This is a genomic window from Nocardia sp. GTS18 (assembly GCF_013839555.1).
GTDB lineage: Bacteria > Actinomycetota > Actinomycetes > Mycobacteriales > Mycobacteriaceae > Nocardia > Nocardia rosealba.
On record NZ_JACBIU010000008.1, the window covers coordinates 114,505 to 169,646 of the forward strand.

At 67.8% G+C, this 55,142-nt stretch carries 56 protein-coding genes and 1 tRNA gene (1 of these 57 running past the window's edge); 38 read left to right on the top strand and 19 right to left on the bottom strand.

Translation table 11 applies throughout. From position 1 onward, the window contains the following. The 3 genes in view from HYG95_RS10985 to HYG95_RS10995 are tightly spaced (at most 40 nt apart) and all read left to right on the top strand, a layout consistent with a single transcriptional unit that may run on beyond the window. A protein-coding gene (locus tag HYG95_RS10985) for a ferredoxin reductase (RefSeq protein WP_181697877.1) crosses the window boundary here: on the top strand, window positions 1-162 show its 3' portion. It extends 930 nt beyond the left edge of the window; 162 of the gene's 1,092 nt are visible here — the last part of the coding sequence; its start codon lies off the left edge, out of view; the stop codon is at window positions 160-162. 40 nt (window positions 163-202) lie between these two features. Next, on the top strand, window positions 203-1,351 hold the full coding sequence (locus HYG95_RS10990; RefSeq protein WP_181697878.1) for an acyl-CoA desaturase: 1,149 nt from the start codon (window positions 203-205) through the stop codon (window positions 1,349-1,351). Beyond that, the gene (locus tag HYG95_RS10995) at window positions 1,351-1,665 is read left to right on the top strand and encodes a hypothetical protein (RefSeq protein WP_181697879.1); all 315 of its coding nucleotides are present in this window, start codon (window positions 1,351-1,353) and stop codon (window positions 1,663-1,665) included. Before HYG95_RS10990 ends, HYG95_RS10995 begins: the two co-directional genes overlap by 1 nt. Here the strand turns inward: HYG95_RS10995 and HYG95_RS11000 are convergent, their stop codons facing one another. Then, window positions 1,666-2,151 carry a DUF4254 domain-containing protein gene (locus HYG95_RS11000; protein WP_181697880.1) on the bottom strand — a complete coding sequence of 162 codons (486 nt, stop codon included), beginning with the start codon at window positions 2,149-2,151 and terminating at the stop codon, window positions 1,666-1,668. It abuts the gene before it with no gap. Window positions 2,152-2,485: 334 nt separating this feature from the next. On the opposite strand from HYG95_RS11000, the gene HYG95_RS11005 reads away from it, so the two are divergent. Then, entirely contained in the window at window positions 2,486-2,800 is a 315-nt protein-coding gene (locus HYG95_RS11005) for a hypothetical protein (RefSeq protein WP_067642455.1), read from the top strand. Between the two features lie 2 nt (window positions 2,801-2,802). Here the strand turns inward: HYG95_RS11005 and HYG95_RS11010 are convergent, their stop codons facing one another. From HYG95_RS11010 to HYG95_RS11025, 4 genes are all read right to left on the bottom strand, one after another. Further along, complete coding sequence (locus HYG95_RS11010; RefSeq protein ID WP_181697881.1) at window positions 2,803-3,795, bottom strand: ATP-binding cassette domain-containing protein; 993 nt, start codon at window positions 3,793-3,795, stop codon at window positions 2,803-2,805. Between the two features lie 2 nt (window positions 3,796-3,797). After that, the gene (locus HYG95_RS11015) at window positions 3,798-4,631 is read right to left on the bottom strand and encodes an ABC-2 family transporter protein (protein ID WP_181697882.1); all 834 of its coding nucleotides are present in this window, start codon (window positions 4,629-4,631) and stop codon (window positions 3,798-3,800) included. Further along, complete coding sequence (locus HYG95_RS11020; protein WP_225280968.1) at window positions 4,624-5,412, bottom strand: ABC-2 family transporter protein; 789 nt, start codon at window positions 5,410-5,412, stop codon at window positions 4,624-4,626. Before HYG95_RS11020 ends, HYG95_RS11015 begins: the two co-directional genes overlap by 8 nt. A 310-nt stretch (window positions 5,413-5,722) precedes the next feature. Then, window positions 5,723-6,799: a serine aminopeptidase domain-containing protein gene (locus tag HYG95_RS11025; RefSeq protein ID WP_181697883.1), complete on the bottom strand. Its 1,077-nt coding sequence runs from the start codon at window positions 6,797-6,799 to the stop codon at window positions 5,723-5,725. Between the two features lie 205 nt (window positions 6,800-7,004). On the opposite strand from HYG95_RS11025, the gene HYG95_RS11030 reads away from it, so the two are divergent. From HYG95_RS11030 to HYG95_RS11065, 9 genes are all read left to right on the top strand, one after another. After that, window positions 7,005-8,195 carry a lipid-transfer protein gene (locus HYG95_RS11030; RefSeq protein ID WP_181697884.1) on the top strand — a complete coding sequence of 397 codons (1,191 nt, stop codon included), beginning with the start codon at window positions 7,005-7,007 and terminating at the stop codon, window positions 8,193-8,195. 33 nt (window positions 8,196-8,228) lie between these two features. Then, window positions 8,229-8,669 (top strand): SRPBCC family protein, encoded by a 441-nt coding sequence (locus HYG95_RS11035; protein WP_181697885.1) that lies wholly within the window; start codon window positions 8,229-8,231, stop codon window positions 8,667-8,669. Further along, a complete protein-coding gene (locus HYG95_RS11040; protein WP_067486119.1) occupies window positions 8,666-9,544 on the top strand; it encodes a MaoC/PaaZ C-terminal domain-containing protein in 879 nt (292 codons plus the stop codon). Before HYG95_RS11035 ends, HYG95_RS11040 begins: the two co-directional genes overlap by 4 nt. A gap of 12 nt (window positions 9,545-9,556) precedes the next feature. Then, window positions 9,557-10,435, top strand: a complete 879-nt coding sequence (locus tag HYG95_RS11045) for an SDR family oxidoreductase (protein WP_181697886.1) — start codon at window positions 9,557-9,559, stop codon at window positions 10,433-10,435. A 2-nt stretch (window positions 10,436-10,437) separates the two neighbouring features. Continuing rightward, window positions 10,438-12,648 (top strand): acyl-CoA dehydrogenase, encoded by a 2,211-nt coding sequence (locus tag HYG95_RS11050; protein WP_181697887.1) that lies wholly within the window; start codon window positions 10,438-10,440, stop codon window positions 12,646-12,648. Window positions 12,649-12,767: 119 nt separating this feature from the next. Beyond that, window positions 12,768-13,478 (top strand): TetR/AcrR family transcriptional regulator, encoded by a 711-nt coding sequence (locus HYG95_RS11055; protein WP_370465752.1) that lies wholly within the window; start codon window positions 12,768-12,770, stop codon window positions 13,476-13,478. A 54-nt stretch (window positions 13,479-13,532) separates the two neighbouring features. Beyond that, window positions 13,533-13,664 carry a hypothetical protein gene (locus HYG95_RS24810; protein WP_255495195.1) on the top strand — a complete coding sequence of 44 codons (132 nt, stop codon included), beginning with the start codon at window positions 13,533-13,535 and terminating at the stop codon, window positions 13,662-13,664. 230 nt (window positions 13,665-13,894) lie between these two features. Beyond that, the gene (locus tag HYG95_RS11060) at window positions 13,895-15,118 is read left to right on the top strand and encodes an alpha/beta fold hydrolase (RefSeq protein ID WP_181697888.1); all 1,224 of its coding nucleotides are present in this window, start codon (window positions 13,895-13,897) and stop codon (window positions 15,116-15,118) included. Next, the gene (locus HYG95_RS11065; RefSeq protein WP_181697889.1) at window positions 15,043-15,357 is read left to right on the top strand and encodes an alpha/beta hydrolase; all 315 of its coding nucleotides are present in this window, start codon (window positions 15,043-15,045) and stop codon (window positions 15,355-15,357) included. The genes HYG95_RS11060 and HYG95_RS11065 overlap by 76 nt, the downstream gene beginning before the upstream one ends. A gap of 77 nt (window positions 15,358-15,434) precedes the next feature. On the opposite strand, the gene HYG95_RS11070 is transcribed toward HYG95_RS11065, so the two are convergent. Further along, window positions 15,435-15,508: transfer RNA gene (locus HYG95_RS11070), tRNA-Arg, on the bottom strand. A gap of 134 nt (window positions 15,509-15,642) precedes the next feature. Here HYG95_RS11070 and HYG95_RS11075 point away from each other — a divergent pair. The 7 genes from HYG95_RS11075 (at window position 15,643) to HYG95_RS11105 (ending at window position 27,368) form a co-directional block, all read left to right on the top strand. Continuing rightward, on the top strand, window positions 15,643-17,724 hold the full coding sequence (locus HYG95_RS11075; protein ID WP_181697890.1) for a cytochrome c oxidase assembly protein: 2,082 nt from the start codon (window positions 15,643-15,645) through the stop codon (window positions 17,722-17,724). Window positions 17,725-17,792: 68 nt separating this feature from the next. Next, entirely contained in the window at window positions 17,793-18,695 is a 903-nt protein-coding gene (locus HYG95_RS11080) for a serine/threonine dehydratase (protein WP_225281185.1), read from the top strand. Window positions 18,696-18,844: 149 nt separating this feature from the next. Beyond that, the gene (locus HYG95_RS11085) at window positions 18,845-19,393 is read left to right on the top strand and encodes a single-stranded DNA-binding protein (RefSeq protein WP_370465753.1); all 549 of its coding nucleotides are present in this window, start codon (window positions 18,845-18,847) and stop codon (window positions 19,391-19,393) included. Window positions 19,394-19,463: 70 nt separating this feature from the next. Then, window positions 19,464-21,140 (top strand): energy-dependent translational throttle protein EttA, encoded by a 1,677-nt coding sequence (gene ettA, locus HYG95_RS11090; RefSeq protein ID WP_181697892.1) that lies wholly within the window; start codon window positions 19,464-19,466, stop codon window positions 21,138-21,140. 198 nt (window positions 21,141-21,338) lie between these two features. After that, entirely contained in the window at window positions 21,339-26,225 is a 4,887-nt protein-coding gene (locus HYG95_RS11095; protein ID WP_181697893.1) for an NAD-glutamate dehydrogenase, read from the top strand. 41 nt (window positions 26,226-26,266) lie between these two features. Then, on the top strand, window positions 26,267-26,692 hold the full coding sequence (locus tag HYG95_RS11100) for a thioesterase family protein (protein ID WP_067486948.1): 426 nt from the start codon (window positions 26,267-26,269) through the stop codon (window positions 26,690-26,692). A 4-nt stretch (window positions 26,693-26,696) separates the two neighbouring features. Then, the gene (locus HYG95_RS11105) at window positions 26,697-27,368 is read left to right on the top strand and encodes a hypothetical protein (protein WP_181697894.1); all 672 of its coding nucleotides are present in this window, start codon (window positions 26,697-26,699) and stop codon (window positions 27,366-27,368) included. Window positions 27,369-27,605: 237 nt separating this feature from the next. Here the strand turns inward: HYG95_RS11105 and HYG95_RS11110 are convergent, their stop codons facing one another. Continuing rightward, window positions 27,606-27,926 carry an AzlD domain-containing protein gene (locus tag HYG95_RS11110; protein ID WP_181697895.1) on the bottom strand — a complete coding sequence of 107 codons (321 nt, stop codon included), beginning with the start codon at window positions 27,924-27,926 and terminating at the stop codon, window positions 27,606-27,608. Continuing rightward, window positions 27,923-28,924: an AzlC family ABC transporter permease gene (locus HYG95_RS25150; RefSeq protein ID WP_181697896.1), complete on the bottom strand. Its 1,002-nt coding sequence runs from the start codon at window positions 28,922-28,924 to the stop codon at window positions 27,923-27,925. The genes HYG95_RS11110 and HYG95_RS25150 overlap by 4 nt, the downstream gene beginning before the upstream one ends. 65 nt (window positions 28,925-28,989) lie before the next feature. Here HYG95_RS25150 and HYG95_RS11120 point away from each other — a divergent pair, with 65 nt between their 5' ends. Further along, window positions 28,990-29,559, top strand: a complete 570-nt coding sequence (locus HYG95_RS11120; RefSeq protein ID WP_067486951.1) for a helix-turn-helix domain-containing protein — start codon at window positions 28,990-28,992, stop codon at window positions 29,557-29,559. Here the strand turns inward: HYG95_RS11120 and HYG95_RS11125 are convergent, their stop codons facing one another. Next, window positions 29,560-30,273 carry an HNH endonuclease gene (locus HYG95_RS11125; protein WP_225280980.1) on the bottom strand — a complete coding sequence of 238 codons (714 nt, stop codon included), beginning with the start codon at window positions 30,271-30,273 and terminating at the stop codon, window positions 29,560-29,562. Between the two features lie 152 nt (window positions 30,274-30,425). On the opposite strand from HYG95_RS11125, the gene HYG95_RS11130 reads away from it, so the two are divergent. The 10 genes from HYG95_RS11130 to HYG95_RS11175 all read left to right on the top strand — a co-directional run bounded on the left by HYG95_RS11130 (window position 30,426) and on the right by HYG95_RS11175 (window position 38,361). Then, window positions 30,426-30,839, top strand: coding sequence for a globin (locus tag HYG95_RS11130; protein ID WP_067486149.1), 414 nt, complete (start codon window positions 30,426-30,428; stop codon window positions 30,837-30,839). Between the two features lie 175 nt (window positions 30,840-31,014). After that, window positions 31,015-32,616 carry a glycoside hydrolase family 13 protein gene (locus HYG95_RS11135; RefSeq protein ID WP_370465754.1) on the top strand — a complete coding sequence of 534 codons (1,602 nt, stop codon included), beginning with the start codon at window positions 31,015-31,017 and terminating at the stop codon, window positions 32,614-32,616. 61 nt (window positions 32,617-32,677) lie between these two features. After that, the gene (locus tag HYG95_RS11140) at window positions 32,678-32,956 is read left to right on the top strand and encodes a hypothetical protein (RefSeq protein WP_067486150.1); all 279 of its coding nucleotides are present in this window, start codon (window positions 32,678-32,680) and stop codon (window positions 32,954-32,956) included. After that, complete coding sequence (locus HYG95_RS11145; protein WP_067486151.1) at window positions 32,943-33,407, top strand: DUF5130 domain-containing protein; 465 nt, start codon at window positions 32,943-32,945, stop codon at window positions 33,405-33,407. Before HYG95_RS11140 ends, HYG95_RS11145 begins: the two co-directional genes overlap by 14 nt. Before the next feature lie 149 nt (window positions 33,408-33,556). Further along, window positions 33,557-34,696 carry an MFS transporter gene (locus tag HYG95_RS11150; protein ID WP_181697897.1) on the top strand — a complete coding sequence of 380 codons (1,140 nt, stop codon included), beginning with the start codon at window positions 33,557-33,559 and terminating at the stop codon, window positions 34,694-34,696. A 36-nt stretch (window positions 34,697-34,732) separates the two neighbouring features. Beyond that, window positions 34,733-35,599: an alpha/beta fold hydrolase gene (locus tag HYG95_RS11155; protein ID WP_181697898.1), complete on the top strand. Its 867-nt coding sequence runs from the start codon at window positions 34,733-34,735 to the stop codon at window positions 35,597-35,599. A 105-nt stretch (window positions 35,600-35,704) separates the two neighbouring features. Continuing rightward, the gene (locus tag HYG95_RS11160; RefSeq protein WP_181697899.1) at window positions 35,705-36,904 is read left to right on the top strand and encodes a lipase family protein; all 1,200 of its coding nucleotides are present in this window, start codon (window positions 35,705-35,707) and stop codon (window positions 36,902-36,904) included. A gap of 137 nt (window positions 36,905-37,041) precedes the next feature. Then, a complete protein-coding gene (locus HYG95_RS11165) occupies window positions 37,042-37,431 on the top strand; it encodes a helix-turn-helix domain-containing protein (RefSeq protein WP_181697900.1) in 390 nt (129 codons plus the stop codon). Between the two features lie 79 nt (window positions 37,432-37,510). Next, entirely contained in the window at window positions 37,511-37,852 is a 342-nt protein-coding gene (locus tag HYG95_RS11170) for a DUF5713 family protein (RefSeq protein WP_181697901.1), read from the top strand. After that, window positions 37,849-38,361: a DUF2199 domain-containing protein gene (locus HYG95_RS11175; protein WP_181697902.1), complete on the top strand. Its 513-nt coding sequence runs from the start codon at window positions 37,849-37,851 to the stop codon at window positions 38,359-38,361. The genes HYG95_RS11170 and HYG95_RS11175 overlap by 4 nt, the downstream gene beginning before the upstream one ends. Window positions 38,362-38,471: 110 nt before the next feature. Here the strand turns inward: HYG95_RS11175 and HYG95_RS11180 are convergent, their stop codons facing one another. Beyond that, window positions 38,472-39,284, bottom strand: coding sequence for a hypothetical protein (locus HYG95_RS11180; protein WP_181697903.1), 813 nt, complete (start codon window positions 39,282-39,284; stop codon window positions 38,472-38,474). Window positions 39,285-39,527: 243 nt separating this feature from the next. Then, window positions 39,528-40,124 (bottom strand): TetR/AcrR family transcriptional regulator, encoded by a 597-nt coding sequence (locus HYG95_RS11185; RefSeq protein WP_181697904.1) that lies wholly within the window; start codon window positions 40,122-40,124, stop codon window positions 39,528-39,530. A gap of 60 nt (window positions 40,125-40,184) precedes the next feature. On the opposite strand from HYG95_RS11185, the gene HYG95_RS11190 reads away from it, so the two are divergent. The 3 genes from HYG95_RS11190 (at window position 40,185) to HYG95_RS11200 (ending at window position 43,643) form a co-directional block, all read left to right on the top strand. Beyond that, window positions 40,185-41,162, top strand: a complete 978-nt coding sequence (locus HYG95_RS11190; protein WP_181697905.1) for a patatin-like phospholipase family protein — start codon at window positions 40,185-40,187, stop codon at window positions 41,160-41,162. 175 nt (window positions 41,163-41,337) lie between these two features. Continuing rightward, the gene (locus tag HYG95_RS11195; protein WP_181697906.1) at window positions 41,338-42,810 is read left to right on the top strand and encodes an NAD(P)/FAD-dependent oxidoreductase; all 1,473 of its coding nucleotides are present in this window, start codon (window positions 41,338-41,340) and stop codon (window positions 42,808-42,810) included. After that, complete coding sequence (locus tag HYG95_RS11200; RefSeq protein ID WP_181697907.1) at window positions 42,807-43,643, top strand: SDR family oxidoreductase; 837 nt, start codon at window positions 42,807-42,809, stop codon at window positions 43,641-43,643. The genes HYG95_RS11195 and HYG95_RS11200 overlap by 4 nt, the downstream gene beginning before the upstream one ends. 8 nt (window positions 43,644-43,651) lie before the next feature. Here the strand turns inward: HYG95_RS11200 and HYG95_RS11205 are convergent, their stop codons facing one another. The 4 genes from HYG95_RS11205 to pepN form a co-directional block, all read right to left on the bottom strand. Beyond that, the gene (locus HYG95_RS11205) at window positions 43,652-44,242 is read right to left on the bottom strand and encodes a ClpP family protease (protein WP_181697908.1); all 591 of its coding nucleotides are present in this window, start codon (window positions 44,240-44,242) and stop codon (window positions 43,652-43,654) included. A gap of 8 nt (window positions 44,243-44,250) precedes the next feature. Continuing rightward, window positions 44,251-44,856, bottom strand: coding sequence for a ClpP family protease (locus HYG95_RS11210; RefSeq protein ID WP_181697909.1), 606 nt, complete (start codon window positions 44,854-44,856; stop codon window positions 44,251-44,253). Between the two features lie 124 nt (window positions 44,857-44,980). Then, entirely contained in the window at window positions 44,981-45,433 is a 453-nt protein-coding gene (locus tag HYG95_RS11215; RefSeq protein ID WP_181697910.1) for an SRPBCC family protein, read from the bottom strand. A 157-nt stretch (window positions 45,434-45,590) separates the two neighbouring features. After that, a complete protein-coding gene (gene pepN, locus HYG95_RS11220; protein ID WP_181697911.1) occupies window positions 45,591-48,182 on the bottom strand; it encodes an aminopeptidase N in 2,592 nt (863 codons plus the stop codon). Window positions 48,183-48,348: 166 nt separating this feature from the next. Between pepN and HYG95_RS11225 the strand changes: the two genes are divergently transcribed. After that, the gene (locus HYG95_RS11225; protein ID WP_181697912.1) at window positions 48,349-49,185 is read left to right on the top strand and encodes a phosphoribosylaminoimidazolesuccinocarboxamide synthase; all 837 of its coding nucleotides are present in this window, start codon (window positions 48,349-48,351) and stop codon (window positions 49,183-49,185) included. A 15-nt stretch (window positions 49,186-49,200) separates the two neighbouring features. On the opposite strand, the gene HYG95_RS11230 is transcribed toward HYG95_RS11225, so the two are convergent. Continuing rightward, complete coding sequence (locus HYG95_RS11230; RefSeq protein ID WP_181697913.1) at window positions 49,201-49,557, bottom strand: helix-turn-helix domain-containing protein; 357 nt, start codon at window positions 49,555-49,557, stop codon at window positions 49,201-49,203. A 126-nt stretch (window positions 49,558-49,683) separates the two neighbouring features. On the opposite strand from HYG95_RS11230, the gene HYG95_RS11235 reads away from it, so the two are divergent. Next, window positions 49,684-50,502 carry an NAD(P)-binding domain-containing protein gene (locus tag HYG95_RS11235; RefSeq protein WP_181697914.1) on the top strand — a complete coding sequence of 273 codons (819 nt, stop codon included), beginning with the start codon at window positions 49,684-49,686 and terminating at the stop codon, window positions 50,500-50,502. 74 nt (window positions 50,503-50,576) lie between these two features. Here HYG95_RS11235 and HYG95_RS11240 read toward each other — a convergent pair whose 3' ends face one another. Next, complete coding sequence (locus tag HYG95_RS11240; RefSeq protein WP_181697915.1) at window positions 50,577-51,335, bottom strand: NAD(P)H oxidoreductase; 759 nt, start codon at window positions 51,333-51,335, stop codon at window positions 50,577-50,579. Window positions 51,336-51,457: 122 nt separating this feature from the next. On the opposite strand from HYG95_RS11240, the gene HYG95_RS11245 reads away from it, so the two are divergent. Next, window positions 51,458-52,420: an AraC family transcriptional regulator gene (locus HYG95_RS11245; protein WP_181697916.1), complete on the top strand. Its 963-nt coding sequence runs from the start codon at window positions 51,458-51,460 to the stop codon at window positions 52,418-52,420. A gap of 1 nt (window position 52,421) precedes the next feature. Here HYG95_RS11245 and HYG95_RS11250 read toward each other — a convergent pair whose 3' ends face one another. Beyond that, window positions 52,422-52,934: an NUDIX domain-containing protein gene (locus tag HYG95_RS11250; protein ID WP_370465755.1), complete on the bottom strand. Its 513-nt coding sequence runs from the start codon at window positions 52,932-52,934 to the stop codon at window positions 52,422-52,424. A 28-nt stretch (window positions 52,935-52,962) separates the two neighbouring features. After that, a complete protein-coding gene (locus tag HYG95_RS11255) occupies window positions 52,963-54,183 on the bottom strand; it encodes an NAD(P)/FAD-dependent oxidoreductase (RefSeq protein WP_181697917.1) in 1,221 nt (406 codons plus the stop codon). 148 nt (window positions 54,184-54,331) lie between these two features. On the opposite strand from HYG95_RS11255, the gene HYG95_RS11260 reads away from it, so the two are divergent. After that, window positions 54,332-54,973, top strand: coding sequence for a DsbA family protein (locus HYG95_RS11260; RefSeq protein ID WP_181697918.1), 642 nt, complete (start codon window positions 54,332-54,334; stop codon window positions 54,971-54,973). Window positions 54,974-55,142 lie beyond the last annotated feature (169 nt).

Below are 55,142 nucleotides of genomic sequence, written 5' to 3' on the forward strand. Positions count from 1 at the left end.
CCGGAATACGGCTGCCGCATGGGGATCTGCTTCTCCTGCACCGCGACCAAGGTGTCCGGCTGCACCCGCAACCTGCGCACCGGCGAACTCGACGCCGACCCCGACAAGCAGATCCAGATCTGCGTGAACGCACCCGTCGGCGACGTCGACATCGCCCTCTAGTCAACCGATTACCGCGAAACAACCCAGGGGAGATACTGCTATGACGATCCTCACCGAAACCGCAGACGGCCCGGTCATCCTGACCCCCGACCAGGTCGAAGAGCTCGGCAAGGCGCTCGACGACCTGCGTGCCCGCGTCGTCGCCGACCTCGGCGAACGCGACCGCGAATACATCTACAAGATCATCAAGACCCAGCGTGGTCTCGAGGTGGCAGGCCGCGGCCTGATGTACCTCGGCTTCCTCCCGCCGTTCTGGCTGGCCGGCGTCGCCGCGCTCGGCGCGTCGAAGATTCTCGACAACATGGAAATCGGCCACAACGTGATGCACGGCCAGTACGACTGGATGCGTGAGCGCGGCGTGAACTCCCGCGAATTCGACTGGGACACCGTGTGCCCGGCCGATCAGTGGAAGCACTCGCACAACTACATGCACCACACCTACACCAACATCCACGACATGGACCGCGACATCGGTTACGGCATCCTGCGTATCGACGAGGGCCAGAAGTGGAACCCCTACTACCTGGGTAACCCCGTCTACGCCTTCCTGCTGATGGTGCTGTTCGAGTGGGGCGTGATGGTGCACGACCTCGAGGCCGACAACATCATCAAGGGCAAGCGCAAGTGGTCGGACCTCAAGCCGCTGCTCAAGGGGCAGTTCAAGAAGGCGGGCAGGCAGGTCCTCAAGGACTACGTGGTGTTCCCGGCGCTGACCGGCCCGCTGTTCCTGCACACTCTGGCGGGCAACGCGGCCGCGAACCTGATGCGCAACCTGTGGACCTTCTCCATCATCTTCTGCGGACACTTCCCGGCGGGCGTGCAGACGTTCACCAAGGAGGAGACCGCGGAGGAAACCCGTGGTGAGTGGTACGTGCGCCAGATGCTCGGCTCGGCCAACATCAACGGCTCGCGACTGTTCCACATCATGTCGGGCAACCTCTCGCACCAGATCGAGCACCACCTGTTCCCGGATATCCCGGCCAACCGGTACCCGGAAATGGCGCCCGAGGTGAAGGCGCTGTGCGAGAAGTACGGTCTGCCCTACAACACCGGCCGTTTCTCCAAGCAGATCGGCTCGGTGTGGGTCAAGATCTTCCAGCTCGCGCTGCCCGACAACATCACCAAGAGGGCGCCCAAGCCCGGTGTTATCGTTATGCGTAATCGGAAGGCAACCGAAGTGGGCGTGTAATGGTCGGCAAATTCGAAACCAACAAGGATCTCGTCCAGGAATTGACGACCTCCGGTGCGCAGCGGGTGGGCAATATCGCCGCACTGATCACCGGGACCGTCGCGGGAGTGGCTCGGGAGATCGGTGAGTTCATCACCGACGCGATCGAGATGAAGGAAGCGGCCGCCGCGGCTCGTCGCGACGCGGCCGCGGCCGAACCGGCCTCCGACGCCACCGACGACGAGGTGCGGGCGCCCGAGCAGCCCGTCACCGAGGCCGAGATCGTCGACGAGGCCGAGGTGGTCTCGCCGAAGCCGGTTCCCGAACAGCACTGATCACCACACCGGCAACCGGCGCCGGTGCTCGATCACATCGGTGATGAGATCGCGGTAGCCGTCGGCCAGTTCGGCCAGCCGGGACCAGTGCAGATGGGTTCGACCCTCCGGATCGCCGTCCAGCGCATGCTGGGCGGCGATCCATTTTCGTGCCATCCGGTCGATCACCGCGCCGAGGGTCTCGGTGTGCAGCGAGGCGCCCGCGCGATGGGCCAGGTTGGTGGCGACCCAGTTATCGATGAGCGCCATCTGGGTGGCGCGTTCGCGGTCTATCTCGTCGATCAGGCGCAGGATCCGCGCGCTCGAGACGGCCGGGTCGCGGGCCTCCTCGATCACCGCGCGCCTGCGTGCGTGGCATTCGGCGAGGGCGGCAGCCGCGTCGAGTACCCGGTGACGGGGCCGGTTCCGATCGATCGGCCGGACGAATGCCCGTAACAAGGCCGACGGTGACGGTGGTTGTGTCAGGTGGCCGGAGTCGATCGGCATGGTGCACGCCCCTGGAAAAGCTCGCGAGGGTGGATACGCCGGGGCCGGGGAATCGCCGGGACGCGCCCCGGCACCGGCGTAGCCCCGCCCAGGCGCCGACGTATTCCGCGACGCTGCGGTGAGGATGACGGCCCGGGAAATATCGGGACCCTTTCAGGAAAGCGCGATCCGGGATCGACGCGCAATAGTATGGTGTACAAAACTCCGGGTCGGCAGAAATTGTTATGTGCCGATGACGGGCGGGTCACCTGGCGGTGACCGGGAAAACCACTGCGGCACATTCACGGCAATCTCACCGGCGACAAGACCCGTGTATGCACTAGCCTCGGTAGATGTGCCGGCTTACGTGTCCTCGCCCGAGCTGACCTTCGGCTTTCTCTTCGCGCTGGAAGACCCGCAGCGAATCGCCGATGTGGTCCGCGACCTGATGGAACGCCGTGCGGTGTCGGTATTCCGGCTCGCACGGCTGTCCGACGACGAAGGACCGCCGCAGCGCTACGTGGTGAACTGGGCCGCCATCCCGCAGATCGCCATCACCACCAGCGCCCCCGACGCCGACGAGTTACGCGCGCAGCGGATCATGCTGGTCAACGCCTTCATCGGCGAAGGCGGCGAGGTGAGCATGTACTCCGGTAACCCGAACGCTTGAATTCAGCGCGCAGACTCGTAGATTCGGCGCACCACGTCCTCGATGCCCGGTTCCTCGATGGACAGATCGCGCACCTTGGCCCGATCCGAGACCGCCGCGAGCAACGCCGCGGCGGTGGTGTGTTCGGCGTCGAAGGCCAGGCGCTGACGCATACCGCCCGCCGCGCTCGACAGCAATTGCGCACCGCACGGCAGATCGTCGAGATCCGGTGTCGGCTCGGCCAGGTCGACGACGAGCACCCGGCGCGCGCCGACGGTGGCGCCGAGGCCGGTGAGCGAACCGTCGTAGACGAGGGTGCCGTGATCGACTACGAGCACCCGCTCGCAGAGTCGTTCGATATCGCCCATGTCGTGGGTGGTGAGGAGCAAAGTGGTTCCGCGCTCCATGCGTTCGGCACGCAGGAACTCGCGTAATCGCTGCTTGGACAACACATCGAGACCGATCGTCGGCTCGTCGAGAATCACCAGCTCCGGCGAATGCAGCAGGGCGGCGGCCACCTCGGCGCGCATCCGCTGACCGAGCGAGAGCTGACGCACCGGCGTGTCGAGGGTGTCGGCCATCTCCAATTGCTCGACGAGCTCGTGTGTCCGCTTGCCCGCGACCTCCGGATCGAGCCGGTGGATCGCGGCGAGGATCGAAAACGATTCGTGCAGCGGCAGATCCCACCACAACTGCGACCGCTGCCCGAACACCACACCGATGCGCGAGGCCAGTTCCCGCCGCTGGCGCACGGGTTCGAGACCGCACGTGCGAACCGTCCCCTTGGTGGGGACGAGGATGCCGGTGAGCATTTTGATCGTGGTCGACTTGCCCGCGCCGTTGGCGCCGATATAGCCAACGGCCGAGCCGCGTTCGACCCGGAAACTCATCCGGTCGACGGCGGTGATGATGTCGCGATGTCTGCGCCAGCGGCTGCCGTTCTTGCGGTACACGCTGAACTGCCGGGTGAGGTCGTCGATGTCGATGATCGGATCCGATGTGGCGTTGTGGTCCATCGTTATCCGCCTCCTCCCTGATAGTGCCTCGTCCCGACCCGCCATGCCGCCGCCGCGAGCAACCACACCCAGGCGGCGGCCAGTGGGGTGAGCCATGCCGACCACGCGGGCAGCAGCGGCGGACCCGGCAGACCGAGCAGCGCGATGGTCGGCACGTACGCCGTGAACGCGACCGGAATCGCGAACCCGAACAACAGTTTCAGCGGTGTCGGGAACACCGAGGCCGGCTGCATCGCGGCGAACGAGCCGCCGTAGGTGAAGCTGTTGGTGAGCTCGGCACCGTCTATCAAGAAGAACTGTAGCCCCGCCGCGCATACGAAAAGGCCACAGAACAGCGCGATTCCACTCAGCAGGGTGATCACGATCAAGGTAACCGGGACGATGCCCCAGTCGATTTCGTTGCGCCACAGCCCGATGCCGAGCACGATCACCGCGACGGCTGCCCTGGCGATGCGGCGCAGCGAGATGTCGCTGGTGATCAGCTGGAGCAGGAGTGGTTGCGGGCGAAGGTGATACGCGTCGAGGGTGCCCATGCGGATCATCGCCGGGAGCGAGTCGAGGTGGCCGACCAGGACCTGGGCGAGTGCGAAAGCGGTGTTGGACAGGCCGAACAGCAACAGTGCCGCGTCGACGTCGAGGCCGCCGAGGGTGCCGACGTTGTGGAAGATCACCCACACCTCGGCGAATTCCACCAGCCCGATCAGGAACGCGCTGAACACCTCGGTGGCGAACGAAACCCGGTAGACCCGCTGTGCTTTGACACGCGAACGCAATACTGCGAGGTAGGGGGTGAACCAGGTCCCGGACACAATGCGTGCGGTCTCCGGTTCAGCCACCCTGTACCTCCAACCTGCGTTGTCCCGCTCGCAACAACACCCTGCCGAGCAGTCCGATCACCAGTACCCAGAAACCTTGTCCCGCAACGACCGACAAGGCTTCCATTCCGACGACCCGCCCTGACAGCGTATCGATCGGGGACTGGAGGATGGAGGGAAACGGGGTAGCGTGCGCGATCAGACGCAACCACTCGGGAAACATGTGGACCGGTACGAAAAGGCCCGCGAGGAATGTGCCGACGATCTGGTACAGCATGCGGATGCCCCGGATCTCCACCACCCAGAAACCGCACAGCGCGACCGCGAACAAGCACAGGAACGACAGCGCGACCGCGAGCAGCACACTCAGTAGGCCGAGCAGGTACGCCTGTGGTGAGTCCGGCATCGACAGACCGAAGATCGTCGCACCGATCAGGATGCTCGGCACCGCGCGGGGGAGGAACGTGCACGCCGCCCGACCCATATCGGTGGCGAGGTAGCCGAGTTGCACGTCGACCGGGCGCAGGAAATCGATGGCGACGTCACCGGTCTTGATCCGCTCGACCAGATCGATCGGCGGGCCCATGAACTGCGTCGCCCCGAGCAGGGCCTGCGACAACCACACGTACGCGGCGATGGTCGCCTCGTCGTACCCGCCGAAATCCCCGGCCGATCGCACGGCCGCGACCATCACCGCGGCACGGACGAATCCGAAGATGCAGTTGGTGAACAGCCCGGCGAACATCGCCAGCTTGTACTGCGCCTGTCTCTTGAAACCCGCCCGCACCAGGGTCCAATACACCCCGGCGGTCCCTGGTGTGCGCCGTCGGCACCTGCGTCGGCGCACCGCGAGAACAATCCCCGCGTCCCCCTCCGCATTGCCCCGCACAATCAGTCAACTCTAGGCGGCAGAACCCTGAATCAGGACGAAAACGGCGTTGTTCGCCGATCGTTGTCAGTCCTTGGGGAACCCCGTCGCGAACAGGATCGCGATGGCGACCGAGCTGACCACAGAGATGGCGAGAATGATCCACATGGGGGGCAAGATTACCTGTCGCCCACACTTGACACGGCATCGGTCCGGCTCATCGCGGGCACTCGTGGCCGGACCGTCAGTGTGCGGTGGCACTCCGTGCCAAGAGTTCGTCCGTGTCGACGGTGGTGTCGGCGAGGAAGTCGGCGATCGCGGCCCAGCTGGTGGTGCGGGCGCCGGGGCCGGCGATGATGCCGAGGTGGCTGCCGTCGACCTCGACGAAGGTGACGGGGGCTCCGGTGAGGACATCGACTCCGGCGGCTACCGACGCGGCGGAGGCGAGGGTGTCGCGGTTTCCGCCGATCAGCAGTACCGGGACGGTGATCGCGGTCAGGTCGACGGCGTGTTGGGCATTGAGATGCACCGTGCCGGTCCACATTTCGTTGCGGATGATCAGCTGGCGGTACACCTGCGAGTAGAAGCGCGCCGGGTAGCCCGGCATCGTGTCCATGAATCGATCGACGGCCTGCATTCTGGCCAGGGATTCGGGGTCGTTGGCATGGCGCGCGATGTAGAGCGGTTTGGTCAGCTCGCGGTCGAGCGATTGGGCGCGGAAACCGATCCGAACGGCCTGTTTCGGGATGCCGCCGAGGAGGCGCACCGGCGTGGTGACGATCTTGGTCGGGGCGAGGCGGCCGAGCGACCTGGCCAGCGACATCGGCCCGTTGCGTCGCTGGTCGAACGGGGTACCGACCGCCGTCACCGACGCGACGGGGAGTTCGGGGTCGGCCGCGGTGGTCAACAGGCTGATGGTGCCGCCGAACGACCAGCCGATCACCTCGACCGGGAGGTAGCCGTGCTCGGCGCTGACCCGGCGGATCGCGTCGGGCACGATGTCGTCGACCCACTCCTCGAAGCCGAGATCACGGTCGGCGTAGGTGATCTCGCCGTAGTCGATGACGTACACCGCACGGCCGAGGCCGAGGAGGAACTCGACCAGGCTCTGGTCGGGCCGCAGGTCGTAGCACGAGATCGTGACCGCCAGCGGCGGGACAAGCAGGATCGGCTTGCCGACGGCCGGTATGGTGCGGCGATAGCACCGCAGCCGCCGGTGGGGGTGGTTGTACACGTCGACCGACGGTGACGGGGTGTAGGGCTCTATCCCCTCCCGGAACAAGGCGCCGATGTTGCGCACCGCGGTGCCCCATCCGACCATCGTCTTCCCTCCATCACTATGCCTGCGCTGACCTGGACATCGTGTCTCACTTACGCGATGAGTCGCAACTTTCCGTGGTGTGCACATCCGCGTGACCGGCGAATTCCCGGACTTCCAGGTATTGACTGGGACACGATGTCCAATATACCTTCCTGGTACACGTAGTCCCACGTACTTGGGATACGCGACACACAGGAGTGCGTACATGACACAGAAGGTGTTCGTCGTCGGCGTCGGCATGACGAAGTTCGAAAAGCCGGGCGCGCTGGAGTGGGATTACCCGGACATGGCCCGCGAGGCGGGCACCAAGGCGCTCGCCGATGCCGGAATCGACTACAACCAGGTCCAGCAGGCCTATGTCGGTTACGTCTACGGCGAGTCGACCGCCGGACAGCGCGCTGTCTACGAGCTGGGCATGACCGGCATCCCGGTGGTCAACGTCAACAACAACTGTTCCACCGGCTCGACCGCGCTCTACCTCGCCGCCCAGGCGATCCGCGGCGGCCTGGCCGACTGCACCCTGGCGCTCGGCTTCGAGAAGATGCAGAAGGGCTCGCTCGGCTCCACCTACGACGACCGCGAGCAGCCGATGATGCGGCACCTGCTGGCGCTGGCCGAACTGCAGGAGTTCGCGATGCCGCCCGCGCCGTACATGTTCGGCGCCGCGGGCAAAGAGCACATGGAGCGCTACGGCACCACCGCCGAGCAGTTCGCCAAGATCGGCGTGAAGAACCACAAGCACTCGGTGAACAACCCCTACGCGCAGTTCCAGAAGGAATACAGCCTGGAAGAAGTGCTGGCCGCCAAGCAGATCTACGGACCGCTCACCAAGCTGCAGTGCTCGCCGACCTCCGACGGTTCGGGCGCGGTGATCCTGGCGAGCGAGGCCTTCGTCGACAAGCACAACCTGGCCGACCGGGCGATCGAGATGGTCGGGCAGTCGATGGTCACCGACCTCGAGACCACCTTCTCCACCAAGAGCGCGATCAACCTGGTCGGCGCCGACATGTCGCGCACCGCCGCCGAAGCGGTCTATGCCCAGGCCGGGATCGGGCCCGAGGACGTCGACGTGATCGAGCTGCACGACTGCTTCTCCACCAACGAACTGCTCACCTACGAAGCGCTCGGCCTCTGCGCCGCGGGCGAAGGCGGACGTCTCGTCGACGACAACGCCACCACCTACGGCGGCAAGTGGGTCGTCAACCCCTCCGGTGGCCTCATCTCGAAGGGGCACCCGCTCGGCGCGACCGGTCTCGCCCAGTGCAGCGAACTCACCTGGCAGCTGCGCGGCACCGCCGACGCCCGTCAGGTCGACGGAGCGCGTATCGCCCTGCAACACAACATCGGTCTCGGTGGCGCGGTCGTAGTCACCGCCTACCGCCCGGCCAACCGCTGATTTCCGCCACCAATCTCAACGAGGAGTAACCCCATGGCATCTGTGACCGTTTCCACCGACCTTCCCGTCACCCCCGAGCAGGCCTGGGCGCGGCTGAGCGACCTGGCGAACTGGGAGGAGTGGCTGACCATCCACCAGGGCTGGCGTTCGGACCTGCCCGCCGAGCTGACCGCAGGCGCGCGCTTCATCGAGGTCGTGTCGGTGATGAACATGGCCAACAAGATCGAGTGGACGGTGGCCGAGGTCGACCCGAACAAGTACCTCAAGATCACCGGTACCGGCATGGCGGGTGTCACCGTGGAATTCGCGCTGAAGGTCGAGCCGACCGCCACCGGTTCCTCCGCCGCCTTCGACGCCTCGTTCAAGGGCACCATGATCGTCGGCCCGATCGGCAAGGCCGTCGCCAAGAACGCCGAGGCGGATCTGAAGGAGTCGATGGCCAAGTTCACCGAGCTCGTCGGGTCCGCGGCGTGAGCAGCGCCGACGCGACCACGGCCGGAGTCGTCTTCGACGGCTCCGGCCTGGGGGAATGGACCGACGAGGAGCGTTTCTCGGTCACCGCCGAACGGATCGCCGAATACGCTGCCGCGACCAATGATCCGATCGCGGCCCACCGCAACGGCGAAGTCGCGCCGCCGGTGTTCGCGGTGGTTCCGGTGTTCACGTCGATGGCGCCCGCGGCGTTGTCGGTGGCGCCGGTGGAATTGCTGATGAAGCTGGTGCACGGTGAGCAGGACTTTCTGTTCCACCGCCCGATCCGGCCCGGCGACGAACTGGTCGTGCGGGCCAAGCCGATCGGGTACGTCGGAAAGCCCAACGGGTCCACCGTCGTCGTCTACGCCGAAACCCGTGACGCGGCAGGCGAACTCGTCAACGAGCAGTGGATGACCGCGTTCTTCCGCAAGGTGGACGCGGGCCCTGGCGAAGGTGAGGCCGCGCCCGAGCACCGCATCACCGACGCCGACCGCGCGGGCGAGCCTGCCGCGCAGGTCACCGCGCAGATCGACAAGGATCAGACCTTCCGGTACTCGCCGGCCTCCGGCGATCCGATGCCGATCCACCTCGACGACGAGATCGCCCAGATGGCCGGGCTGCCCGGCATCATCAACCACGGCCTGTGCACCATGGCCTTCACCTCCTGGGCGGCGCTGACCGAACTCGCCGACAGCGAGACCGCCCGCCTGCGCCGACTGGCCGTGCGTTTCGCCAAGCCCGTCCTGCCGGGCCAGGAGATCACCACCACCTTCTGGCCGACCGGGTCCGCCGACTCCGGTGTGCGTGCCTACGCCTTCGAGACCGAAGCGGCGGGGCAGATCGCCATCACCGACGGCCGCGTCGAATTCAATTAGGAGACAAGACTTATGGGAAAGCTTGATGGTCGCGTCGCGGTGATCACCGGTGCCGGTCGCGGTATCGGTCGCGAACACGCGCTGCTGTTCGCCCGCGAGGGTGCCAAGGTCGTGGTCAACGATCTCGGCGGCGCCAACGACGGCACCGGCACCGATGCCGGGCCCGCCCAGCAGGTGGTCGACGAGGCCGTCGCCGCGGGCGGGCAGGCCGTGGCCAACACCGACAACATCGCCACCTGGGAGGGTGCGAAAGCCCTTGTCGACCAGGCGGTCAGCGAGTACGGCTCGCTCGACGTACTGGTGAACAACGCGGGCATCCTGCGCGACGCGTTCATCGCGAGCATGGAGGAATCCCAGTGGGACGCGGTCATCGCCGTGCACCTCAAGGGCCACGCCGCCACCCTGCACCACGCCGCCGCGTACTGGAAGGCGCAGACCAAGGCCGGTAACCCGGTCTCGGCGTCGGTGATCAACACCGCCTCGGCGTCGGGCACCTTCATGCCGAACGCGGGCCAGGGCAACTACGGCGCCGCCAAGGCGGGCATCGCCGCGCTGACGCTGGTCGCCGCCGACGAGCTCGAGCGCTACGGCGTGCGAGTGAACGCGATCGCCCCGATCGCCCGCACCCGGCTCACCCTGGCCACCCCCGGCATGGGCGCGCTGTTCGCCGCCGAGGTGCCCGAGGGCGAGTTCGACCCGTTCTCCCCGGCCAACATCTCCCCGCTGGTCGCGCACCTGGCCGAGGCCGACTGCCCGCTCACCGGCAAGGTGTTCGCGGTGCAGGGCGGCGCCATCATCGAACTCGGCGGCTGGCACGACGTGCGAACCGTCGAGACCGACGGCCCGTGGACCATCGACGGTGTCGCCGCGCAGCTGAAGGAGACCAGCTAGCCATGGCGCGCAACAGCTATGAGCTCGGCGTCGGCGTGAGCGAAGACCACCTGGCCCTCGCCGACGCGGTGAGCGGATTCGTCGAGCGCACCGTCACCAGCGAAACCGTCCGTGCGGCAGTCGAATCCACCGATACGGGCAAGCTGCCCTACTGGGACTCCCTCGTCGCGCAGGACCTGCTCAGCCTGCACATCGCCGAGGACCTCGGTGGACAGGGCGCGGGCCTGCTGACACTGGCCGTCGCCCTCGAGCCGCTCGGCCGCGGCCTGCACACCGGACCGTTCGTGCCCACGGCATTGGCGAGCGCGGTGCTCGCACAGGACGGGGGAGCGTGGGCGCGTGCCCAGCTGCCCGGTCTCGCCGACGGCTCGCGGACCGGTGCGGTCGCGCTGTCGTCGTCGCTGACCGGTGTGCTGCGCGACGGCGTGCTGATCGTCGACGGCACGGCCGACGGCGTCATCGGGGCGTTGTCGGCGGATGTGCTCATCGCGCCGGTCACCGTCGACGGTGACCGGCAGTGGGTCGCGTTCGACAATGTCGAGCTGAGCGTGAGCACCCAGGACAACGTCGACGTGCTGCGCGGTGCCGGGCGGCTGCAGGCGGAAGCCGTCGAGGTGCCCGCCGAGCGGGTGCTCACGGTGACCTCGACCCGGGTGCGCTCGGTGGCGGCGGTCGTGCTCGGCGCCGAGGCCGTCGGCGTGATGTCGTGGTGTGTCTCGACCGCGGCGGAGTACGCCAAGACCCGCGTGCAGTTCGGTCGCCCGATCGGGCAGTTCCAAGGTGTGAAGCACAAGTGCGCGCACATGGGTATCGCCCTCGAGAAGGCGCGCGCCGTGCTGTGGGACGCCGCCTACGCTCTCGACCGCGATGACGACACCGCCGACTACGCGGCCGCGATCGCCGCGCTGATCATTCCCGACGCCGCCGTCGAGGTGGCCCAGGATTGCATCCAGGTGCACGGCGGCATCGGCTTCACCTGGGAACACGACGCGCACCTGTACTACCGGCGCGCGCTCGCGTTGCGCGGTCAGCTGGGTGGGCGCGACGAGCGGGCCGAGGCGGTCGCGGGGTACGCCTTGTCGGGTGTCACCCTCTCGAACGAACTGGAACTGCCCGAGGAAGCAGAGCAGATCCGGGCGGGCATCCGGGCCGAACTGGCCGAGATCGCGGCCATCGACGACGAGGACGACCAGCTCGTCGCACTCGGCGACGGCGGCTGGAACCTGCCACACCTGCCCCGCCCGTACGGCCGTTCGGCCTCGCCGCTCGAGCAGGTGGTGATCTCGCAGGAGATCAAGGCTTCCGGTATCGCGATGCCGCAGTTGCTGATGGGCACCTGGGCGGTCGGCGCCATCGTCCCGCACGGTGACGAGCGGCAGAAGCGTGAACTTGTCGTGCCGACGCTGCGCGGTGAGCTCGTGTGGTGCCAGCTGTTCAGCGAACCGGGCGCCGGATCCGACCTGGCGAGCCTGACCACCAAGGCCGTCAAGGTCGACGGTGGTTGGCGGGTCACCGGCCAGAAGATCTGGACCACGGTCGCGCAGTTCGCGCAGTGGGCGATGCTGATCGCCCGCACCAGCCCGGACAAGCCGAAGCACGAGGGCATCACCTATTTCGTGCTCGACATGTCGAGCCCGGGCATCACGGTGCGTCCGCTGCGGGAGATGACCGGGTCGGCGCTGTTCAACGAGGTGTTCCTCGACGACGTGTTCATCCCGGACGAGAACGTGGTCGGCGCCGTCGACGACGGCTGGCACGTGGCCCGCACGACCCTGGCGGGTGAGCGGGTGGCGCTGAGCCAGAAGATGGAGGCCTACGCCACCGACACCGACCTGCTGCGGTTCGCGATCGGCCGCGATCTGTCGCCCGTGGCCCGCTACCGGGTCGGCGAGCTGATGGCCGAGAGCCGGGCGGTGGACGTGATCGGTTCCCGGGTGGTGCTCAAGCAGCTGTCCGGCATCGATGTCTCCACCACCTCGAGTGTCGGCAAGCTGCTCGGTATGGGTCTGGGACAGGCGATCTCGGAGTTCATCGTCGCCGAACTCGGTGTCGCCGGTGTCGTCTCGGTGCCGGGCGAGCGTAGCGATCACGCGATGGAACAGCTCATCGCCGGTCGCGCCACCACCATCTACGGTGGCACGACCGAGGTGCAGCTCAATGTCATCGGCGAGCGCATGCTCGGGCTGCCGCGCGACGCGGCGCCGAGCGCGTAACCATGCCGATCGGTCTGCTGTCCGGCTGTCATCACGTGACGGCCGGGCAGCACCCGCGCTGCCTCGATGCCCAGTTCGCGGGCAAATCCACGTCCGACCTCGCGGTGTAGGGTCCGACTGTGCCGAATCTGGAATCCGCCGCGCCAGCTACCTCGTCCGATGGTCGATCGCAGCGGTGGGACGGGCACAAGGCCGAACGACGTGACCAGATCCTGGCCGCCGCCGTCGTCGCCATCCGCGAGGACGGCGCGCGGGTCGGCGTCAAGGACATCGCCGCACGCGCAGGCGTCCCACGCTCGGTGGTCTACCGCCTCTTCGGCGACCGCGACGACCTCGACGAACAGGTCCGCATCCGCATCATCTCCGAGCTGATGACCCGGTTGACCCCCGTCCTGAACCCGGAGGGCACCGTCGGCGACGCCGTCACCAGGGCAGTCGAAACCTACATCGGCTGGATCGTCACCAACCCACACCTGCATCGCTTCCTGGCCGCCGGGTCGAAACGGGTCGTCGGCAGCTCACCGTCGGTCTCCGACGCACGCACAGCCGTCGCCGTGCAGACCTCACGACTTTTCTCGATCAGCATCGCCCGCCACGGCGGGACAACCGAAGTCGCCGAGCCCTTGGCGTTCGGTCTCGTCGGCATGGTCGACAACTCGGTCAACCGCTGGCTCAGCCGAGGCATGCAACCACTCACCGCCGACGAACTGTCACGCGTCCTACAACGCTGGATCGTCAACACGATCGCCGTCACCCTGGCCGACCTCGGCGTCGCCGTAGACGCCCAAACCCCGGTCGCCGACCTCTTCGGCCCCGACCAAGACAACTGAGACACCGACAATGGCCCCGGCCTACTTCTGGCGGTCCACTTCATCGTGCTGGTCGTGAATTCACCGGCGCACGCCCGGATGGCCTACCTGACGAATTTCAGCATGGTCCCCGACGAATGCCAACGTGGTGCTCGCGGGTTCGGCCACGGTGTGCTGGTGAATTCCAGCGTGATTCCCAGTTTCTGAGATACGCCGACGGACCGAACATTCGTAGTGGCCGGATCATGCAGCAGGCGAAGAGAATTGGTGCCCGAGCGCGATTCGGTACTGTGACGTACGCGATAGTCGTCGGCGGGTAGCTGCCGGGGGCCGGGCGGGGTGATCGTGCCGAGAAGCGGGGGCAAGCTGTGCGTACTTCGATGACGTTGCTGTGTGTGATGGCCATGGTGCTGCTCCCCTTTGGAGGTTCGACGTCGATGGCTGCCCCCGGCGCGGGATTGCGCTGGGGCCCGTGTCCCACGGAGGCGGGTGCGGGTGCCGCGTTGTGTACGACGGTGACGGTCCCGATGAACTACTCGGTGCCGGAGGGCGAACAGATCGAGCTCACGGTGAGCCGGATGCAGCCGGTTGGACCTGCCCAGGGGCGCGGCGTGCTGTTCGCGGGCCAGGGTGGGCCGGGAGTGGACGCGTTGAACTTCTGGTCCTCGCGTGATTCTCGAGTGCCCGCGCTACGGGAATTCGACCGTATCGCTGTCCAACCGCGCGGCCTGCGCTGGTCGACGCCGCTGCGCTGCACCAAGGCGGTCGTGGTGATCCTGCCGGTGACCGACCGCGCCTCGTGCGAGGCCGCGGCGCCCGGCTACCCGGGGACGCTCACCACCGAGACGCTCGCTCGCGATCTCGAACAGGTGCGCCGGGCGCTCGGTACCGAGCAGATCAGCTTCTATGGCGGGTCCTACGGGACGGCCCTGGGGGCGGCGTATGCCACGTTGTTTCCCGAACGGGTCGACAAGATGGTGCTGGACGCCAACGTGAACCCGGAGTGGGCCTGGGGCGAGCAGGTCGCACGTGGGTGGCAGGCCAGGGAGGCCGCTGTCTACGAACTGTTCGACTGGATCGCCGCGAATGATGACACCTACGGCCTCGGTGCGACCCGGCGTGCGGTCGCGGGTGAATGGGCTCGACAGGTCTATGCTCAAGGCGGGGGCTGGCAGGCGCGGCTGGATCCCGCGCTCGGCGGTGCTCTTGGTGCGCTCGTCGACGGAGGCGCCGAGGTCGGCTCGGCTGAGCTCTCGGGTCGGTTGGCGAACCTGGTGCAGTCGGTGCGTCGACCGGGCGCAGGGCAGAGCCTGACACAGAGCGCCACCGACGCCGCCGTCTACTGGCGCAACTACTGGCCGTACCTGGCCGAAGGCATGCGCCGGTATAAGGATGATCCGCGACACATCGAGTTCCTCTCCTATGTCGCGTCTCGGCTTTCCCCCGATCCGACCTCAGGTTGGGTCTACGACGCGATCACGTGCAATGAGGCCGGGGCCGTTTCGTCGGCCGGGGTCGCTGCTTTGGTCGATTCGCCAACGGGGCAAGCTATTTCCAGTTTGCCGCCGAGCTGCAACGGTCCGGTGTGCTGTGCTCTGCATGGCCGTCGTCCGCGCAGCGGATGGCGCTCCACGGGCGCGGGTTGGCACATCCTCCGCTGATCGTCCAGACCTCGGCGGATGCAGCCACCCCGGCTGCGGGCGGGCCCGCCATGGCTGCCGCGCTCGGCGGGACGCTGCTGCGGGTCGACGGTACCGACCACGGGTCGTTCGCACGCTACAACCCGGCTGTCGACCAAGCCGTGCTGCACTACCTCGTAACCGGCGAAACCACTCTCACCCACGCACCCGCAGCACCGATCACCACTCCGAGCCCACCATCTGTGCTCCCCTGGGACTGAACGAAAACGCCACCACGCGCATGTGCGGAGACGAAGAAAGCTCCTGACCGGCATATGCGCAGGTCAGGAGCCATTTGCGCCCCCGGCAGGAATCGAACCTGCGACCTAGGGATTAGAAGGCCCTTGCTCTATCCAACTGAGCTACGGAGGCAGACGCATTCACCTTTGTCGATGTCGGCGTCGGTGTCCAGCGCGAAAAGTATAGCGACCGACCGGGTGGTGGGCGGGGTTGGGAGCGGCGCCCCATGGGCGCGTGGGGGAGCAGGTCGAACTACCCTCGTTGACATGTCGTTATCGCAAGACCCCTCCGCAGGAACCGTCGGCGACGGCGCTGGACCGGCGGAGACGGATCGGGCGGCCGCGACGGGCAGCAGTTCCTCGGCGGGTGTGCGGGCGTTCGGTGCGCTCGGGGTGATCGCCGGGGCGATGGCCGCGGCGGTCGCGGCGATCGTCGTCGCGTTGTCGGCGGCGCAGGCGCTGAGTCTGCTGGGGATTCCCGATCCCGGTGCGCTCACCACGTACGGGTTGCCCGCGTTGCGGGCACTCGCCGACCTGTCCGCCGCCGTGACGGTCGGCTCCCTGCTGTTCGCGGCGTTCCTGCTGCCGCCGAAAGACAGCGGGTTGCTCGAGGCCGGTGGGTACCGGGCGGTGCGACGGGCCTCGGACGCGGCGATCGTCTGGGCGGTGTGCGCGGCGTTGCTCGTGCCGCTGACGGTGTCGGATACGACGGGTCAGCCGGTGGGTGCGATCTGGCGGCCCGAAGTGCTGTGGCCGGTGATCGCCCAGGTCGAGGTGGCGGGCGCCTGGCGAACGACCACCGTGCTCGCCCTGGTCCTCGCGATCGGGTGCCGACTGGCCTTGCGCTGGAGCTGGACGCCGATCCTGCTCGCGCTCGCGATCGGCACCATGATGCCGTTGGCTTTGACCGGGCACTCGTCCTCGGGCGGTTCGCACGACGTGGCGACCAACTCGCTCATCCTGCACATGATCTCGGCCGCGGTGTGGGTCGGTGGGCTGGTCGCGGTGCTCGCCCACGCGATGCGCGGCGGCGCCGATACCGATGTCGCCGCCCGGCGTTTCTCGCTGGCCGCGACCGTCGCGATCGTCGTCATCGCGCTCAGCGGTGTGATCAACGCCTGGGTCCGGGTGCCGGCCGCCGAGCTGTTCACCACCACGTACGGCAGGCTCGTGCTCGCCAAAACGGCGGCACTCGTGCTGCTCGCGGGCCTCGGCTTCCTGCAGCGACGGGCCGCCCTGCCCGCGCTGGCCGCGGATGCGCGCGATCGCGCGGCGCTGATCCGGTTCGCCGGCGTGGAGATGCTGATCTTCGCCGCCACGATCGGCCTCGCCGTCGGCCTCGGGCGCACCCCGCCGCCGCCACCGACGGCTATCCCCACGCCGACGGAAGTGGAACTGGGCTACACCGTCGACGGCCCGCCGACCGTCGGCAGGCTGCTGTTCGACTGGCGATTCGACCTGATCTTCGGCACCCTCGCCATCGTGCTCGCCGCCCTGTACCTGCTCGGCGTGCACCGCCTGCGCACCCGCGGCGACGCCTGGCCGCTCGGCCGGACCATCGCCTGGTGCAGCGGCTGCCTCGTGCTGTTGCTCGCCACCTCCTCGGGCGTCGGCCGGTACGCACCCGCCATGTTCAGCGTGCACATGGGCGCGCACATGGCGTTGTCGATGCTCGCACCGATCCTGCTCGCCCTCGGCGGTGCGGTGACCCTCGCCCTGCGCGCGCTCACGCCCGCCGGTCGCGGCGGGATTCCCGGCCCGCGCGAATGGATCCTCGCGGCCGTGCACAACCCGGTCTCGCGGTTCCTCACCCAGCCGGTGGTCGCGTCGGTGATCTTCGTGGCCGGGTTCTACGCGCTCTACCTCGGTGGGATCTTCGACGCCACAGTCGATTCGCACGCGGCGCACCTGATGATGAACGCGCACTTCCTCATCAGCGGTTATCTGTTCTACTGGGTGGTGATCGGCATCGATCCCAAACCGCGTGAGGTGGCGCCGTTGACCAAACTGGCCATGGTGTTCGGCACCCTGCCGTTCCACGCCTTCTTCGGTATCGCTCTGATGAGCATGACGACCGTCCTCGGTGGCTGGTTCTACCGCACCCTCGACCTGGGCTGGAATATCGACCTGCTGGCCGACCAGCGCAACGGTGGCAGCTTCGCCTGGGCGAGCGGTGAGGTGCCGCTGGTCGTGGTGATGCTGGCGCTGCTGATCCAGTGGTCCCGCAGCGATCAGCGGCTCGCCAAGCGCACCGATCGCGCGGCCGACCGCGACAACGACGCCGAACTCAACGCCTACAACGCGATGTACGCCGAGCTGGCGCGTCGCGACCGCGAGGTGCGTCCGTGACCGAATGCGGTACACCGGCGAGCCAGACGAGTCGACCGGTCGGGACGCCGCGTGTGCTGCGGACCGATGTGCGGACGGCTCGGCGCCGATTATCGGGGCGGGTGCGTAAGACACCGGTGTTCCACACCAGCGTCGACGGGCCCGACGGACCGGTTCCGGTGTCGTTGAAGATGGAATTCCTGCAGCACGGCGGCACCTTCAAGGTGCGTGGCGCGTTCAACGCGCTGCTGGCCGAGGAGTCTGCCGGGCACGTTGTGGTCGCCTCGGGTGGCAACGCCGGGATCGCGTTCGCGCTGGCAGCGGCGCAGCTCGGTAAGGAATGCACGGTCGTCGTGCCCGAATCCGCACCGCACACGAAGGTCGCGGCCATGTGGGCGCACGGTGCGGAGGTGCTCTGGCACGGGGCGACCTTCGCCGAAGCCGAGCGCCACGCGGTGACCCTGGCGGCCGAACGCGGCGCGGGGCACCTGCGCGCCGACGACATTCCCGCGGTGGTGGCGGGTGCGGGCATCATCGGTCTCGAGCTGGAGGAACAGGTGCGCGGGCGGCCGCCGGTGCTGGCGGCCGTCGGCTGCGGCGGGCTGATCGCCGGGCTCGGGGCCGCGCTCGGCAGGCGACGTCAGATCGTCGGGGTGGAATCCGAGCACACGCCCGCACTGTCGGCCGCGCTCGCGGCGGGCAGGCCGGTCGACGTCGCAGCGCCGTCCCCGGGCGACGAGCCGATGTGCGCGACCCGGGTCGGCGATATCGCCTACGACATCGCCAGTCGACAGCAGATGCGGGCCCTCGGCGTGGCCGACGACGCGGTGACCCGTGCGCGCGAATACCTGTGGCGCGAATTCCGGGTGGTCGTCGAACTCGAGGGCGCGTCCGCGCTGGCTGCGGTGCAGAGCGGTGCCTACACCCCGGAGCCGGGAGTGCGGCCGATCGTGGTGTTGTGCGGGGCGAACACCGAACTGCCCATGCTCTGACACGGCGGATATCCACAACCCGAGAAGTTGTCCCCAGATGTCGGCGGTGCCGGATCGGCGGTGCCTGCCTGCGCCATTCTTGAATGGTCAGAGCAACAACACCGAATGTCTGAGCGGGGGCGGTTTCGATGTACGAGGCGAATGCGACGGTGATCGGCACGGTGGTCAACCATCCCGTGCGGCGGGATCTGGCCAACGGGGAGCAGGTGGTGTCGTTCCGGATGGCGAGCACGGCACGCCGGTTCGATCCGAGCGCGGGCGAATGGGTGGATGCGGGCACGCTCTATCTCACGGTCAGCTGCTGGCGCAGATTGGTCGCCGGCGTCGACCGATCACTGCGCCGGGGCGATCCGGTGATCGCCTACGGTCAGCTGCGCTCGCACGAATATCGGGGCAAGGATGGCGGCGAACGTCGTGACCTGGAAATGCGCGCCGTCGCGGTGGGACCCGATCTCGGCCGGTGCAGTGCCACCATCCAGCGACGATCGGAGGCGGCGCGGTTCACCCCGCACGTGGTACGGAATATTCCGGGAGATCAGGGCGCTGTACTGTCGGCTGCTGCATCGCCGGGGGCGGAGGGCGAGTATGCGCCCGAGGACCGTTCTGCCGTAGCCTCTACGTCCGCGGCGGATTCCCTCCCGGCGCGATCGCCGGACGAGATGCCGATCGAAGGCATCCCCGCGCAGGTCGACGCCTGAGGGCAGGTCCGCGGCACCGGCCCCCGCTCCGCATCGCACCCCTGTTACCCGCACCGATAGGCTTCCATATATGGCTGAGTTCATTTATTCGATGATCAAAGTTCGCAAGGCGCACGGCGACAAGGTCATTCTCGACGACGTTTCGTTGAACTTCCTGCCCGGCGCCAAGATCGGCGTGGTCGGCCCGAACGGTGCGGGTAAGTCCAGCGTGCTGAAGATCATGGCGGGGGTGGACCGGCCGAACAACGGTGAAGCGTTCCTCGCGCCCGGCGCTTCGGTCGGCATCCTCATGCAGGAACCGGACCTGAACGAGGAGAAGACCGTCCGCGGCAACGTGGAGGAGGGCCTCGGCGAGGTCAAGGTGAAGCTGGATCGCTTCAACGAGATCGCCGAGCTCATGGCCACGGAGTACTCCGACGAGCTCATGGACGAGATGGGCCAACTGCAGGAGTTCCTCGACCACGCCGACGCGTGGGATGTCGACTCCCAACTCGAGCAGGCCATGGACGCGCTGCGCTGCCCGCCGCCGGACGAGCCGGTCACCAACCTCTCCGGTGGTGAGCGTCGCCGCGTCGCGCTGTGCAAGCTGCTGCTGAGCAAGCCCGACCTGCTGCTGCTCGACGAACCGACCAACCACCTGGACGCCGAGAGCGTGCTGTGGCTCGAACAGCACCTGGCCTCCTACCCGGGTGCCGTGCTCGCCGTCACCCACGACCGGTACTTCCTCGACAACGTCGCGCAGTGGATCCTCGAACTCGACCGCGGTCGGGCCATCGGCTACGAGGGCAACTACTCCACCTACCTGGAGAAGAAGGCCCAGCGTCTCGAGGTGCAGGGCAAGAAGGACCAGAAGCTGCAGAAGCGCCTCAAGGAGGAGCTGGCCTGGGTTCGTTCCGGCGCCAAGGCCCGCCAGGCCAAGAACAAGGCCCGTCTCGGTCGCTACGAAGAGATGGCGGCCGAGGCCGAGCGGCACCGCAAGCTGGACTTCGAGGAGATCCAGATCCCCGCGGGTCCGCGCCTCGGCGACATCGTCGTCAACGTCTCGCACCTGGACAAGGGCTTCGGCGACCGTCAGCTCATCAAGGATTTGTCGTTCACGTTGCCGCGCAACGGCATCGTCGGCGTGATCGGCCCCAACGGTGTCGGTAAGACCACGCTGTTCAAGACCATCGTCGGGCTCGAGGAGCCCGACAGCGGCGAGGTGAAGGTCGGCGAGACCGTCAAGCTCAGCTACGTCGACCAGAACCGTGCGGGTATCGACCCGAACAAGAACGTCTGGCAGGTCGTCTCCGACGGGCTCGACTTCATCGAGGTCGGTAACCAGGAGATGCCCTCGCGTGCCTACGTCAGCGCGTTCGGTTTCAAGGGCCCGGATCAGCAGAAGCCGGCCGGAGTGCTCTCCGGTGGTGAGCGCAACCGCCTGAACCTGGCGCTCACTCTCAAGCAGGGTGGCAACCTGATCCTGCTCGACGAGCCGACCAACGACCTCGACGTCGAGACCCTGAGCTCGCTCGAGAACGCGCTCGAGCAGTTCCCGGGCTGCGCCGTCGTGATCTCCCACGACCGGTGGTTCCTCGACCGCACCTGCACCCACATCCTGGCGTGGGAAGGCGACAACGACAACGAAGCCAAGTGGTTCTGGTTCGAGGGCAACTTCGAGGCCTACGAGGCGAACAAGGTGGAGCGGATGGGCGCGGAAGCCGCTCGCCCGCACCGGGTTACGCACCGCAAGCTCACTCGCGACTGATATCCGCGCGGACCGCATCGACGGCCCGGCCTGACGATCGACTTGTCGATCGAACGGCCGGGCCGTCGGCGTTTCACAAGTTACCGGCGGGGAAGCCGGATTTCCGACGGCACGGCTCGCGCGGCGGCGTTAGTCTCGGAATCGCGTCACCGGACTTTACGGAATCGAAGCCAACCGAAACATGGGAGCAGGCGAAAGATGACGGTCTCGTCGGAAATGTCGAGTGCGGGCTGGGCGGCGGGAATGCCACCGAGTTTGCGCGACGATCTCGCGACACTCGAGGAGGCGTATTTCCGACACGTCGACGCGGGGGACGTGGATTTTCCGATCACCGGGATCACCCAGATCTTCCGCCACCACATGGAACTCGCCGCCCGCCGTCAACCGGGTAAGGCCCTGGTGGAGGTGCATCATCCCGACGACGGGTCGGGCATGGGAGCCGCCGTGCAGGTGGTGACCGACGATATGCCGCTGCTGGTCGAGTCGATCACGGCGGCGCTGGGCCGCATGCAGGTGAGTGTGAGCGAGCTGATCCACCCGATCTTCGAGGTCACTCGCAACGCCGACGGCACGCTCGTCGGCGCGGCACCACACGAGGTGGACGGCAACGGCGCCGAGGGGCTGGCCGAGTCGTGGATGCATCTGCAGTTGCACCCGTCGACCGAGCAGGCCCAGCTCGACGAGATCGAACGCACCCTGCCCGAGGTGCTCGCCGACGTGCGTCAGGTGATCGACGACACCGAGGCGATGGTCGAGGCGCAGAGTTCGCTCGCCGATCGTCTCGATCGGACCGCCGCGGCGGGCACCGCGCCCTTCCCCTCGGTCGATCTCGCCGACTGCGCCCAGCTGCTGCGCTGGCTGGCCGACGGCAACTTCACCCTGCTCGGCTACACGCGCTACCAGCGCACCACCGAGAACGGCCACACCGTCCCCGCGCGGGTTCCGGGCACCAGCCTCGGTGTGCTTCGCCCCGATATCGGCACCGACTTCCAGGTGCCGATCAACGGCGGTGACCGCCCGCTGCTGATGCTCACGCAGGGCTTGGTCCGCGCGACCGTGCACCGCTCGGTGTACCCGTACTTCATCGGGGTCGCCGATGTCGACGACGCGGGCGCCGTGGTCGGTGTGCACCTGTTCATCGGTGTGTTCACCGTGAGCGCCGTGCACGAGAACGTGCTCGACATTCCTGTCATCAATCGCCGCGTACGTACAGCCATCGAGGCTGCGGGCTTCGACAAGGACTCGTTCTCCGGGCAGGCGATGCTCGAGGTGATCGAGTCGTTCCCGCGTACCGAATTGTTCTCCGCCGACACCGCCACCATGCGGCGCACCGCCGTCGCCGTCCTCGGCGTCGGTTTGCGCAGGCAGGTACGGCTGTTCCTGCGCTGCGACACCTACGGCCGGTTCGTCGCCTGCATGGTGTACCTGCCGCGCGACCGCTACACCACCGCGGTGCGGCTGGAAATGCAGTCCATCCTGGTGCGCGAACTCGGCGGCGTCGACATCGACTACTCGGCCCGGGTGAGCGAAAGCGAGCTCGCCAGTGTGTATTTCACGGTGATGCTGCCGCCCGAGGCCGCCGGTCAGGACGGCCCCGACACCTCCGAGGAGAACCGGCGCCGCCTGCAGTCGCTGCTGAACGCGGCGAGCCACTCCTGGGACGACCGGATCGGTGACGAGGTCGCGTCGTCGACGGTGCTCGATCCCGCCGTGGTCTCGCGTTATTCGAAGGCGCTGCCGGAGAGCTACAAGGAAGACTTCGCGCCTGCCCGCGCCCTGGCCGACATCGCGCGCCTCGAGCAACTGTCCGAAGGTGGCATCGATCAGCACCTGTACCGCCGGTCCGAGGCCGAACCCGGTTCGTGGCGGTTCAGTCTCTACATCGCCGGGCGTGGTGTGTCGTTGAGTCAGGTGCTTCCGGTGCTGCAGAGCCTTGGCGTGGAGGTCGTGGACGAGCGGCCCTACCAGCTCGAACTCGATGACGGAACCGAACGCTGGATCTACGATTTCGGCTTGCAGGCCCGTCCCGAACTGCTGCGCAACGCCCTCGGCGGCGATCTCGACGCGGAATTGCTCGAACACCCGGGCCAGGCCGACGGCCTGCGCGCCCGCTTCACCGAGGCGTTCGAGGCAGTCTGGTACGACCGTGCCGAAGCTGACGGTCTCAACGAACTCGTGCTGCGGGCAGGCCTGCCCTGGCGCTCGGTCGCCATCCTGCGCGCCTACGCGAAGTACCTGCAGCAGGCGGGTTTTCCCTACAGCCAGGTCAATATCGCCCGCGTCCTGCTCGCGCATCCGGAGGTGGCGCGCGACTTCGTCGCCCTGTTCGCCGCGCGATTCGATCCAGACACCGTCTCGGCCGAGCACGCCGCCGAACTGGAAACGCGCGTGCGCGCCGGCATCGACGAGGTGGTCAGCATGGATGCCGACCGCATCCTGCGTGCCATCCTCGGTCTCATCAAGGCGACCCTGCGCACCAACAACTACGTCGTCGACGCCGACGGCGCACCGCGCGGCTACCTGTCGCTGAAGGTCGAGCCGCGAGAAATCGCCGAACTGCCAAAGCCACGACCACAGTTCGAGATCTTCGTGTACTCGCCGCGGGTCGAGGGTGTGCACCTGCGCTTCGGTTCGGTGGCGCGTGGCGGTCTGCGCTGGTCGGACCGCCTCGAGGACTTCCGCACCGAGATCCTGGGTCTGGTGAAGGCCCAGGCGGTCAAGAACGCGGTGATCGTGCCGGTCGGTGCCAAGGGCGGGTTCGTGGTGAAGCGGCCGCCCGCCGCCACCGGCGACCCGGCCGCCGACCGTCAGGCGAGCATCGCCGAGGGCATCGACTGCTACCGCACCTTCATCTCCGGCTTGCTCGACGTCACCGACAATGTCGACCTGGCCACGGGTGCGGTGCTGCCGCCCGAGCGGGTGGTCCGCCGCGACGGCGACGACACCTACCTCGTGGTGGCCGCCGACAAGGGCACGGCGAGCTTCTCCGACATCGCCAACGATGTCGCCAAGCGATACGGCTTCTGGCTCGGCGACGCCTTCGCCTCCGGCGGGTCGGCAGGCTACGACCACAAGGCCATGGGCATCACCGCCAAGGGCGCGTGGGAGTCGGTGAAACGCCACTTCCGGGAGATGGGCATCGACACCCAGAGCCAGGACTTCACCGTGGTCGGCGTCGGCGACATGAGCGGCGACGTGTTCGGCAACGGCATGCTGCTCTCGCGCCACATCCGGCTGGTCGCGGCCTTCGACCACCGCCACATCTTCCTCGACCCGAACCCCGACGCGGCCACGTCCTACGCCGAACGGGAGCGGCTGTTCGCACTGCCGCGTTCGTCGTGGGCCGACTACGACCGCAGCCTCATCAGCTCGGGCGGCGGCGTGTTCGAGCGCACCGTGAAATCGGTGCCGATCTCGCCGCAGGCCAGGGCGGCGCTCGGCCTGCCCGACGCGGTGCAGGCACTGTCGCCGCCCGAACTGGTGCGTGCCATCCTGCTCGCGCCCGTGCAGTTGCTGTGGAACGGCGGTATCGGCACGTATGTGAAGGCCGGTACCGAGACCAATGCCGAGGTGGGCGACAAGTCCAACGACGCGGTCCGGGTGAACGGAAACCAGTTGCGCGTCAAGGTGATCGGCGAGGGCGGCAACCTCGGCGCCACCGCGCTCGGGCGCATCGAGTTCTGCCGCGCGGGCGGCAAGATGAACACCGATGCCCTGGACAACTCGGCGGGCGTCGATTGCTCCGACCACGAGGTCAATATCAAGGTGTTGCTCGACGGCGTGGTGAGCGCGGGCGCGCTCGCACCGCAGGACCGCAACCCGCTGCTCGCCTCGATGACCGACGAGGTCGCGCGAATGGTGTTGCAGGACAACGTGGATCAGAACTTCCTGATCGGTATCGCCCGCACCGACGCGGCACAGATGGCCAGCGTGCACGCGCGGGTGATCTCCGATCTCGAACAGCGGCGTGGTCTGGATCGTGAGCTCGAGGCGCTGCCGTCGGAAACCGAGTTGCAACAGCGGGAGGCGGAAGGCGTCGGTCTCACCTCGCCCGAGCTGGCGAACCTGCTGGCCCACGTGAAGCTCGGCCTCAAGGCCGACCTGCTCGACACGGACCTGCCCGACAGCGCCGCGTTCGCGGGCAGGCTGCCGCTGTATTTCCCCACGCCACTGCGCGAACGGTTCGGTGCCGAGATCAAGAAGCACCGGTTGCGCCGCGAGATCGTCACCACGATGCTCGTCAACGAGGTGGTCGACTACGGCGGAATCACCTACGCCCACCGGCTCAACGAAGAGGTCGGTGCGACCACGTCCGACACGGTTCGCGCGTTCGCCGCGGCTACCGCGATCTTCCAGCTGCACGATGTGTGGTCGCGGATCCGCAGCGCCGACGCCCCTGCCTCGGTCTGCGACCTGCTCGAGCTGGAATCCAAGCGCACCCTCGACCGGGCCTCGCGCTGGTTGCTGAGCAACCGTCCGCAGCCCGTCGCCGTGGGCGCGGAGATCAACCGTTACCACCGGCGGGTGCAGGAGCTGGCGCCGCAGGTGCCCGGCTGGTTGCGCGGGCACCACGTCACCTCGCTCACCCAGGGCGCGGCCGAACTCATCGCCCGTGGCGCCCCGACCGAACTGGCCACCGAAGTATTCGGACTGCTCGGGCTCTTCCCGCTGCTCGATGTGGTCGACATCGCCGACATCACCGACCGCGACGGCGCCGAAGTCGGTGCGCTGTACTACGCGCTCAACGAGCACCTCAAGATCGATTGGCTGCTCGAGGCGGTGAGCCACCTCGAGCGCGGCGACCGCTGGCACGCGCTGGCCAGGCTCGCGCTGCGTGACGACATGTACGGTTCGCTGCGCTCGCTGACCCTCGATGTGCTGTCGGCGGGCGACCCGGAGGAGACGCCCGACGAGAAAATTGCATACTGGGAGTCGAAGAACCAGTCCCGGCTGGGTCGTGCGCGCGCTGCCCTGTCGGAACTGTTCGAGTCCGGGACCCACGACCTCGCCACACTGTCGGTCGCCGCGCGACAGGTGCGGAGCATGGTGAGCGGGGTGGGCGCCCAATCGGAGGTACCACGGTGACGAGTTCGCCGAACGGCAGCACCGCCGCGCCCGAAGCGCAGCTGGTTCTGCCGCAGCGTTTCCACGCGAAGGTCGAGATCCGCTGGTCGGATATGGACGTGTTCCAGCACGTCAACCATGCCCGCATGGTGACGCTGCTGGAGGAGGCCAGGATTCCGTGGCTGTTCGACGACGACAAGCCGACCGCGTCGATGGGTAGGCAGGGTTGTGTGCTCGTCGATTTGCACGTGAAGTACCGGGGACAACTGCGCCACGAGGACACCCCGCTCGATATCGCCATGTGGATCAAGCAGTTGCGCGCCGTCGACTTCACCGTCGGCTACGAGGTGCGGGCCAGCGGCGCCGCACCGGATTCGCCGCCCGCGGTCACCGCGACCACCCAGCTCGCGGCGTTCGACATCGATACCCAGCGACTGCGCAGGCTCACCGACACCGAACGCGACTACCTGGCGCTGTGGCGGGCCTGATTTCGTGAGTTCCGAACAGCGAGTGCTGCATACGCCCGACCCGGCCGAACGCGAGAACCTGGCCACCTTCCTGTCACGGGCGTTGCGCTTGGACCAGGCGGCGGTGGTGCGGTTGCGCCGCCGCGGCTCGAGTCTCGTCTCCGCCTGGGTGGCAACGGGTTTCGAGACACTGGCGGTGCGCACCATCACCGCCGAACTCGGCGTCGACGATGTGACGGTCGGCGCCGATACCGTGCTGGCGGGGTTGCGCACCGGACACCCGGTGGACCTCGGCTACTCGATGGACTCGGCATGGCGCGGTGCGTTGCCCCCGATGGACGGCTTCGCCCACGTCGATGACGTCCCCGCCCGCGCCCTGGTCGAATTGGCCGAACGTGGCGCCGATCTGGCCCGCGAACACGGCGGCGCCCACGGTCCGCCCGCCTCGCTGCTAGATCAGTCGGTGCTCACGGTGACCGGCGCCGACGACCTCAAGGTGCAGGTGCCCATGCGCGTCGTCTTCGCCCTCACGGCCATGGATTTCATCCCACACGCAGGGGAGAAGGCCGAAGCGCGACGCATCCAGCCCACCGAACTGGTCCGCGTCCGCACCACCCGCACCTGGCTACGCCTCGACGCCCGCTACGGTTCCGTCGCTCGCCGCCTGGGTGGCGGAATCCCCTTGTCGCCCAGCTGAACTCACACGCAGCAGCGCCCGACGCCAACCGGCAGGCACGCAGGTGCCGAATTCGACCCGAGCGCCATGCGATGTGATCGGGCCGCGTAGTGCGACCGGTCGGTACTTTGCCGCCGGGCCGCGCTACGCCATTGGGCCGCGCTACGCCACCGGGCGGCACTCTGCCACAGGCCGGCACCTTGCCATCGGCCGGCGCTACGCCCCTCGGCCGATCGCGCGGCGCGGGTGGGGCTCGGCTCAATGCACGCCGACGAGCCGAAGCAGTGCGGTCGTGGCGGCTGCGGCGATCACCGTGACGAGTAAGGGTGCCCGTCGCCAGGCGAGCACACCGCCGACCGCCACCCCGGCGGGCAAGGCGACGCCGAGTTTCCCGGTGCCCGTCGGCAACGTCGCCGTCGCCACCAGCGCGGCCAGCAGAATCAACGCCCCGGTGTCGAGCAGCGCAATAGTGCGCGCCGACAACCGGATTCGATCCCGCAACGCCGGCCCCGCCCACCGCAACGCATAGGTGCCGACCGCCAGCGCCATCATCGCGGGCACCAGGTAGGGCGCGTTCACGTCGCACCCCCGCGCGAGAATGCCGCAGCTGGGCAGCATTCCGCGTCGGCGGCGACCCACACGCCTGGCTGCACGCCGGCACCCGCCGCGTCGACGCCTGCTACGCAACCATCGTCCACCGCTGAAACCATGCCTCGGTCGCCCCGAGCGCCGACGTTCGCATGGCGAGCCGATCGGACACCTTGTGGTGTCGCCGAGGTTGTGGTGTCCGGTGCATCGGCTTCCGCATAGCCGGCCTTCGGAACGCGCTGTGGTGTTGCCCCCGCCGCGTCGACTTCCGCATGGCCGACTCCGCCGACGCTCTCCGGTTGTGCCGCTGAGGAATCCGATGGCTTCGCAGGCCGGGACGCCAGCACCAACCCGATCAGCGCGATCAACACCGGCAACCCGGCCGGCACGAATGGCGCAATCGCGACTGCCAGCCCGGCCCCGGCCAGTACCGGGCGCAGCGTCGCGCGGTCACGCAGCGCAGGCAACAGGAGCGCCAGCAGGATGACCGGGAACACCGCGTCGAGGCCGAGGGCTGAGGTGTCGGGGACGAGAGAGCCGAGGGCGGCGCCGAGGGTCGCACCGAGCGGCCAGCACAGGGCGACTCCGATTCCGCAGGCCCAATACGCCGCACGCTTGCGTTCCCGAGCACCGGGCGCGGTCGCGAAGGCCACCGACTCGTCGTTGAGAACGTGGATCCCGAGCAGCCGCCGCCAGCCGTGTCCGAACACATCGGGGGCCGCCAACCCGTACGGCAGGTGCCTGGCGTTGAGCAGCAACCCGGCGACGACGGCGGCGAGCGGGCTCCCACCGGCCGCGACGATCCCGAAGAACAGCAGTTCCGAGCCGCCGGCCAGCACCGTCACCGCGGCGACGATCGGCATCCACACCGGGAACCCGGCAGCGATGGTCGAGGCGCCGTAGGAGACGCCGAAGAGGCCGACGGCCAGGCAGGCCGCGGCCACGGCGGCGGTGGTCCGCCGATCGAGTGTTCGCCATATCGAACGCATGTTTTTCATAGTGAACGCTGCGGGTCGGTAAAGTCAACGCGGAAACAGCTCCGGAGGAGGCGTTGATGGACCGGCAGGACCCGGTCGCCGGACCACCCCAAGCGGTGATCGCGGCGGCCCTGCGACGAGAACGCGCCCGCGCCGGCCTGTCGCTCACCGAGGTCGCCAGCCGCGCGGGTGTGGCGAAGTCCACACTGTCGCAACTGGAATCGGGCACCGGTAATCCCAGCTTGGAAACCCTGTGGGCGCTGTGTGTCGCCCTGGAGATGCCGTTCTCGCGACTGCTCGATCCGCCGCGCCCGAACGTGCAGGTGATCCGCGCCGACGAGGGTTCGCAGGTGCCCTCGGCCGACGCGGATTATCGCGTCACGCTGCTCGCGGCAGGCCAATCACACACGCGCTGCGATGTGTACCGGATCGCGGCCGAACCCGGTCAAATTCGTCGCTCGGAACCGCACACGCCCGGTGTGGTCGAGCACGTGGTCCTCGCGGCCGGTCATGCCATCGTCGGTCCCGCCGACGAGCCCGTGGAGATGCGCCCAGGTGACTACATCCGCTACCTGGGTGATCTCCCGCACGTCTTCGAGGCTCTCGAGCCGGGCACGTGGGCCACGATGGTCATCGAGAGCGCCTGATCAGGCGGCCCCTTCGCCCAGGTACTGCAGCCAGAGCGGGTCGAGGTCGGCGGTAGTCGACAGCAACCGCCAGTGCGGGCCCTTGGGCGAGACCAGCGGATGACGCAGCGTCCAGCCCAGCTCGGTCAGCATCTTGTCGGCTTTGCGGTGGTTGCACGGCGCGCAGCTGGCCACGCAGTTCTCCCACGAGTGCTCCCCGCCGCGACTGCGCGGGATGACGTGGTCGATGGTTTCGGCTTTGCCGCCGCAGTAGCCGCAGCGGTAGCGGTCGCGGTGCATGAGTGCCGCCCGGGTCATCGGCACCCGGGCACGGTAGGGGACGCGCACATAGGTGCGCAGCCGGATAACGGAGGGAATGGCAACCGTCGCGCCCGCCGAATGCAGGACCGGGGCGGCGGGATCGTCGTGGACCGCGTCGGCCTTCGCGCAGATCAGCAGAACGACAGCGCGGCGAGCGGACAGTGCGGTGAGTGGTTCGTAGGTGGCGTTGAGAAGCAGCACCCGGCGTTTACGCCAGGCGGCGGCGTCGTGATCGCCGGCGAGATGCAGTGGCGCGGGGCGATGCGGCAGGTCGTGCAGACCGTGTGCGCCCGGATGGTGATCGGACAAGATGTGCAGCGGAATAGCCCCCGAGCCACGATTGTGGACGTCGGCGGGCTGGAGTTGTCGGTGCGCGCGCGCCTCGTGTGACCTGGCGCTTGGCCGCTGCTTCATTGTGTGACCTCAATTTCATGATTGGCAGGATCATGTGGTATCTGGGGCCGATACTGTCCCCCAGTTGACCACGGTTGAGCCCGTATTGCACGGTTATTTTTCAAACTTTCGGGTGAACTGTGATTGAAGGCCCGGCACGCGCTCGGGGCACAATGGAGCGCGTGACTTCAGGTGAGCAGACAACGACCTCGTTCTACGACGCGGTGGGTGGCGCGGAGACCTTCCGCCGCATCGTGTCGGTGTTCTATCGCGAGGTCGCTGCCGACGAGATCCTGCGCCCGCTGTATCCGGAGGAGGATCTGGGGCCGGCCGAACGCAGGTTGCGGATGTTCCTCGAACAGTACTGGGGCGGGCCGCGCACCTACTCCGACGAGCGCGGCCACCCCCGGCTGCGGATGCGTCATCATCCGTTCGTCATCGGGGCGCTCGAGCGGGACGCGTGGTTGCGCTGCATGCGGATCGCCGTCGACGAGATCGAACCGTCGATCCTGGACGCCGAGCACCGCAAGGCGATGCTGGACTACTTCCAGATGGCAGCGGCCTCGTTGCAGAACGCTCCGCACTGAGCCCGGGACGCCCGGGATTCGCTGGTGACGTCCAGGTAGCGGCACGATTTCGGACCTGCGCCCCGGTTTACCGCGATGTTTCCGTCCGGCGTGGCGAACGCTGGCGATTTGCCGGATTCGAAGAAAGTCTCGCGCCGCATGAATATTGTGGGCGTTCTTTGGCAATATTGCGGTTGTGACACAGACACCTGCCTCGCCGGTGCCGGGGGACAACAGCACCGCTCCGTGGTGGAAAACCGCCGTGTTCTATCAGGTCTATCCGCGTTCGTTCGCCGACTCCGATGGTGACGGGGTCGGTGACCTCGGCGGTGTGCGCGAAAAGATGGGCTACCTCGAGCTATTGGGTGTCGACGCGCTGTGGATCTGTCCGGTGATACGCTCACCGCAGGCCGACGGCGGCTACGACGTGTCCGATCCCCGCGACATCGACCCGCTCTTCGGTGGCCTCGAGGCCCTCGACGAACTCATCGCCGAGGCCCACGATCGGGAGATCAAGGTCACCATGGATCTGGTGCCCAACCACACCAGCACCGAGCATCCGTGGTTCGCGGCCGCGCTCGAAGCCGCACCGGGCAGTCCCGAACGGGCCCGCTACATCTTCCGCGACGGTCGCGGCGAAGACGGCGCCGAGCCGCCCAACAACTGGCCGAGCATCTTCGGCGGCCCGGCCTGGACCAGGATCACCGAACCCGACGGCACCCCCGGTCAGTGGTACCTGCACATCTTCGCCCGCGAACAACCCGACCTGAACTGGGACAACCCCGACGTCGCCGCGGATTTCGAGAAGACGCTGCGGTTCTGGCTCGATCGCGGGGTCGACGGTTTCCGTCTCGACGTGGCCCACGGCATGGCCAAGCCGGAGGGCCTGCCCGACATGGCACAAGTCGACACCAAGATGCTGGTGCACGACGACGACGATCCCCGCTTCAACAACCCCGGCGTGCACGCCATCCACCGCCGCATCCGCACCGTGCTCGACGACTATCCGCACGCGGTGTCGATCGGTGAGGTGTGGGTCGACGACAACGTGCGCTTCGGCGAGTACGTGCGCCCCGACGAACTGCATCTGGCGTTCAACTTCCGGCTGGCCGAGGCGGCCTTCACCGCCGAGGACGTGCGCACCGCCATCACCCATTCGCTCGAGGCGGTGAGCGCGGTCGGCGCCCCACCCACCTGGACCCTGTCCAACCACGACATCGAACGCGAGGTCACCCGTTACGGCGGCGGCAAAACCGGGGTGGCGCGGGCGCGGGCGATGATGATGGTCGAATTGGCGCTGCCGGGTGCGGTATTCGTCTACAACGGCGCCGAGCTCGGGCTGCCCAATGTCGACGATCTGCCCGAGGAAGCGCTGCAGGATCCGGTGTGGGAACGCTCGGGTCACACCGAGCGTGGTCGCGACGGGTGCCGGGTGCCGATTCCGTGGGAGGGCAGTACGCCGCCGTTCGGTTTCACCACGGGTGCGCCGTGGCTGCCGATGCCCGCCGAGTGGGCCGACCGCACCGTCGAAGCCCAGCTGGAAACCCTGCACTCCACGTTGTCGCTGTACCGCCTGGCGATCGATCTGCGCGGTACCCGGCCGGAATTCGCGGGCGAGAAGATCGACTGGTACGGCAGTCCCGCGGGGTGTCTGGCGTTCCGCAGGCCGGGTGGGCTGGTGTGCGTGCTCAACGCCTCCGACGGGCCGATTCAGCTGCCGCCGGGGGAGTTGCTGCTGTCCAGCGCTCCGGTCGCCGACGACCGCCTGCCCGCGAACGCGGCGGCCTGGTTGGTCTGACACGCGCGTTTCCGACGACCGGAGGATGAACTACTACACAGCATCGTCTAACGTTTCACTCGTGAGCATTCTCGAGACAGTGCTGATCTTCGTCGGCATCCCGGCCGCGATCTACTTCGCGATCGCGGGTTTGTCCTATCTCGGTAAGCCACTGCCCGGTGAGAAGCCGGCCCACTTCGAGCTCGGGCAGAAGTGGACCCACCCGCCGGTGCTGTGGAGCGCTACCGACGAGGTGACCGCTGCGTCCGGTCACCACCACGCCGAACCGCATGGCAGCCATGCGGTTCTCGAACCCGCGCACGCGGAGCTGATCGGAGGCCGGGCAAGTGGCAAGTTCTAATTGGCCCGCGGTTGTCGAAGCCGACCTGCCGCACGGGTACGCGCTGACCAGCAGTGGCCGCGTCTCCGGTGTGCACGAGCCCGGCACGGTGTTCGACGAGGTGCCGTTCACCGATCGTGAGCGGGTCGCCCTCGACAACGCGCTCACCGACGCCACCCGCGCCACGAAGGTGCGCTTCAACATCTACCTCGGCGACCTGGGTGCCGACCCGGCCGCGGGCGCCGACGCGCTGCTGCCGAACACCCCCGAGTCCGCCGACTCGGTGCTCATCGCGGTCTCGCCCAACCAGGGTGCCGTTGAGGTCCGTTCGGGTGCCGCCGTGGCCGAGCGCGCCAACGACCGCATCTGCCAGCTCGGCGTCACCGCCGCCTTGGCTTCCTTCCGTCAGGGCAACCTGATCGACGGGTTGATCTCGGCTGTCCGGGTGATGGCCGCCGCTATCGGCCGCTAGTCCCTTTCTCCGCGCACCGGCGCGTTCACCTTCAGAGGTGAACGCGCCGTTCGTGTTTCGGGGGGAAATTTCTGCGCATCGGGAATCAACCTGACGGCTGTCGACTTCTAACCAGTGAAACAACTTTCATAGGTTAGGAAGTGGCGGGCATGCGGCGAGAGAATCTTGCCTGGGCGGGACTGGCGGCGATGACCGTGTCGTTCGGGCTGAACTTCACGATGGGGGTGTTCTTCGCTCCGACTGCCGCGTCGTACGGGGTGTCGGCGACGGCACTGGCCGTGGCGGCCGCGTTGGGGACGGCGGTCACCGGGGTGGCGCAGCAGGGGATCGGGCGGCTGCTCGATCGGCTCGGGCCCAAGCGGGTGCTGATCGGCGGGCTCGGCCTGATCTCGGGCAGCTATCTCGTGCTGGCCGTGGTCACCCAGACCTGGCAGTTCGTCGCCGCGTACATGGTGCTCGGCGGGCTCGGGTTCGCCTCGGCGTCCACGCTCACGGTCACCACGCTGCTCGGGCGGGCGCACGGCGCGCAGGCGGGACCTGCCATGGCGCGGGCGGCGATCGGCATCAATCTGGGTCAACTCGTCACTCCGTGGGCGGCGACCGCGTTGTTCGAGCCGATCGGTGTGCGCGCCACCTTCGCCCTGCTCGGCGCCGTCGGCCTGGCCGTCACGGCCGTGCTGTGGCGGCTGCTGCCCGACGATCAGCGTGCCACCGGTGTGGCCGGTGCGGGGGAGTCGCTTGTCGATCGGTGGAAGATGTTGGTGGCGTTCGGATTACACTCCGCCACCCTGTACGTGGTCGTGCTGATGCTGCCCAAGCACGCGGTGGAACTGGGGTGGTCGGTCACCGGGGCGGGCAGGCTGGTCGCCGTCGCGGCGCTCGCGGCCGGGCTGACCTCCGCCGCGCTGGTTCCGCTGTTGCGCCGTCACCGACCCGAAGACCTGCTGCGGATCCTGTTCATGGTGCGACTCGCCGCGCTGCTACTCGCGGTGTTCGTGCCGGGCTCGCTGGTGCTGGTCGCGGTGCTGTTCGGCATCGCCTCATTCCCGGTCATCCCGCTCACCATGGCCATCGTGTCGCGTGGACTCGATCCGGCGCGCATGGGCCGAACCCTGGCTCCCGCCTGGGTGATTCATCAGCTGTCGGCCGCCGCCGGGCTGGGTGTCGCCGCCGTTATCCACGGGCTCACCGACAGCTACCGCGGCTATTTCGCGCTCACCGTGGTGTTCACCGTTGCCGCCGCTGTCCTCGTCGCACCGGTACGCCGTCGCGAACCGGTCACCGTCTGAACCTCCGAAATACCCACCGAGAAAGAGAGATCCATCATGAGCAAGGTCCGTCACAACACGGTCCAGATCCAGGGCCAGTCCATCTTCTACCGCGAGGCGGGTGACCCGTCGGCGCCGACTGTTGTTCTCCTGCACGGTTTCCCGACGAGTTCGGCGATGTTCCGGAACCTGATCCCGGCCCTTGCCGCCGACTATCACGTGATCGCGCCCGACCATCTGGGCTTCGGGCAGTCCGGGATGCCGAAGGCCGACGAGTTCGACTACACCTTCGACAACCTCACGGCCCTCACCCTCGAACTGCTCGACACCCTCGGCGTGGACCGGTTCGCGCTCTACATCCAGGACTACGGCGCCCCCATCGGCCTGCGTATCGCCGCACGCAACCCGCAGCGCGTGAGCGCCCTCATCACCCAGAGTGGCAACGCCTATCTGGAGGGCTTCACACCGTTCTGGGAGCCGCTGTTCGCCCACGCGAACGACCGCGCCGCCCATGAACCGGAGGTGCGCAAGCTGCTCGAGCCCGACGCGACGAAATGGCAGTACACCCATGGCGTTCCGGCCGACCGGTTGTCGCTGGTCAGCCCGGACACCTGGACTCTCGACCAGGCCTACCTGGACCGTCCCGGCAACAAGGAGATCCAGCTCGACCTGTTCGCCGACTACAAGAACAACCTCGACGGCTACCCCGAATTCCAGAAGTACTTCGCCGAGCACCGTCCCCCGACGCTCATCGCCTGGGGCGAGCACGACGAGATCTTCGGTGCCGACGGCGCCCGCGCCTACCTGCGCGATCTGCCCGACGCCGAACTGCACCTGCTCGACGCGGGGCACTTCGCCCTCGAAACACACGGCCCAGAGATCGCCACGCTGATCGGTGATTTCCTCGGCCGGGTCCTGCGCTGAGACACTGCGGACGGCCGGGCACCCGCCCGGCCGTCCGCGCGTGATCGAGTACCCTGAGCGGCGGCTTTCGCGGCCGGCACGGCCGGTCGCCGGTGAAGGGGGATCATGCGCACAGCTCTGGCTCGGATCATCGCCGCGGTAGCGGTGACCTGCTTGTCGACCGTCGGTTGCGCCGACGACTCGTTCCGCGACACCGAACCCGCCGCCGGTGCACCGACCTCGGACTTCTACACCGCCGACGGCGAAACCCTGCCGGGCGCACGGGGTTCGGTGATCCGCACCCGGTCGCTGCCCGATGCCGTACCGGGTGCCCGCACCGAGCTGATCCTCTACCGCTCGATCGACGCGCACGGGGCGACGGTCGCCGTCTCGGGAACGGTATCGGTGCCGCCGGGGACGCCGCCGGTGGGCGGCTGGCCGCTGATCTCCTTCGCGCCGGGCACCAACGGCGTCGCCGACGTGTGCGCGCCCTCGCGGGCCGACGGTGCGTCACCGACGAGGGACGAGCTGGCCCGCTGGGTCGCCGCCGGGTACGCGGTGGCCCGCACCGACTACCAGGGTCTTGGCACACCCGGCGGCCACGGCTACCTCATCGGGGAGACCGAGCAGCGTGCCGTGGCCGACATCGTCGTCGCGGCAAGGGAATTCAACCGCGATATCGGTGCCCGCTGGGTGGCGATGGGCCACTCCCAGGGTGGGCATGCGGCCCTGTTCGCCGCGAGCGCGGCCGGCGGTTGGGCTCCTGCGGTGGATCTGCTCGGTGCCGTGGCGCTCGCACCCGCGTCCCATCTGGCGGAGCAGGTGCGGATGGCGAAGTGGGCGGTGTCGAACCCGCTCGGTTCGGTCGGGACCGGTGGGCTGGCGGTGTATCTGCCGATGCTGGTTCGCGGCGCGCAGACCGTCACCGAGCTCGACCCGGCCCGGTTCCTCACCGAGCGTGCGGTGTCGATGCTGCCTCTCGTAGAGACCGACTGTGCGGCGGCCCTGAGTGAATCGGGCAAATGGGGTGGGCTGTCGGTCAAGGACGTTCTCGAGCGCGATGGTGACCTGTCCGGGCTGCTGCGCGTCCTCGACGACAACGACCCGAGCGGGTTGAGTTTCACCGAACCGGTCCTGGTGTTGCAGGGCCGCGACGATCACACCGTTCCGCTGAAGTCGACCGATGCGATGGTGGCCCAGCAGCAGATGCGCGGTCAATCGGTGGACTACCGCAAGTACGACGGCGTCGACCACAGCGAAATCATCTCCGCGTCGTTCACCGACGCCCTCGGCTGGGTCGATACCCGCTTCGGCATCACCCGTTGACGCGTACGCCCTCGGTTCGACGCGATCTGCGGTGTCACCTGCTGAAGGCGTCGTCGCGCTGTCCCGGCACTGCCGCTGAGTTACGCCCACAGCAGAAGAACCGGGTGTGTCGCGCCGGCAGTCCTTACGCTCGGAGCATGGGCGAGCACAAGGGTTTGCGGGTGATTCCAGGCGGGCGCGAGGAGCGGCGGGCACGCCCCGAACCGCTGTGGCGCGAGGCCCTCGGCGAACGGCTGCGTACCCTGCGCCAAGAGCAGCGCTCGACGCTGGTCGACACCGCGGGCCGCGCGGGCATCTCCCCGCAGTACCTCTCCGAGGTGGAACGCGGCCGCAAGGAACCCTCCAGTGAGATGATCGCCGCCCTGGCCGGTGCACTGGGTACCAGCGTCGGCGACCTCGTCGGCCAGGTGGCGGAAATGATGCGCCGACGCACAGCCGTCGTCGTCGGCGGCGACCGCCGCATCGCCGCCCCCGCTATGCCGCGCACCACGATGACCGCACCCAACGCACTGCTGATGGCGGCCTGACACCAATCCTGATGCGCTCGTCCATCTACCGATGATCGGTGACCGCGCGGTTGTCGGTGGTGCCGTGCATGATCGACGCATGCCGATCACGAACCGTCAGATCGCCGGGCATCCGTTCCTGCGAGAGATGTACGGAGACCCGTACTACCCCGCTGTCGTGCTCGACCGGTGCAAGGCCGTCCTGCTCCGCCTGTGCGAGACCATCGAGTCGGAACGGCCGTCGGATGTGGCGGCCCTGTACGTCCTCACCCAGGGCGCCACAGCGGAGTTCAACGACCTGGAAGTGGAGTTCGAGGCGGCCGGCAGCGAAATCGAGACGGTCGCACGAGAAGTGATCGCCGATGACTTCTGCGCGATCGCATCGGCCTACGGCTTCCCGAATGCGGACTCCGAGGAACTGCTGGCCGGGCGCGACTGGTGACGGCCTACACCTGCTCCCGCTGCGCCGAATCGCACGACGGACCCCCGCTCAGCTACGGCACGTCGGCACCCGCGTACTGGAACGCCGAAGCCGCGGATCAGCCCGGTAGCGTGCTCGGAGAAGAACAATGCGTGATAGCGGGATCGCACTTCTTCGTGCGGGCACGGCTGGTCATTCCGGTGATCGATCTCGGCACCGAATTCGACTGGGGCGTGTGGGTATCCGTCAGCGCGGCCGGCTTCGAGGCGATGTCGGTGCTGTGGGACAAGCCCGAAAGGGTCGAGGAGCCACCGTATTTCGGCTGGTTGTCCACCATTCTGCCCATATACGAACCGACCACCTTGAACCTGAAGACCAAACTCCATTCCCAGCCCATCGGCAACCGCCCACTCGTGGAACTGGAACCCACCGATCACCCCCTGGCCGTCGAGCATCGAACCGGAATCACCTCGGCCCGAGTTCAATGGTTCGCCGAACAAATCCTGCACACCGACAACCCCTTGGACTGAACCGATCATCAGGATGTCGGGACGGGGCGGTCACGATCATCGCGCCGAACGCGTTGCTGACGGGGGCACAACCACGCCGTGTCTTCGCCTGATCGACAGGGCGTTTCGCGTTACCCCGGAACGCCGAGGGTGCGTGCGATCTGCTGGACGCGGTCGTCGTCGAGCTCGACCGGGGCGTAATTGCGGCTGCGGGCGTGGTCACGGAATTGCTGGGACGGGTCCACGCGATAGGCCCGAACGTAGTCCGCCCAGTCGAGATTCCACACCCATTCCCCATCGGTCATGACGCCCAGTGGTAACAGCAGGCGCCCGGTCAATCGATCCGGAACCCTGCTCGCGGCTATCACCAGCACGGTCGCCGATTCCAGGTACCCGGCCAGAAGCTCGGCCTCTGCTTCGGCCAGGCGGTGGGGAACCAGTGCCGTCCGAGTGTCCGGATCGCTGAGCCGTTTAGGCGGAACGAGATAGACGACGCGCTTGACCAGGCTGATCGTGCGTCCGGATCGTCGCGGCGTCGCGAAGACGACCTCGGCCCGGACCCCCTGATCTTCCAATAGCTCTCGGAGCAGCGACATCTCCGCGAGTGTCCCCGCACGCCCGTTCGCCACCAGATCCTCGGCCGCAGCTCTCAGCTCGTGGAGCGGCAACGATTCCCGGCTGCGGATCACCCGCATCATCGCGCCCACCGAGGGATCCGGATCCACAATCCGCAGTCCGCTCGGACCGTTGTCGGCGATGATCGCGGCGCGAACCTCCGCCGAAATACCGTTCCCACTGGCATGCCAGATGTGTTCGCATTCGCTACAAGAGCCTTCGATGGCCCACCCGAACGTTGCAGCGTGAACAGTTTCACTGACTACGCTCAACGCCTCTGCACCACACTGGTCGCAGGGCCCGACCCGCTGAGCAGATTCGTAGACCATCTGTCCCCCGTGAACTAGACCTTCAGGCGCGGCTGCGGATCGGCCGGATACGAACAGTCTCGTCCATCGCGACTCGGGGGACGGAAGCGCGCCCTGCCTGCCGTCCGCCTTGTAGACGACGACCGTTACGGCACCGGCTATGGCATGGAGAAGTCGCCGCGGTGTCTACCGATTTTCGACGACCGCGGCCCACTGGATCGACGTGGTTCGGTTCGAGCTTCGGTGTCCGGGTAGCGGATCGATTCAGCTGGTTCGGACGATGGTCAGTTCGCGGAGCATGTCGACGAGGGCGGTTACCGGCATCTCCGGGTCGATGGCGCGCTGGACGCCGAGGCCGATGCCGAGGGCGAGCATGCGCAGGGCCGCTTCGTCGGCGGGGACGGGGAGGGTGATGCCGAGTTCGGCGGTCTGGATTTCGATCAGGGAGGCCAGGACGGCGGTGAGGGAGCGGCGGCGTTCTGCCAGTTCGGTGCGGATATCGGGGAGGTGGCGGGTGCTGGTGGCGAACTCGACCTCCAGGGCTGTCCAGCCGACGTCGCCGATGTTCTCGTCGGCCCAGCGGGCGAAGCCTTCGATCCGTTCGGCCATGGTGTCGGGTCCGAGAATCGCGGCCGACAGGGATTCGGCCCGCTCCACGTGCACCACATCGAGCACGGCGAGGCCGAGTTCGTGTTTGGTGGCGAAATTCGAGTACACCGCGCCCTTGGAGTAGCCGGCCTCGGCGGCGACCTTCTCCAGGGAGGTGACGTTGTAACCGTCGGCCAGGAACAGGCGTTTGGCGGTCTCGACGAGACTTTCGCGCGTCCGTGCGTGGGACTCTTTGCGCGTCAGCCTGGTCATATGCGGCAGTTTAGCAAAAAGGGGTACCGATGGAATTCGAATACCGTTAGTATCTGGATCATGAGCACTCGACGTGGCCTTGCCATCGGTTGCGGTGGTGTCCTCGGGTTCGCCTGGACCGCTGTGGCCCTCCATGCGGTCGAACGCGCGCTGGACTGGGATGCTCGATCGGCCGACGTGCTGATCGGGACCTCGGCCGGGGCGGAGATCGTGGCCGCCCTCGGTTCCGGCCGCACACCGGCCGATCTCGTGGCAGCCCTCGACGCCGAGCCCGACGCCGACCCGGTACTCGCGGCGCACATCGCCGTAGACCCCGGCAAGTTCCCACCGCTGCCCGGTATCGGCCTGCCGAACCTCGGCCTGATCGGTGCCGGACTCCGCGCGGGCTCGGCCTACAGCGCCCTGGCCGGGCTGCTGCCACGCGGACGCGGTGACGCGAGCTGGCTCCGCTCGTTCGGCCGGGAGCTCGCCGATGCCGACGGCTGGGTGGATCACCCCGCGACCTGGTTGGTGGCTGCCGACGCCGCGACCGGGCAACGGATCGCCTTCGGTGCCAACGGGTTCGAGGCCGATTCGCTGCATCGGCCCGCCGAGGGCGCTCCTGTCGACCTCGGTGACGCGATCGCCGCGTCCTGGGCGATCCCCGGCTGGTTCCCGCCGGTACGGATCAACGGCCGGGACTACGTCGACGGAGGAGCCGTCTCCTCGGTCTCGGCCGACCTGCTGCTCCCACTCGACCTCGACGAAGTGGTGGTGGTCGCCCCGATGACCTCCGCGGGCGGCGTCCCGGCCACCGGCCTCGACCGCATCGAACGTCTCCTGCGCACCCAGATGACCCGCGGCCTCGACCGCGAGGTGAAGCTCTTGCGCGACAACGGCATCCGCGTGATCCGCGTCGAGCCGGGCCCCGCCGAACTGGCCGCGATGGGCCCCAACTTCATGGATTCCCGTCGTCGCCCGGCGACCCTCGCCGCCGCCCGCGCCAATGCCCATGCCCGCGTGCACGAAGCACTGCGCACCGCGAGTCTCGCGCGATGATCGGTAGCTCGCAGATCAGAGCACGCGCTCGGTGCGCGGCAGGCCCCGGCCGCCGGAAGGTGCCCTGTCGTCTGCGGGCGCGGGCTGCGGCCACCGGCGTGCGGCACCTGGCCCATGAGCTCATGCACACGACGAGCACACAGTGACCCGAGATTCTGCGAAGAAGGAGAGCCGGATGACTCAGCACCATGAGGTGATCGTGATCGGGGCGGGGGTGTCCGGGGTCGGCGCCGCCGTCAAGTTGCGGGAGGCGGGGGTCGACGATGTGGTGATCGTCGAGAAGGCCGAGACGTTCGGGGGGACGTGGCGGGCCAATACGTATCCGGGGTGCGCGTGTGATGTGCCGTCGGGGCTGTATTCGTTCTCCTTCGCGCCGAACCCGGAGTGGTCGCGGCTGTTCGCGACCCAGCCGGAGATCCTCGCCTATGTCGACCGGGTGGCACGCGAGCACGGCCTCGCCGAGCGCACCCGTTTCGGGGTGACGATGACCGGAGCCCAGTGGGACGCGGGAGCCGAATTGTGGCGCCTGGACACCACTTCCGGCGAATTCACGGCGCGCTTCGTCGTCTCGGCGGCGGGCCCGTGGAACGAACCGCGCTTCCCCGACATCACCGGCCTGGACGAGTTCGAGGGCGAGGTCTTCCATTCGGCGCGCTGGAATCACGACTACGACCTGCGCGGGAAGCGGGTCGCGGTGATCGGAACGGGTGCGTCGGCGGTGCAGTTCGTGCCGCAGATCCAGCCGGAGGTGGCCGCACTGCACCTGTTCCAGCGCACCGCGCAGTGGGTGCTGCCGAAGCCGGACCATCCGGTGCCGGGCATCGAGAAGCAGGTGATGCGCCGGGTCCCGTTCGCGCACAAAGCTTTACGTGGCATCGAGTACGCGATGATGGAGGGGCTCGGAGTGGCCTTCCGGCATCCGCGTCCGCTCATGCAGGCGGTGCAGGGGATCGGTTCGGCGTATCTGCGTGCGGTGGTGCGTGATCCGGTGCTGCGGGCCAAGCTCACTCCCGACTACCTGCTCGGTTGCAAGCGGATCCTGTTCTCCAACAACTACCTACAGTCGCTCACCAAACCCAATGTCGACGTGCACGCCACCGCCGTCACCGAAATCCGGGGCAACACGGTGATCGGTGCCGACGGCAGTAGCGCCGAGGTGGACGCGATCATCCTCGGCACCGGCTTCCACATCCTGGACTCCCCGCTGGGCGAGATCGTGCGCGACGCCGACGGACGCTCACTGGCCGACCACTGGAAGGGTTCACCGGAGGCCTACCTCGGCACCGTCACCACCGGTTTCCCCAACATGTTCTCCATCCTCGGACCGAGCCTCGGTACCGGACACTCCTCGGCGTTCGCCGTTCTCGAAGCCCAGATCACCTTCCTGGTTTCGGCGGTCACCCGCGCCCGCCGCGAGGGCTGGCCGGTGCTGGACGTGCGCCCGGAGGTGCAGGCCCGGTATGTCGACGAGGTGCAGGCCGCCCTACCTGGGACCGTCTACAACTCCGGTGGCTGCAGTAGCTACTACCTGGATGTGAACGGGCGCAACAGCTTCAGCTGGCCGTGGTCGACCGGGGCACTGAGGAGCCGGGTCAGTTCGTTCGATCCCGCCGATTTCACCGTCACCGAGAGCAAGGTGCTGTCATGAGCTATCCGAAGATCGAACTCGACGGCGCGCTCGTCGCCATCACCGGCGCGGCGCGTGGCATCGGCCTGGCCACCGCGCGCGCCTTCGTGGCGGCGGGTGCGCGGGTGGCGCTCGGCGATCTCGACGAGGCGCTGGTCGTGCAGGCAGCGGCCGAATTCGGTGACCGGGCAATGGGACACGCGCTCGACGTCACCGACAAGGATTCCTACGCGCGGTTTCTCGACGCCGCCGTCGACTGGCACGGTCGCCCGCTCGACGTACTGGTCAACAATGCGGGCGTGATGCCCAACGCGCCGTTCCTCGAACAGTCCGATCGCATCGACCGGCTCACCATGGACGTCAACGTCTTCGGGGTCATCCACGGCATGCGGCTGGCGCTACCGGCCATGGTGGAACGCGGTTACGGCCACGTGGTGAACGTGGCATCGCTGGCGGGCAAGTTCCCGCTCAAGGGGCTGGCGGTGTACAACGCGAGCAAGTTCGCGGTGGTCGGGCTCAGTGCGGCGACCCGGCTCGAGATGGACGGCACCGGGGTGAGTGTGAGCACCGTCCTGCCCTCGGCCGTGCGCACCGAACTCAGCTCCGGCATCGACGTGGGCATTCTGCCGACGGTCGAGCCCGAAGACATCGCCGCCGCCGTGGTCCGCACGGTGAAGACCCGGGCCGCCGAAACATCGGTCCCGTCGTATGTCGGCGTCGCCGCGAACGCCGCCACGCTGCTGCCGGAATCGCTGATCCGGTTGGTGCGCAAGGCCGCTCACGACGACGCCGCGATCAACCGGGTCGACGACGATGTGCGTCGGGTCTACCTCGATCGCATCGAGAAGCAGTAACGCACGGGTCACTCCCGTTCGTGCAGAACCTGGTCGACCAGCCCGTACTCCAAGGCCGTCTCGGCGGTGAACACCCGGTCGCGATCGGTATCGCGACGCAAGGTCTCCGGGCTCTGACCGGTGTGCTTGGACAGGATCGCCTCGATCGCCGCCCGCATGCGCACGATCTCGTCGGCTTGCAGGATCAGATCGGGAATCGTGCCCTGACCGCGAGTCGCGGGCTGGTGCAACACGATTCGGGTGTGCGGGAGCATCGCCCGGTGCCCGGCCTCGCCACCGGCGAGCAGCACCGCACCGACCGCGATGGCCTGGCCGACACAGGTGGTGTGCACGGGTGCCTTGATGAAGCGCATGGTGTCGTACACGGCGAGCATGGCCGACAGATCGCCGCCCTCGCAGTTGATGTAGAGGCTGATCGCCTGGCCCGGGCTGTCGGATTCCAGGTGCAGCAGCTGCGCGATGAGCGCGTTGGCGACGCCCGAGTCGATCGGTGTGCCCAGGTAGACGATGCGTTCGCTGAGCAGATGCGAGTAGATGTCGGTGATACGTTCCCCGCCGCGGTGCTGGGAAACCACATTCGGGATGGTGTAACTGGTCATGGCAGCTCCTAGGCCGTGATGCCGATGCGGCGGCGGTTGGGGACGACCTGGTCGAAGGTCTCCACCACGTGGTCGATGAAGCCGTACTCGAGGGCCTGGGTGGCGGTGAACCAGCGGTCGTGCAGGGAGTCCTCGTAGACGCGGTCGAACGGCTGGCCGGTGTCCTCGGCGATCAGTCCGAGCACGGTGTCGACGGTGTAGCGCAGGTCGTCGGCCTGCACCTCGACCTCCACTGCACTGCCGCCGATGCCCGCCGAACCTTGGTGCATGAGGATGCGGGCGTGCGGCATCGCGTACCGCTTACCCGGCGTCCCCGAGGAAAGCAGGAATTGGCCTGCGCTACAAGCCAATCCGAGTGCGAGCGTGGATACCTCGCACGGCACCAGCCGCATCACGTCGCGGATGGCGAGCATCGACGGCACCGAGCCGCCGGGGGAGTGGATCCACAGCGAGATCCCCGCTTCGGGTGCCTGGGCGGCCAGGGTGAGCATCTGGGTGATGAGCAGGGTGCCGTTGTCGTCGTCGAGCGCACCGTCGAGCACGAGAATCCGCCGCCCGAACAACTGCTCACGCATCCGCCAACTGAACATCGGTGCTTTGTCGTCGTGTGCCATGAGTCAACGGTGCCTCGCGCACACCACAATTCGCCGCCGATGCTGCCCCCAGCAGATCTGCTCACAGCAGCGAACACGGCGACACCGGAGCACGGCGACCGTGCCGTGATGACAGCGATGTGTTTCAGCGGGAGGCGGAGACCCCGAGGTCTCTCGCGCACGCATCCAGGATCTTCCCGAAAACCATCGCGGCGATCGGTGTGGTGAGCCGGGTGATCGTGGCGGCGGCGAACGGGGCCTTCACCTCGCCGACGCTCGTCCAGCGCACCCTGGTTCCGCCCGGTTCCGCCGTGAACGTCATGGTCCCGCCGTCGTGCCGGGACGGCGGAAAGCTGCGTTCGACGAGGTAGTCGAAGGCATGCGGCGGGTCGTATCGGGTGATCCGCTCGGTGAACCGGCCGATCATCCACAGGTGCCGGCGGACCGCGCCGACGCCGTAGGGCGCGTCTGTCCCCGGCCGGACCCAACGATTACGCAGCACCCAGAACGAACGCCCGTAATTCCTGGTGTCGGCGCACCATTCGAAAACCTGCTCGATCGGCGCTGCGATAAAGCGCTCGGCCGCAATGGTTTCCATCCCGCTTCTCCTTCGAAGATCGACATGGAGGAAATCCCCCGACTCGAATACTACGCTCGGTAGTAGTTCTGTCGTGGCGAAATGGGTCGAGCTACGCCGTGCCGGAAACGGCCGATGGCCCCGATCCGGCGAGATCGGGGCCATCGGGTCCGTGGCGCTACTTGGCGTCGAATTCCCGTGCACGCAGCGCGCGTTCGATGCCGGCGCGACCCTCCGAGACCAGGCGGTGCAGGGCGGGCGGGTGGTCACCGGCGAGGAATTCGTCGGCCTCGGCCATCGCTTCCTCGGTGATCGCCCAGTGCGGGTACAGGCCGACGACGACGGTCTGGGCCACCTCGCTCGAGCGGCGTTCCCAGACGGCGGGAACCTCGGCGAAGTAGCGGTCGACATACGGGGTGAGCAGCTCACCCTGGCCCGCGGGGGCGAAGCCGCCGACGATGGCGCGGGCGGTGATGTTGGGGACCGTGTCGTCGCCCATCACCGTGTTCCAGGCCTGTTCCTTCACCGCCGCCAGCGGGCGGGCCGCGCGGGCGGCGGCGGCCTGGCGCTTGCCCGCCGCTGTCGGGTCACGGTCCAGCTCGGCGTCGATCACCGGGGACTCGAGCCCGTCGGCGTCGATGCGTCCCGCGGCGGCCAGTGCGGTGACGACGCGCCAGCGCAGGTCGGTGTCGACCGTGAGCCCGCCCAGCCCGACCTCCGCCGGATCGCTGTCGAGCAGCTGGGCGAGCACATCGGTGTGCCGGGTGTCGAGCTTGGCGCCGGTGAGCGCGTTGACGAACGCCAGCTGATGATCCGAACCCGCCTCGGCGCCGCGAGCCAGTTCCAGCAGCCGATCGGCGAAACCGGGCCAGCCCTCCTGCTCGGCCCAACCGGGCTCCGCGTAGCTCGAGATGGCGGTCGCGGCCTGCATGAGCAACCGCTGCACCACCCCGATCTCGGACTCGGCGCCGATCCCGCGCTGCACGAGCGCGACGAAATCGCGGGCCTTCATCTCGGCCTGCCGGGTCATCTCCCAGGCCGCCGACCAGGCCAGCGTGCGCGGCAGCGATTCGGCGATGTCACCGACGCGGTCCACGACCACCGCGAGCGAATCGGGATCCAGGCGCAGCGAGCAGTAGGTGAGGTCGTCGTCGTTGACCAGTACCAGAGCCCCACGCGGCACCCCGACCAGCTCCGGCACCTCGGTCCGCGCGGCGGCGTCGAGGTCGAGCTCGATGCGCTTGGCACGCACCAGCTTTCCGTCGACATCGTCGTAGACACCGATCGCGATCCGGTGCACGCGGTACTCGCCCGCACCCGGTGCGGCGCCCTCCTGCACGACAGCGAAACTCGAGAAGGTGCCGTCGGCCGCGACGGTGAAATCGGGCCGCAGGATGTTGAGGCCCGTGGTCTTGAGCCACTGCGCACCCCAGTCCGACAGGTCACGCCCCGACGCCTTCTCCAGCGCGGACAGCAGATCGTCGAAAGTGGCGTTGCCATAGGCATGCTCGGCGAAGTAGTCGCGCAGACCGGCCAGGAACGGCTGCAACCCGACATAGGCGACCAGCTGCTTGAGCACCGAGGCGCCCTTGGCGTAGGTGATGCCGTCGAAGTTCACCTCCACCGCGTGCAGGTCGGGGATGTCGGCCGCGATCGGGTGGGTCGAGGGCAGCTGGTCCTGGCGGTAGGCCCAGGACTTCTCCACATTCGCGAAAGTGGTCCAGGCACTGGTGTATTCGGTCGCCTCGGCCTGGCACAGCACCGACGCGAACGTCGCGAACGACTCGTTGAGCCACAGGTCGTCCCACCACTTCATGGTGACCAGGTCGCCGAACCACATGTGCGCCATCTCGTGCAGCACCGTCTCCGCGCGGCGCTCGTACGACGCGCGGGTCACCTTGGACCGGAACACATAGTCCTCGAGGAACGTGACCGCGCCCGCGTTCTCCATCGCGCCCGCGTTGAACTCCGGCACGAACAGCTGGTCGTACTTGCCGAAGGCATACGGCACACCGAAGTTCTTGTGGTAGAAGTCGAAACCCTGCTTGGTCTCGGTGAACAGCCGCTCGTGGTCCATGTGCTCGGCCAGCGAGGCCCGGCAGAACAGGCCGAGGGGGATCTCGCCGTGGCTGTCGGAATAGGTGTCGGTCCACGTGGCGTAGGGACCGGCGATCATGGCGACCAGGTAGGTGCTCATCCGCGGCGTGGTCGCGAACGTGTGGCGCACGACGGCACCGACCTTGTGCTGGTCGATATCGGCGCCGTTGGACACGACAACCCAGTCGCTCGGCGCCGTCGCGACCACATCGAAGGTGGCCTTGAGATCGGGCTGGTCGAAGCAGGCGAACATCCGCTTGGCGTCGGCGGTCTCGAACTGCGAGTACAGGTAGACCTTGCCGTCGGCCGGGTCGACGAAGCGGTGCAGGCCCTCACCGGTGTGCGAGTACTCGCAGTCGGCCACCACCACGAGCTCGTTGTTCTCGGCCAGGTCCGACAGGGCGATACCGGTCTCCTCGGCGTAGGAACTCACATCGAGCTCCCGACCGTTGAGCACCGCCGAGCGCACCCGCGCCGCGACCAGATCGATGAAAGTGCTCGCCCCGGGCTTCGCGGTGAAGGTGACGGTCGTCGTCGAACCGAAGGTGTCCGACACCGCCGAATCCGCCCCGCGCGGCTGGTCGGTGAGGTCGAGCTCGATCCGGTAGTTGTCCACGGCCACCACGGCCGCGCGTTCGACCGCCTGGTCGCGGGTGAGATTCGGGGCAGACATTGATCTCCTTCGTCGTCGACGAACACGGCACGCCTCGCGCGCTCCGGCCTCGGCCGCGCGCACATCAGCGTCCACAATGCCACTTGCCGCCGACACCCGCTCACGGGTTTCGGCCCCCTCGGTACAGTGCCTACGGAAAAGTTCGCACCTACCAGGAGGCTCGACGTTGAAGCATGTGCACGCCGGGAAAGTCCGTGACCTCTACGAGGACGGCGATACCCTGCTGCTCGTCGCGTCGGACCGCGTCTCGGTCTACGACGTGGTGCTGCCCACGCCGATCCCCGGCAAGGGTGCGCTGCTGACCCAGCTGTCGAACTGGTGGTTCGAGTACTTCACCGACATTCCCAACCATGTGGTGTCGGCCACCGACGTGCCCGCCGAGTTCGCCGGGCGCGGTATCCGGGTGAAGCCGCTGAAGATGCTGCAGGTCGAGTGCATCGCGCGCGGGTACCTGACCGGGTCGGGACTCAAGGAGTACCAGCAGTCGGGCACCGTCTCCGGTATCGCGCTGCCCCCGGGGCTGCGCGACGGCGACAAACTGCCCGAGCCCATCTTCACCCCCTCGACCAAGGCCGCCGAAGGCCACGACGAGGCGATCAGCTTCGCCGACGTGGTGAACCAGGAAGGCCGTGAGGTCGCCGAGAAACTGCGGGACCTCACCCTCGAGATCTACACGCGCGGTGCCGAGCACGCGGCGAAGGCGGGCGTGATCGTCGCCGACACGAAGGTCGAATTCGGCTGGGACGGTGAGGTTCTCACCCTCGGTGACGAGGTGCTCACCTCCGACTCCTCGCGCTTCTGGCCCGCCGACGAATGGGAGCCCGGTCGTCCCCAGCGCTCCTTCGACAAGCAGTTCGTTCGCGACTGGTCCACCTCTACCGGCTGGAACAAGGAATACCCCGGCCCGGAGATCCCCGCCGACGTGGTCGAGGCGACCCGGCGCAAGTACGAAGAAGCCTACGAGCGCATTACCGGTGAGAGCTGGACGGGTACCCGGGGATAGTCGTCGCCGCGCCCGTCAGTGCACGGGTGCGGCAACCCCTTTCACCGCGCAGATGTGGTCCATCTGCTCGTTTCCCCATTCGCCGAGGGTCACCAGCGCGGCGTTGAGCGACACCCCGCGCTCGGTGAGGGAGTACTCCACCTTCGGTGGGACCTGCGGGTAGATCTCACGGCTGATGATGCCGTCGTGCTCCAGTTCGCGGAGCTGCTGGATCAGCATCTTCTCGGTGACACCGGGGACGAGGCGTTTCAGGTCGCCGAAGCGCTGGGTGCCGGTGGACAGGGCCCACAGGATCAGGGCCTTCCACTTGCCGCCCACCACGTCGAGGGCGGCATCGATGCCGCACGAATACGGATGCTGTCGCTGCTTCATCTTCGCCTTACTTACTTTTTTGTAGGTATTGCACTTCACAGTCGGTACTTGTGAAGTTTAGCGCAACGGGCGAATCTGGGAGTGCATCGCCGAGCGACGGCGACAACCTTTCGGACTAGGGGAGCAATGAGCAACTCGACTGCGGTACAGCGCGTTTCGGTGATCGGTCTCGGCGCGATGGGTGCCGCGCTCGCGAAGGCGCTGCTGGCGGGTGGACACGAGGTGACGGTGTGGAACCGCACCGCCGCGCGGGCCGAACCGCTGGTTGCCGAAGGCGCGACGGTGGCGACCACCTCGGCCGAGGCGATGGCGGCCGGGGACATGGTGATCCTGTGCGTCCTCGACGACGCGGCGGTGCGCGAGCACGTGGAGCCCGCCGCCGAGCAGCTGCGCGGCCGCGTGGTGGTGAATCTGACGACCACCACCCCGGAACAGGGGCGCTCGCTCGGCCGCTGGGCCGAGGCGAACGGCGTGGAGCTCGTCGACGGCGGCATCATGGCGGTGCCGTCGATGATCGGCGGGCCCGCGGCCTTCCTGCTCTACAGCGGTATCACCGCCGCGTTCGACCGGTTCCGGCACGTTCTGGATCTGTTCGGCCGCGCCGAATGGGTCGGTACGGACTACGGTGCCGCAGCCATGTACGACCTGGCGATTCTCGGCGGCATGTACTCGATGTTCGCCGGCTTCCAGCAGGGCGGGAAGATGGTGCGCACCACCGGTGGTTCGGCTGCTCACCTGGCCACCCTGATGGGCCCGTTCCTGCAGGCGATGGCCGGGATGTTCGCGCAGTACGCACCCGGCATCGACGACCCGGCAACCTATGTTCCCGAACAGAGCGCCGAATTCACCGCGGGCGCGCTCACCACCATCAACACCGCCGCGGACGAGGCGGGTACGCCCTCCGAGTTGCTTCAGGTGCTGCTGAAGACGGTGCCCGGCATCTGAGCCCGAGTACGCGGTCCGATCGTGCGAAAGTTCCGCGATCGGACCGCGCTGTGTGCCCGGCAACCGGGCCGGGGTCAGGCGTTCACCAACTCGGCTGCGAGGAGTTCGTCGACCAAGCCCTCGGCCCGCGCGTCGAACGCGGCGTAATGCGCGGCTCGTGCGTCACCCGCGATGGCCTCGCCGATCACCAGATTGCCTTCGGCGTCGATGGTTTGGGGCTGGTCCTCGGCGTCGGGCAGCAGGCCGACGCGGGAGTCCGCGAAGCCGCTGTAGTACGCCAACCCCTCGTTGAGCTGGGCCTCGAGTAGCTGCTGCATGCCGGGAACGATCGCGTCGCCCGCGGTGGCGCCCGCCAAACCCAGCCACAGGATGCGCTTGCCCGCCAGTTTCGGCTTGCTGCGGCCGTAGGCGAAACCGTAGTTCCAGACGCTGTCGATCCAGCCCTTGAGCATGGCGGGAACGCTCTGCCAGTACACCGGGAACACGACGACGATCACGTCGGCGGCCTGGACCCGGCGCATGTGCGCCTCGGTGGTCGCCGAGTACACCTTGTCGCGATTGCCCCATTCGGGCTGGTCGGCCACGGTCATCCGGGGGTCGAAGTTCTCGCGGTGCAGGTCGAGGAAGTCGATCGCGTACCCGGCGGCGATGAGCCGGGCGACCGCGCGGTCGGCGACATGAGCCGACAGGGAATCGGCGCGGTGATGCGACAGGACCACCAGGGCCCGCCGGTCGACCGCCGATTCTCCTGCGTTCCCGGGGTGAGCGAGGCCGGTGGACGCGGGAGGCGTTGCGGTGCGCGCGGATTCGGGTGTAGCGGAGGGCTGCGACATGGTGACTCCCTGGTCATCGGTGGTGCGGGCTGTTTGCCCTGTGCTTCGAGTCAACCGTGAATCGCGTGGACGATCTATGGGTGATCATCTCCAGTCGATAGGAATTCGTCTACGCTGGTGGCGTGGATCCGTTGAGTTCGCTGTTGAGCGGCATTCGTGCCGAAGGATCGGTCGTCACGCACGCCGTGCTGCGGTCGCCGTGGACCATCCGTTTCGCCGACCGTGCGCCCCTGGTCATGGTCACCGTCCTGCGTGGTGGCGGCACTCTCGTGCTCGCCGACGGGTCCTCGACCCGGCTGGTGGCCGGAGACACCGCCGTCGTCCAAGCCTGCGAACCGTTCCACCTGGCCGATACCCGCGCCACGCTCGACCGCCCGCACATGGGCTACGAGCTGTCGTGTTTCGTGCCCCGCGGTTTCGGCCCGGCCGATCTCGCCTGTGCCACACCGGAACTCGTCGAGACGGCGACCGGCGCGCCCGAGGAGACATCGCTCGTCGTCGGCGCCTATCGGGCGTCCGGGCGACGGCACGAACGACTGCTGCGAGCGCTGCCGCCGGTGATGGTCGTCAGCGACGACCCGGAGGTCTGCGCGTGGCTGGAACAGTCCGCCGCCGACGCGGTCCGGCTCAGCGCGGGCTCACAGGCGCTGATGGACCGGCTCCTGGACTGGGCGCTGGTGTGCACGCTGCGCACCTGGCTTGCGGCGCAGCAACATTGCGCGCCCGCCTGGTATCGCGGTATGGCCGACCCGGTCGTCGGGCCCGCGCTCGAGGCCATCCACAACGATCCGTTCCGGCGCTGGACAGTGGCCGATCTGGCGGCCGAGGCGGCGGTGTCGCGGGCCCTGTTCGCGCGCCGGTTCAGTGAGGTGATGGGCGAGACGCCGCTGGCCTATCTCACCGAATGGCGGATGGCCGAGGCCGAGGAACTGCTCGCCGACCCGAATCGCAGCGTCGCCCAGGTGGCGACCACCGTCGGTTACTCCGATGCGTTCGGGTTCAGTGCCGCCTTCAAACGCCTTCGCGGACAGAGCCCTTCGGAATTCCGCTCCACGCTGCGACAGCCCGCCCTGGCGAGGGCGTGAGTCACGGCGTCGGGGCGGTACCCGCGAGGTGCTCGGCCAGGCGCTGCAACAGCGGACGCTGGCCCTTGACCAGCTTGGGCTCGGCGGTCGCCGGGGCGAACCAGCCCACCCGGTCGATCTCGGGGAACTCGCCGAGACGGCCCGAGCGCGGCGGCCACTCCATGGTGAAGGTGCCCGGGACGATCGCGTCCGGATCGAGATCGCCCTCCACTGCCCACACCGTGACCGTCTTACGGCGCGATCCGCTGCCGTACTGCACGTCACCGAGCGCGATCCACGGGCCGTCCGGCACCGGCAACCCGAGTTCCTCGGTGAACTCGCGTGCGGCGGCCACCTCCGCCGATTCGACCCCGATCTCGTACTCGCCCTTGGGAATCGACCACGCCGACTCGTCCTTCTTCGCGAACAACGGTCCGCCCATGTGCCCGATCAACACCTCGATCCCGGCCTCGCCACGCCGGAACACCAGTACACCCGCGCTGTAGACATTCACGCCGTCGAGTCTGCCAGCCACCTTCGACCCTGCCGCCGACGCGGCACGCTCACAATTCGGTGTTCGGATCCGCCAGCTGCTCGGGGTCGACCGGTTCGCCCGAGATCACCAGGTCCTTGATGCGATCGGTGACATCCCAGACATTGACGTTCATGCCCGCACGCACGCGGTTGTCCCGGTCCAGCCAGAAGGCGACGAATTCCGGTTTCGCCACATCGCCGCGAAGGACCACCCGCACGTCGTCGTCGCGACCGACATAGCCGGTGTACTCCATCCCGAGGTTGTACTGGTCGGTGAAGAAATAGGGGAGACGGTCGTAGGTGGCGGGCTTGCCGAGCATCGTCAGCGCGGCCACGGCCGGCTGATTCAGGGCATTGGCCCAGTGCTCCACGCGTACCCGCTTGCCCAGCAGCGGATGCAACTCCTCGGCGATGTCGCCGACCGCCACCACATCCGGGTCGCTGGTGCGCAGGGACTCGTCGACCAGGATGCCGGTGCCGGTGGCCAGCCCGGCGGCTTCGGCGAGCTCGATATTCGGCTGCGCGCCCACCGCGACCAGCACCGCGTCGGCGGGCACCACCTGGCCGTCGTCGAGCTGCACGCCCGTGGCCATGCCGTCCTCGGTGAGGATCATGTCGACGACGACACCGGTACGCAGGTCGACACCGTTGCCGCGATGCAATTCGGCGAACACGGTGCCCATCTGCGGACCGAGCACCGACACCAGCGGCAGCTCCGCCGCCTCGAGCACCGTCACCTCCACCTGCCTGGCCCGCGCCTGCGCGGCGACCTCGAGCCCGATCCAGCCGGCGCCGACGATCACCAGCCGATGCTTCGAACGCAACACCTCGAGCAGCCGATCGGAGTCACCGATGGTGCGCAGGGTGTACACATTGCTCGCCTCGGCGCCGGGAACGTCGAGTGTGCGCGGCCGCGACCCGGTGGCCAGCGCGAGCTTGTCATAGGACAGGGTCGAACCGTCCGGCAACGACACCGTCCTCGCGGCCGGATCGAACGCCTCGACCGTGGTACCCAAGCGCAGGTCGATGTGGTGATCGCGGTACCAGGCCGGCGAATCCACCGTGAAATCCGGCAGCTGCTGATCACCGGCCAAATGCTGTTTCGACAGCGGCGGGCGCTCGTACGGTAGATCGTCCTCGGCCGCCAGCAACGTCACCTGGCCGTCGAAATCGTTGGCGCGCAAGGCTTCGGCCAGTTTGGCGCCGGCCAGCCCACCACCGACGATCACGAAATGCTGATTCGAGCTCATACACGGACTCCTTCTCACGGACGTTCCGGTTTCCCTCACCGTCGAGCCTAGCCGCGGCCGGCGATCAGGGGAACGAATCAAGCACCGGCACGGTTGCACCAACCAGCGGGCCGCCCTGCCCGCCCCAGCTGACCCGAGAGGAAGACCCGTGAGCGATCAGGCCACCAAGGATCTCGCCGAATTCTGGTTCGACCCGCTGTGCCCGTGGTGCTGGATCACCTCGCGCTGGATCCTGGAAGTCCAGCAGGTACGCGACATCGAGGTCCGTTTCCACGTGATGAGCCTGGCCGTGCTCAACGAAGGCAGGGACCTGCCGCCGCAGTACGTCGAACTGATGGCCGCGGGCTGGGGCCCGGTGCGCGTCGCCATCGCCGCCGCCCAGAAGCACGGCGAGGAGATCCTGGCCCCGCTCTACACCGCCCTCGGCACCCGCATCCACGACCGCAAGGCCGAGTTCGAACGCGCCACCACGCAGGAAACCCTGACCGCCGTGATCGCCGACGCCCTCGCCGAACTCGACCTGCCCGCCGAACTGGCCGAGGCCGCCGACAGCACCGACTACGACGAGGCGCTGCGGGTCAGCCACCACGCGGGCATGGACAAGGTCGGACCCGATGTGGGCACGCCGACCATCCACGTCAACGGGGTCGCGTTCTTCGGCCCGGTGCTCTCGCGCATCCCGCGCGGCGAGGACGCCGGCCGGGTGTGGGACGGCGTCGTCGCCCTCGCCTCCTACCCGCACTTCTTCGAACTCAAGCGCACCCGCACCGAAGAGGCTGTGTTTGATTAGCGGCTGGCGCCGCGGGATTTTCGGCCCGGAAGGCCTCGAATCCGAGGGGCGATACTTCGGCTTCGCCGTTACGTCTCGCCCCTCGGATTCGAGGCGGCCGAAAATCCGTGGTTGTTGCGTTGGGGCTCAGAGCGGTTTCGGGGGTGGTGGCGGGGGAGCCGTCTGGAGG

Coding starts and splice junctions, on each gene's coding strand:
- HYG95_RS10990 (WP_181697878.1), top strand. CDS start 203: ATGACGATCCTCACCGAAACCGCAGACGGCCCGGTCATCCTGACCCCC.
- HYG95_RS10995 (WP_181697879.1), top strand. CDS start 1,351: ATGGTCGGCAAATTCGAAACCAACAAGGATCTCGTCCAGGAATTGACG.
- HYG95_RS11000 (WP_181697880.1), bottom strand. CDS start 2,151: ATGCCGATCGACTCCGGCCACCTGACACAACCACCGTCACCGTCGGCC.
- HYG95_RS11010 (WP_181697881.1), bottom strand. CDS start 3,795: ATGGACCACAACGCCACATCGGATCCGATCATCGACATCGACGACCTC.
- HYG95_RS11025 (WP_181697883.1), bottom strand. CDS start 6,799: ATGGTCGGATGGGGCACCGCGGTGCGCAACATCGGCGCCTTGTTCCGG.
- HYG95_RS11030 (WP_181697884.1), top strand. CDS start 7,005: ATGACACAGAAGGTGTTCGTCGTCGGCGTCGGCATGACGAAGTTCGAA.
- HYG95_RS11035 (WP_181697885.1), top strand. CDS start 8,229: ATGGCATCTGTGACCGTTTCCACCGACCTTCCCGTCACCCCCGAGCAG.
- HYG95_RS11045 (WP_181697886.1), top strand. CDS start 9,557: ATGGGAAAGCTTGATGGTCGCGTCGCGGTGATCACCGGTGCCGGTCGC.
- HYG95_RS11050 (WP_181697887.1), top strand. CDS start 10,438: ATGGCGCGCAACAGCTATGAGCTCGGCGTCGGCGTGAGCGAAGACCAC.
- HYG95_RS11060 (WP_181697888.1), top strand. CDS start 13,895: ATGGCTGCCCCCGGCGCGGGATTGCGCTGGGGCCCGTGTCCCACGGAG.
- HYG95_RS11075 (WP_181697890.1), top strand. CDS start 15,643: ATGTCGTTATCGCAAGACCCCTCCGCAGGAACCGTCGGCGACGGCGCT.
- ettA (WP_181697892.1), top strand. CDS start 19,464: ATGGCTGAGTTCATTTATTCGATGATCAAAGTTCGCAAGGCGCACGGC.
- HYG95_RS11095 (WP_181697893.1), top strand. CDS start 21,339: ATGACGGTCTCGTCGGAAATGTCGAGTGCGGGCTGGGCGGCGGGAATG.
- HYG95_RS25150 (WP_181697896.1), bottom strand. CDS start 28,924: ATGCGTTCGATATGGCGAACACTCGATCGGCGGACCACCGCCGCCGTG.
- HYG95_RS11120 (WP_067486951.1), top strand. CDS start 28,990: ATGGACCGGCAGGACCCGGTCGCCGGACCACCCCAAGCGGTGATCGCG.
- HYG95_RS11125 (WP_225280980.1), bottom strand. CDS start 30,273: ATGAAGCAGCGGCCAAGCGCCAGGTCACACGAGGCGCGCGCGCACCGA.
- HYG95_RS11130 (WP_067486149.1), top strand. CDS start 30,426: ATGGAGCGCGTGACTTCAGGTGAGCAGACAACGACCTCGTTCTACGAC.
- HYG95_RS11150 (WP_181697897.1), top strand. CDS start 33,557: ATGCGGCGAGAGAATCTTGCCTGGGCGGGACTGGCGGCGATGACCGTG.
- HYG95_RS11155 (WP_181697898.1), top strand. CDS start 34,733: ATGAGCAAGGTCCGTCACAACACGGTCCAGATCCAGGGCCAGTCCATC.
- HYG95_RS11160 (WP_181697899.1), top strand. CDS start 35,705: ATGCGCACAGCTCTGGCTCGGATCATCGCCGCGGTAGCGGTGACCTGC.
- HYG95_RS11165 (WP_181697900.1), top strand. CDS start 37,042: ATGGGCGAGCACAAGGGTTTGCGGGTGATTCCAGGCGGGCGCGAGGAG.
- HYG95_RS11170 (WP_181697901.1), top strand. CDS start 37,511: ATGCCGATCACGAACCGTCAGATCGCCGGGCATCCGTTCCTGCGAGAG.
- HYG95_RS11180 (WP_181697903.1), bottom strand. CDS start 39,284: ATGGTCTACGAATCTGCTCAGCGGGTCGGGCCCTGCGACCAGTGTGGT.
- HYG95_RS11185 (WP_181697904.1), bottom strand. CDS start 40,124: ATGACCAGGCTGACGCGCAAAGAGTCCCACGCACGGACGCGCGAAAGT.
- HYG95_RS11190 (WP_181697905.1), top strand. CDS start 40,185: ATGAGCACTCGACGTGGCCTTGCCATCGGTTGCGGTGGTGTCCTCGGG.
- HYG95_RS11195 (WP_181697906.1), top strand. CDS start 41,338: ATGACTCAGCACCATGAGGTGATCGTGATCGGGGCGGGGGTGTCCGGG.
- HYG95_RS11200 (WP_181697907.1), top strand. CDS start 42,807: ATGAGCTATCCGAAGATCGAACTCGACGGCGCGCTCGTCGCCATCACC.
- HYG95_RS11205 (WP_181697908.1), bottom strand. CDS start 44,242: ATGACCAGTTACACCATCCCGAATGTGGTTTCCCAGCACCGCGGCGGG.
- HYG95_RS11210 (WP_181697909.1), bottom strand. CDS start 44,856: ATGGCACACGACGACAAAGCACCGATGTTCAGTTGGCGGATGCGTGAG.
- HYG95_RS11215 (WP_181697910.1), bottom strand. CDS start 45,433: ATGGAAACCATTGCGGCCGAGCGCTTTATCGCAGCGCCGATCGAGCAG.
- pepN (WP_181697911.1), bottom strand. CDS start 48,182: ATGTCTGCCCCGAATCTCACCCGCGACCAGGCGGTCGAACGCGCGGCC.
- HYG95_RS11230 (WP_181697913.1), bottom strand. CDS start 49,557: ATGAAGCAGCGACAGCATCCGTATTCGTGCGGCATCGATGCCGCCCTC.
- HYG95_RS11235 (WP_181697914.1), top strand. CDS start 49,684: ATGAGCAACTCGACTGCGGTACAGCGCGTTTCGGTGATCGGTCTCGGC.
- HYG95_RS11240 (WP_181697915.1), bottom strand. CDS start 51,335: ATGTCGCAGCCCTCCGCTACACCCGAATCCGCGCGCACCGCAACGCCT.
- HYG95_RS11255 (WP_181697917.1), bottom strand. CDS start 54,183: ATGAGCTCGAATCAGCATTTCGTGATCGTCGGTGGTGGGCTGGCCGGC.